The following is a 43,571-nucleotide window of genomic DNA, read 5'->3' on the forward strand; positions in this document are numbered from 1 at the left end:
CCCGAGCCCGAACCGGCGGCACGCCACACAGCCGAGCCCCGACAAGCGGCGTCGCGTGATGGCGGGCCGGTGGTGCGGTTGGCGCCGGCCGTGGGGATGCCGCCGGTCTGGGTGGGGAACGCCTCAGCGGCGGCGATCCGGCGGGCGGCTCGACTGGGGGACGGCTGGTTCCCGTCGCTGATCTCGCCCGAGGAGGTCGCCGCAGGACGGGAACGGCTCGCGGACCTCGCTACCGCGCACGGCCGCCCGACCCCGTTGGTCGCGATAGGCGGCACGTCGGCGCTCGGAGCCGGCCCCGGCGTGCCGTCCCGTGAGGAGGTCGCTTACGGCATCCGTTCGGCCTACGGCCGCTCACTGGAGGAGGCCCTGGACATCCCGCTGACCGGCAGCCCGGAGCAGGCCGCCGAGCGCCTGGCGGCGTACCGTGAGGCCGGGGCGACGCACGCGATCATCGGCGTCGCCGGCGGCGACTGGCGGACGCAGGTCGACCTCCTCGCCGAAACCGCCCGCCTCCTGCGGTGACAACCGTCGCCGAGCCGTGCGGCGGCAGTCCGTCACCGGTCCGGTTGTGGCGGCGGCACGCGGTCCTGCATGATGGCGCGAGCATGATCGACAGAAGGCGACGCCGTGGACTTCACCGTTGAGTACCAGCCCACACCCGACGAAGTGGTGCGCGCCTTCGAGCAGGGCGCGAAGCACCAGCTGAGGCGGCTGAGCGTCCTGCTGACGTCGCTCATGGTGGTGGCGGGCGTCATGTGCGTGCTGATCGAGGCGCGCAGCGTCGGCATCGCCCTGTTCGTCTCGGCGGTCGCGTGCCCGTTCGTCATGACCTGGTCGCTCCGCCGCACGGCGCGGCGGCAGTTCGCCCACCTGTGCGTCCCCACGACCCTCCACTTCACCGCCGACGGCTACGAGACCCGCACCGACGAGCAGACCATGAGCGTGCGATGGTCCTTCTTCCAGCGGGTCGTCACCGGCGAGGAGTTCTGGCTGCTCTTCAAGGACAACAACCAGTTCACCGGCTTCCTCCCCAAACGCGCCTTCACCACCGAGCAGCAGGCGGAGATCGACGCCGTCCTCGGCAGTCGATGACTGTCGGTGCGACCGCCTAGGGTCGTGCCGTGACCGTCCACCATCTCTCCCTTGCGGACGCGCGCCGCCTCGCCGTGCGCGCGCAGCTCCTCGACGGCACGCGCCCGGCCGAGCTGCTCGACGTGGTGCGCCACCTGACCCTGCTGCAGATCGACCCCACCGCCGCCGTCGCGCCGACCGCCGACCTGGTGGCGTGGAGCCGGCTCGGCTCGTCGTACGCCCCCGCCGACCTGGCCGCCGCCCTGCGTGACAGGTCGCTGCTGGAGCTGCGGGCGATGATCCGGCCCAGCGAAGACGTCACCCTCTACCGCGCCAGGATGGCCGAGTGGCCGGGGCGCGGCGAGCTGGAGCCCTGGCAGGTGCACTATCGCAACTGGGTGCGGGCCAACGACGCCTGCCGCCGCGACATCCTGGCCCGGCTCGACGCGTCGGGGCCGCTGCCGTCCCGCGAGCTTCCCGATACCTGCGCGGTGCCGTGGAAGTCGACCGGCTGGACGGGCGACCGCAACGTGACGCAGATGCTGGAGTTCATGGTGCTGCGGGGAGAGGTCGCCGTGGCCGGCCGCCTCGGCCGCCAGCGGCTGTGGGATCTCGCCTCCCGCGTCTACCCCGACGACCCGGTCGTGCCCGCCGACGAGGCGATCCGCATCCGCGACGAGCGCCGGCTGCGCGCCCTCGGCATCGCCCGTCCGCGTGGCCCGAAATACATGGTGGAGCCGGCCGACGTGGGCCAGGCCGGCGAGCCCGCCGTGGTCGAGGGCGTCAAGGGCTCGTGGCGGATCGACCCGTCGCTGCTGGACCAGCCGTTCACGGGGCGCGCGGCGCTGCTGTCGCCGTTCGACCGGCTGATCCACGACCGCAGGCGCACGACCGAGCTGTTCGGCTTCGACTACCAGCTGGAGATGTACAAACCGGCGGCCAAGCGCCGCTGGGGCTATTTCGCCCTGCCGATCCTGTACGGCGACCGCCTGGTGGGCAAGCTCGACGCCACGGCCGACCGCAAGGCGGGCGTCCTGCGGGTCAACGCCGTCCACGAGGACACCCCGTTCACCACCCCGATGACCGAGGCGATCCACGCCGAGATCGAAGCCCTGTCCCAATGGCTCGGCCTCGACCCGACCCGGGCCTCGGAAGGCCGACCATGACGGAGATCGACACCTCCATCGAGACCCGGTTACCACCCCACCACCGCGAGACCGTCGAGGCCCTGCGCGACGCCATCACCCGGGTCCGCCCCGACCGGTCCTGAGCGTCAGCGACTGGAAGCGGTTGTCGCCGTTCCCGACGACGTGGAAGTCCACGATCTCGAACGACCCGCGCGCGAAGTCCTGGAGCTGCTCGTCACCGCGGAAGGAGAAGAACCGGGGCGGATCGTGCTCGTCGTCTTCGAAGACCCCTTCTTCGGCCAACGTGCCGCCGCCGTACACACCGAGGAAGAACAGCCCGCCGGGCCGCAGCACCGAGGCGATGCGGTCCAAGACCGCGGGCAGGTCGCTGTTGGGCACGTGCAGCAGGCAGTTCAGCGCGTAGACCGCGTCGAACGATCCGGGCGGGAAGTCGAGGCCGAGGAAGTCCATGACGTGCGCCTCGACACCCTTCTCGCGGCAGCGGGCCACCATGGCGGGCGAGAGATCGACGGCGACGACCTCCAGCCCGTGCTCCTGGAAGTACACGCTGTCCTGGCCCGTCCCGGCGCCGACCTCCAGCAGCCGCCGGCAGTCCTCCGCCCGCAGCCGCTCCAGGAACGCCGCCCGTTCGGCCAGCTTCCACGGCGCCTTGCCTCGTGCGTCACGCTGCGCCGCGCGGCCGTCGTAGGAGCTGCGCAGGGAGTCGACGACCTCGTGATAGCGGGCATCCATCGCGCCATGATGCCCCATCCGGTAGAATGATCACGTCCCGAGCGGTTGGCCGCCCGGGATTTCGGCTTTCATGGCCTCTCCCCACCGCATACTGCTGAACGCGGCGCTCCCCCTGCTCCTGACCGCCGGCGCCGGAGCCGTCACCCGGCTCCTCGGCACCGCACTGCTCGGCCACCGGTCGACCGTCCAGCTGGCGGCGTTCGCGCTCGTCAGCGCGGTGCTCGTGCCGGTCGGCGCAGCCGTGTCCGGCGGGTTGCGCGGCATGGTGCCGTTCGCCGCCGCCTGCCGCGGCCGTCCCGCCGAGGCCCTGGCCGTGCTCAACGACGCCCGCTGGCTCTCCCTCGGGCTCGGCACGGCCGGCGCGGGCGTCATGCTCGGCGTCCCCTTGATCGCCCGGATCGGCGGAGCACCCGCCGACGTGAGCGCGGAGTTCGGCGCGCTGCCCGCGCTCTTCGCCGTGCACGTGCTGCTGTCCGCGGCGGGCGGCGGCGCCAACGGCATGCTCGTCGCCCTGGGACGCAGCCGCCTCGTGCTCCGGTCGAGCCTGCCGAGCGCGGCCGTGGAGGCGGTGGCGCTCCTGCTGCTCGTGCCGGCGATGGGCGTCCAGGGCGCCGGTGTCGCGCTCCTGCTCTCCACCGCTCTCTCGCTCACCGTGTCGAACACGCTCCTGCTGCGCCTGCTCGGAGGGAGCTTTCTGCGGCGTCCGCGGCCTCGCGAGATCGTGCGCATGGCGCGGGTGGGCGTTCCGATGTCCGCCACGCTGGTCGTCAAGTTCACGGTCATGGGCGGCATCACCTACGCCGCCGCCCGGACGGGCGCCCAGGGTGCCGCCGCCCACGCGATCCTCATCTCGCTGAACGGGCTCCTCGGCCTGGCGTCCGTCGCCGTCGGACAGGCCCTGACACCGGAGATCGCCCGTGTGTCCTGCGCCCGCGAGGCCCGCCGGCTTCGCCGCGCGGCCTTGACGATCGTGTCCGCCGCGGTCCTCACCGCACTGCTGTTCGTCGGTGAGAACGCGGCCCGGCTGCTCACCTCCGACCCCGGCGTGCTCGCGTTGACCGTCGCGCTGCTCCCGTTGTTCGCCGTGTACGCCCTCGCCGACACCTGCGCGATCGTGACGGCCGCGGCCTTGGTCGGGCTCAGGAGCTCGTCGTGGCACATGCTCGCCTCCGTCACCGGCTACGGCCTGCTGGCCGCGGTCATGACGCCGGTGGCGGCGACCTGGGGGATGACCGGCCTGTGGACCGCGTTGCCCGCCACGTGCGCGCTCATCCTCACCCTTCAGACTGTGATCTTCGCTCGCCGCGTACGGCATGATCATTGACGTGACCGCAACCGGATGGCTCCGTACGGGCTGGGATTCCTGGACGGATTTCGAGCGGATCCGCGCCCTGCGGGACGCGGGCGCCGACCCGAACTCCGGCGTGTCGCACTTCGGGACGCCGCTGCACGCCGCCGCCAAGCACGGCTCGCCCGAGGTGATCGCCGAGCTGGCCGGTCGCGTCGACGACATCGACGCCCTGTACAGGGGCCGCACCGCGCTGTGGGCCGCCGTCTTCGCCGACCGGCCCGGCAACGCGCGGGCCCTCGTCTCCGCCGGCGCCGACCCGTGGCGTCCCATGATGAACGGCTGGTCGCCCGGCCGCCTCGCCCTGGCCGGCCCCACGCCGGATCTCTTCGCCGTCCCCTCGGCGGAGGGCGGCCTGTCGGCAGCCGCGGCGGAGGCCGGACTCGGCCTGTCGGAGGCCGAGCGGACAGCCGCGGCGGAGGCCGGACGCCTCAAGGCGGCCATCGGCACCTTCTTCTAGATCGGCCGGCGTGCCGATCGGGTGGCGGCAGAAGTCAACCGGCAATTGGCGAACTGACAAATCACGTGCGCGTGACGAGCCGCGCTTCGCGGCTGACCTGCTATTTCGTGTGCTTTCATGGCCTATCGGAGGCGACCGGGTATTTTTTCCGGGTTATTGACGGAATATCGGCGACTTAGGCAGACTCTCCCCACCGCACCCGGGCGAGCCGCTCGGAACGTAGGAGGACGTGACTGATGACCGATTCCGACAACGGGTCGAACCTCGGCCGACTGGCATTGCTGGCCGGCGTCTTAGGGGCGGTGGCACTGCCCCCGACCGCCGCCCAGGCCGCATCGGCGCAGACGCGGCGGTACCCGTCGAACTGGCCCGACCCCGAGCCCTACGGCCTCGCCGACACCCGATTGGACCTGTGGCCGCGCGACGACAACTCCTTCATCCTGCCGCTGGAGATGCGCCCCCGCGACGAGGAGCTCGGCCGGGTCTGGATGCGGGACACCTACGTCAACTGCTTCGTCGTCGGCGGTCGCCCGGTCTACGTCGCCACGGGCACCACCCGCGTGCCGGGGCTCGAAGCGGCCGGCCCGTGGAACGACGGCATCTTCGTGTGGGTGTCGCCGTCCCTGCGCGGGCCGTGGCGGCTGGTCGACACCACCGGCATCCGGCCCGGCGCCGAGAAGGGCAAGGTGTGGTCGCCGGAGTTCGCCGGCGAGAACCGTCCCGGCCGCACGGTCGTCGCCCCGTGGCAGGAGTACTGGTACGACGACCGGTTCGGCAAGCGCGGCCAGGCGTGGGCCCCGGAGGTGCATTACTTCCGCGGCCGGTGGTACATCGTCGCCTGCATGGGCGACCACTCCCGGAAGGTCGGCTCCTTCATGCTGGTGAGCGAGGGCGGGATCGAGGGCCCGTACCGGCTCGTCGAGGGCAACCTGGACAAACCGTTCGGCGACTCGTTCGTCGGCGGGCCGAATTTCATCGAGCCCGGCGCCTACCACCACATCGACGGCAGCCTCTACGCCGAGGGCGACGACGCGTGGCTGGTGCTGCACAACCACGTGTACGCGAAGTTCCGGGACGACATGGAGGACACCGTCCCGGCGACCGGCCTGCCGGCGTTCCAGCAGCGGCCCTACTCCCCCGAGCCGTACCTCGAAGGCGCGTACGTGTTCAAGCACGGAGGCAAGTACTTCCTGCTCCACGCCGCCTGGAACCGTACGTCGGCCGAGCCTGACGGCGGCACGCGCCACGCCTACGACCCGCCCGGCCCCGGCCGCGTGCAGTACCAGTACGACGCGGTCGTCGCCGTCTCGGACACCTTCGAGGGGCCGTACTCGGAGCGGTGGACCATGGGGGTCGGCGCCGGCCACAACAACATCTTCAGGGACCGCAGCGGCCACCTGTGGGCGACGTTCTTCCGCAACCCCAACTTCGGCCACTGGTCCGACCCTTCCCGCATCGCCGACGCCGCGGTGCCCGGCGTCGTACGCCTGGAATGGACCGGCCCGCAAGGCAACCGCCTGTACGTCCAGCGCCGCCGCGGCTGATGCCCTTCGGACCCCTTCGGACCCCTTCCGGATCTCGGGAGGTCCTGGAGGGGCCCACGTTCCACATCGCGGGCAGCTCGTCACCGCAGAAGACGCGGACGAAGGCGCCCTGCCGCGTTCCCGACAGTGAGGCAGCGCCGGTACACCACCTCGTGCGTGAAGCCGGCGGGATGTCCCAGGCCGATCCGGTCCAGTGCACGGGCGACCGCCGGCAAGGTGAACTCCGCCGGCTCTGCCGTCGACCGCTCTCGGACCCAGTCCTCGAAGACGGTCCTCGTACGGATCGGCCGGCCGCCGGGCCGGATCGCCGTCTTCACCTCGGCCGGCCCACGTAGCGATGGCTCACGTCGTCGACGTAGGGCTGACGAAGGAGCGCAGCAGGGAGAAGAACGCCGTCATCGTCGGGCAGCAACGCTGGATGCTCACCCTGTTCGCCGACCTGGCCGAGGCGGCCGGAGTCGCGGAACCACGCCTCGTCGCCGACCGCATCATGCTGCTCCACGAGGGCGCCCTCGTCACCGCCGGCATGGGCATCGTCGACGACGCCTTCACCCACGCGGCCGCCAGCGCCGCGGCCCTGCTCGCGTGAAGCGCGCAGTCTCCCAGAACTGACGCGGCGCGTACCCGCTTCGCCGTGCGGACGATCCGCTCGGCGGATCCGCGGCCATGTTCCGCATCCCGGGAGATCTGGGCGCCGCCGGGAACACGATCACTAAGCCCAGATGGATCAGGAATCGAGAAGCGCCCATGACCGGCCCGAAACTAGCGTGACCACCATGAACACCAAGCTCCAGGTGACCACCATCATGCTCGGCGTCAAGGACGTCGCTCGCGCCAAGAAGTTCTATGCCGAAGGCCTGGGATGCGAGATCGACCAGGACTACCCCGGTTTCGTCAAATGCGACCTGGGCGAGGGCTCCTCGTCGCTGGCGCTCTACGCGTGGGAGGCGGCGGCGCAGGACGCCGGCGTCCCCGCGGGTCCGGGTTCCGCGGCTCGTCGTTCCATTGCGTCACCGACTCCAGGGACGCGGTGGACGAGGTCATGCGCGCCGCGGCGGCTGCCGGCGGGACTGTGGTCAAGGAGGCGGCCGCCGCCGGGTGGGGCGGCTACTTCGGTTACTTCAGCGATCCTGACGGCTACCTGTGGAAGGTCACCACCGCCGCCTGACGCCCGTTCACCAGCGCACGCCCGCGCTCTCCACGAACCCGCCGAAAACACCTTCACCGGCGGGCCGCCACCCGGCGCGGGCGCTGTACTCGGACCCGTACGGCGGCCTGATCTCGTGCCAGCCACAGGTGTGGACCTGGCCCGCCACCATGACGCTCATCTGGTGGCACTTCAGCTCCTTGGTCACCGGTTTCTCCAGGAACGTGTCATAAGCCTGGACCATCATGTCGGCCCGCATGCCGATCGGGCCGCGTAACCGGGTCCTGATGAGCATGCGGCTGTCGCGGATCCGTACGCACGCCTCCACCTGGACGCCTTGCCCGGCATCCGTCCATGGGCTGCACCGCTCGGTGGCCACCGGAGTGCTCGTCGTCGTGTTCACCGGTTCCGCCTCGGGGGCCCAGCCGCGTCCCGCCAGCACCCCGCCCAGGAAGGTGATCACTCCCACCGCCGCGGCTGCCACCGTCGCGGTGATGAGCGACACCGTCCTGCGGACGACCGACGGCTCGCCCGCTGACGGCGGCTCGTACGAAGGGCTCGCCGGGCCGTCCGGGCGGCTCAGGCGCTCGGCGGCCCGGGCCCGCCAGCCGCGTTCGTCCGCCTCCAGCCGCTTGCGCAGGCCGTCGATCGTGTCGCCGAGCGCCACCAGCGCCTGTGCCCTCTCGACGGGCAGGTCCAGCACCTTGGCGATCTCCCGCATCACCTCCGCGCCGGGCAGCCGGTTGCGTTCGGCCAGCTGCCGCGATCCGGACAACCACCGCGAGATCAACGAAGGGCTGGCGTCGCGAACCCGGTTGGCGAGGTGCTTCTGCGGACGTCCCTGCGACCGCAACGCCTCCCGGATGCCCTCCGCGGCCTCGTCCAGCGCCTCCGCGAGCCGATCGGCGAGCTCCTCGAACGTCTCCATCCGGTGCAGCCCCTTTCGCGCAATTGTCCGCACGACTGTGAAACCGCAGGTGCAGGCCCGTTCAACGAGCGGTGCAACATTCCACCGATTGCACCGTCTGGCCCCGCCGGCGGCGTCTGGCCAACCTGACAACGAACCGAACGATCAATGCTCGCACAACACCGTGCGAGACGGACAGGAGACGTCATGCGATCACTCATGATCGGCCTCGCCACCGCCGCCACGCTGGCCGGTTCGCCGACCGCCGCCACCGCGCAGTCGTCGGCCCCGCCGCAGGTCACCGCCGCTTCGGCCCAGTCGGCCGGCCAACTGCCGACCTGCTCGGGCAGGCGGGTGATGCACCAGCCTCTCTACACCCGGGAGATGCTGAAGGCCGCGTACATCCATGTCTTCTACGACTCCGGCACGGGCATCGCCTGCGCGTATCTCAACTCCACGGACGCCACCTGGGGCACCAGGAAGCACATGACGATCATGTTGAAGCACTGCGCGCGCCCCAGTGACAACTACGGGGCCTGCCACGGCCAGCTCCAGTCGACGGCTACCCGCGGCTGGTACACCGGCCGCACCCACACCGCCCGCCTCAACATCTCCCGCGGCTGCATCATGGCGACGGGCCGCATCTACTGGGGCCCCAAGTACGGCCTCACCTCGACCCCGTCGAACGTATGCGTGACCGGCGCGGCAAGCGCCGGCCGCGGCTGACGACGACAGGCCCTCTCACCCTCACTGAGAGGGCCTCCGGCCTGTCACAGGTGGGCCGGGGTGGACGATCGGGCGATGAGCCGGGTCGCAGTACGCACCCGTCCGGCCGACGAAGATGGCCCGGGCTTCTGTCGATGATCGGCGTCCCGGTTTTGTCGGTGGGACCTGCGAGAGTCGCGTCATGCCCGCATCAGAGCTCGCGTCCATCGCCGCCTACTGGAACGAGTCCGCCGACGCCTTCGACGATGAGGCCGACCACGGGCTTCGCGATCCACGCGTCAACGCCGCCTGGGCGCAACGGCTGACCGATTGGCTCCCTGACTCGCCCGCCGACGTTCTCGATCTCGGCTGCGGGACGGGCTCGTTGACTCTGCTCATGGCTCAGCAGGGGCACCGGCCGGCCGGAGTCGACCTGTCCCCTCGCATGATCGAGCTCGCCACCAGGAAGCTGTCCTCAGCGGGCTTCGCGGTGCCGTTCATGGTGGGCGACGCAGGAGACCCACCCGCCGCCGTGGGCGGGCCGTTCGACGCGATCGTCGTACGCCACCTCGTATGGACGCTCCCTGCCCCGGCAGAAGCGCTCGCCCGCTGGCTGAGCCTGCTACGCCCGGGCGGACGGCTCGTGCTCGTGGAAGGGCGCTGGCAGACCTCGGCGGAAGCCGGCACGTACACGCCGGGCTCTCCGAAGCTGCCCTGGTTCGGCGGCGTCACCGCCGCACGACTGATCGAGACGCTTGAGCGCCTGGCCGACGTGGTCGACACCGAGTACCTCACCGACCCGACGCTGTGGGGCCGCACGATCCAGGACGAGAGGTACGTCGTCATCGCTCGCCCCAAGCGCTGAGACCGATCAGGCGCCGGTCACATCGCTCGGCCAGCCGTCGAGCTGCTCAACCCGACGCATGCAGCGCTCACAACAATGTTCGAAGCAGGCGCCGCCTGACCGGCTCCACCGGCGCGGCCAGAATCGGCCGGCGCGGGTCGCCACCGAATCGACGGACACGCTACCGATCAAGCCTCCGACGCGGCGCAAATCACCAGGAGCGGACCACTCGTTCTTATATGGTGCCGGACGTCACGCATTCCGACTGGGCAGATGTGCCCGAACGGCTGTCGCGGCTGGCCGCCGTACCCGGTGCCCGTGCGGTGTTCGGCTCTGCGGACCACGGCTGGCAGCTTGGGCCGCCGCTGGGAGCCGACGACCTCGCCGATCTGGAAGCCCAGCTCGGGATAGAGCTACCCGACGAATATCGGTCCTTCCTGCTGCGGGCAGGGTGCGGCGGAGCGGGCCCGGCCTACGGACTCTTTCCTGTGCTACGCAGGAATGGACGATGGAAATGGGAGGGCGACGGCGCCGACCTCACCGACCTGGGCACCCTGAATCAGCCGTTTCCTCATGTCGAGGCGTTCAATCCGGCCGACGCGCTGCCCGCGCCGCCAGAGGCGGAGGATTTCGACTCCACCGAGGAGTTCAACGCGGCTGAGGACGCGTACTGGGAGCGGCACGACACGATCGTCTGCCACCCCCGGCATTCGATCGGACTGCTGTACCTCTGCCACCTCGGCTGCGCGTATCGCGAGGCTCTGGTGATCACTGGCCCGGCGCGGGGCCAGATGTGGGCTGACGGCACCGCCGACGGCGCCGGCTTCGAGCCGCTGTACGACGACGGAAAGCCGCTCGGCTTCGCCCGTTGGTATCGGCGCTGGCTGGACGCGGCAGAAGACCAGGTGTCACACGGCGTCCACTGAGCGGCCGACCCCCATCAGCCTTCCCGGACCCGCACCCGCCTCGGCGTAGTTCCCCTTCGTCTTCCCGTTCTTGATCAGTGCGGCCAGGGTCTTGGGCTCGGCCGGGTTGAAGAACTGGGCTCAGGAGTCGGGCATGGCGCCACCGATGGTCTTGAACCAGGTCTTGCCCTCGGGCATCCATGTCCGGACGATGCGGATGTTCGCTCAGGTTTGGCTCACCATGCCCTGTGGGCCTGACGCGGCGACCGGGTGCGTACCATCGGAAAGCGCACCCCCCCAATTGCGCCGAGGAGCTTCATCAGCTGGTGAGCCGGCTGCCTGAAGAACAGGTCGCGCCACCGCTTCGGCTTGTCTCGGCGCCGTGGCGGAGGAGTGCGAGCAGGCGCCGGGCGTGGGCCGTGTCGGTCGCCGTGAGGGCCACACCGCCGGCGAGGGCCAGGAGATCGGTCCCGGTGAGTTCCGGGTGTACGGCGCCGGCCTCCTGTGCCCGTGTGAGCAGGGTTGTCGCGGCGGAGTGGATCGATTTGTGCCACTGGTCGAACAACTCCGTACGGCGGCCGGTGGGGCCCTCCGTGGCCGTGAGAGCGAGCGGCCGTTTCGTCGAAACGTGGGCGACGAAAGACTCCAGCCAGGAGAAGAGCGCCTCCGCCGGGTCTGCGGGCAGGTCTGCGACTTGCCGGCACAGAGCCGCCACCTCGTCGGCGTACACGGCGACGAGTAGGTCGGCCCGGGTCGGGAAGTGCCGATAGAGGGTGGCGTTGCCGACTCCTGCGCGTCGGGCCACCTCGTCCAGCGCCACCTCGGAACCTGACTCGGCGATGAGGTCGCGTGCGGCGGTGAGCAGCAGGGTCGCGTTGCGCGAGGCGTCCGCTCTGCGTGCACGACCGGCGGTCACACCATCCGCCTTTCGTTCGGTTGATATCCGGGGAGCTCCCCGTTTACGGTAACAGCCTGAAGGGGGAAGCCCCACGGGGAAGTGGAGGATGCCATGGCCCTGACCGTGGAGGACCGGCTGGCCATCACCGATCTGATCAATCGCCACGGACACCTGACGGACAGCGGGGATCTCGGCGCCTTGGACGAGCTGTTCGTCCCCGATGTGATCTATGACGTCACCGATCTCGGCGGCCAGGTGCTGGCCGGGCTGACGGCGGTGCGGGAGGCCGCGCTCGCCCTGGGTGAGGCGAACCCGGTCGCTCATCACGTCACCAACATCGTGATCATCGAGATGGCCGACGGCCGGGTGCATGCGCAATCCAAGGGCCTCGGCGTCAAGAGTGACGGCACCACGGGCAGTGTGACGTACCAGGACACGGTGGTGCGTAGCGACGACGGCTGGAGAATCAGCCATCGCACTGTCCGCGCCCGGCGAGTGCCCTTGACGCCCTGACGCGGCGTTCATGTCCGGCCGCCGGTTGGCTTCGTAGATCATGACGTGCCAGAACGAGACGTCCGCGCTAGCGGCGGGTGCTGGTGAGGCGGCGGTCCCCGATCCACGCGCCGGATGGGCACCGCGAGGATGAGATCTGAGGCCCATGATCCGGCGCTCTGACCGAATCCGCGCGGCTTCGTCATGTGATCGACCCGCAAGGCCGGGACACCCCGCCGTACCGGCGTGACGCGCTGGGACGCCGGCTTGGCTGCGCGGTGAGCATCAAGCCGGAAACGGCGAACCCGGTCCACAGCTTCAGCACCGAACTCGACGGTCCAGCGAAGAGTCGCGGAGTCATTCGTCGTCCGGATCTGCCGGCTCCACGGTCGGTGTGATCTGCAGTGGTGTCGCCGCCCCGCCGGCGAGCTCGCGCCCTTGGTGCAGTGTGTAGTCCAGCTGCCTGGCCAGGAGTGGGAGGGTCGCCGGAGGTAGATACGCGTCAGCGCCGGCGTCGAGCAGCCGCCGGACCGGGCCGTGGTACTGGACTCCGAGTTCGTGGTCCTCGATCTCGGTGACGATGACGCGAGCTTTCGGGAACATCGATCGGAGCGCTGTGATCAGCTGCGGGCTGCCCGGAGGCACCAGCAGCACATCGGTCGTTGCTGGAGCCGCATGCATATCGAGCACCACGTAGTCCGCCCCGAGCTGGGTGGACAGCGCAACCCGAGCCGCGGTCGACAGCTCCATCGCGGTGGCCACGACTGTCACGCTCTCGTAGTCGATCGGCGCTTGATCGCCGGCCTCATCCGGCGCATCGCGATCGACGATGGCGCCTTGGACCACGTCAACGGTGCTGGAGATCGTCGCGATCGACGCGCCGTCACGCGTGAGGACCAAGTTCTCACCAGGCTGGAGGGCGTCGATGAGCGCCACGACGTCGTCGGGAAGGCGGGTCACGTCGATTCGCCGCGTGGAGCGTGGGGCGCGTTTGCGGATCACCATGCCTGGAACACGCTCACGGCTGCGAGGGCCCCCTGCGTCCTGCGCAGCCTCGGTCGCCCAGCGAAGGGCCCATCCACGGTGACATGGTTGCCTGCCCCGAAGGTGCCGTTCGACCAGATGATCACATGAGTCCCTTCTGGCGCTGTGATCTTATTGGATGCCCCCAGACGACCATTGGTTCGACGCCGCCCCGGGTTTCCCTCGTCGTCCGTGTCCAAGGTCGGACGTATTCGGACATATATCGCTGCTACATGAATAGATGCGTACTGCCGTCCCCGTTTCCAGTCGCGACGTGATGGGTCGCGTCGGGATGAAACCGGATCAAGCGCGAAACCTGGCAGCCGCTGCCGAGGTTACGGGCGGATCGCTCGCGGTCCAGGGTGCGGTGATCCGGAGACTTCTGGAGCGCTGGAACGGTGACGTCAGCCGGACGGCCTCGTTCCAGGTGCCTGCCTCGTGGGCGCAAGGTCGAACCAAGGACATCGGCGTCGCGCGGGCCTCCTGGAGCAGGGCCCGGAAGGCTTACTGATGTTCGCGGGCATGACCGGTGCATCCGGTGATCCCTCTGCGAGAGAACGGGTCGACGACGGAGGTGGCAGGCGTTCGAGTCGGCCGATCAGGCGTTGACGGTGACCCGTCTGAACCTGCAAAAGTGATCAGTTGCGCCGACGAACGCAATCGCCTGACCGAACCACCGGCTCCCAAGGAGTCGATACGAGACGGGCGGGGACCGCCCACAAGTCTTGTCACGCCGTCCGTAACATCGCCCACTACTGCATGCCGTTGCTCCGTATGATTCACGATCATGATTCTCATCGGGCTGATTCTTGGCATGCCCACAGCATTCGCCAGTGGCGCAATAGTCCTCGCGGCGAGATCAGCCCCTCGCGGCCGACAGAATCAGATGAGTGCGCTTCCCTTGATCCGGGAGCGGTCGCGGTAGGTGTCGGCATGGCGGTGCTGGCACTCATCGCGTGGTCCACGCGCGAAGACACCCACTTATGACGACTTCGGGCTGGCGTTGAGCGTCCTGGCAGGCATCTACAGCGGATCGCTGCTGATTTTCGGGCTGGGCCCCTTCGTCCCATGGCTGCTGGGAATGCTCGGGCGCAACGCCGTACGTCAGCCGCGAGTGTTTCGGCCGGCCGCTCGCCATGTAGGTGGTACACCCGACAGGACTGCCACGGGAGTGGCGACGACGATGGCCGCGATCTCCGTCGCGACAGCACTGATGATCATCATCCCGGCCGTGACGTCGCATGGGAGAGCGACCTACTACCCGGATGCCACAACCAGGCGCACTCGTCGTGGCGGGCTTCTCCACGGAACAGGAGGCGGCCACTGCCTCGCGGGGAATGAGGAGCCTTCCGAAATGGGGGTCACGGGCTTTGACGGTGATCGCCGGAATGGATTTGACGGTGGGTGAGTCGTCAGCCGCGGATGAGGAGCGCTCGAGCTCCACTGAGGTGATTTCTTCCCCGTCTGGCGAGACCAGCACGGCTGTGCCACACCGAGGCGATCCTGGCCCTGGCCGGCACGGGGCCGCCATGGCGAAACGGGAGGTCACATCCAGTTCACAATGCTCCGCCGCATAAAGTGAGAAGGCCTACGTCGGTGAATTTGGAGCGCACGTGTTGCACGAGAAACTGTCGTTGATCTACGACAACGTCCTGAGCCGCAACCCAGGGGAGATCGAGTTCCATCAGGCCGTGCGCGAGGTGCTCGAGAGCATCGGCCCGGTTCTCGGCAAGCACCCTGAGTACGCCGATTCCAAGATCATAGAACGCATCTGCGAACCAGAGCGGCAGATCATCTTCCGGGTGCCGTGGATCGACGACCGGGGCGAGGTGCAGATCAACCGCGGGTTCCGGGTGGAGTTCAACAGCGCGCTGGGGCCGTACAAGGGCGGGTTGCGCTTCCACCCGTCGGTCTACCTGGGCATCGTGAAGTTCCTGGGCTTCGAGCAGATCTTCAAGAACGGTCTGACGGGCCTGCCCATCGGCGGCGGCAAGGGCGGATCGGACTTCGACCCGAAGGGCCGCTCCGACCGTGAGGTGATGAGCTTCTGCCAGAGCTTCATGACCGAGCTCTATCGGCACATCGGCGAGTACACCGACGTGCCGGCCGGCGACATCGGCGTCGGCGGGCGGGAGATCGGCTACCTGTTCGGCCAGTACAAGCGCATTACGAACCGCTACGAGTCCGGCGTGATCACCGGCAAGGGGCTGGTGTACGGCGGCGCCCAGGTCCGCACGGAAGCCACCGGGTACGGGTGCGCGTTCTTCGTCGAGGAGATGCTGAAGGCGCGGGGCACGTCGTTCGACGGCAAGCGGGTCGTGGTGTCCGGCTCCGGCAACGTGGCCATCTACGCCATCGAGAAGGTCGAGCAGCTCGGCGGCGTGGTTGTGGCCTGCTCCGACTCCTCCGGCCACGTGGTCGACGAGAAGGGCATCGACCTGGACCTGCTCAAGCAGGTCAAGCAGATCGAGCGGGGCCGGCTGGACGTGTACGCGGCACGTCGCGGCGAGCACGCCATTTTCGTGCCGGGCCGTAGCGTATGGGAGGTGCCCTGCGAGGTGGCGATGCCGTCCGCCACCCAGAACGAGATCACCGGCCGCGACGCCGCCTTCCTAGTCGACAACGGTTGTATCGCGGTGGGCGAGGGGGCCAACATGCCGACCACGCCTGAAGGCATCAAGGCGTTCCTGGAGGCGGACGTCGCGTTCGGGCCGGGCAAGGCGGCCAACGCGGGCGGTGTGGCGACCAGCGCGCTGGAGATGCAGCAGAACGCCAGCCGTGATTCGTGGACGTTCGAGTTCTCCGAACGCCGGCTCCAAGAGATCATGCAGGACATCCACGCTCGTTGCCTGCAGACAGCTGAGGAGTACGGCATGCCGGGCAACTACGTGGCCGGCGCCAACATCGACGGTTTCCGCCGGGTGGCCGATGCGATGCTGGCCCTGGGCCTGATCTGAGCCAGGCGTCCTGCGACCCGGCACCCGCAGCGCAGTCCGTGCCTTGCCCTCTCGGCATCCGGCGCTGAGTCCGCGTCAACGCCCGGACGGGCGCCCGCGTCGCCGGCGCGGAAGGTCACCGCCTCCTACGCGTGGAGCGGCGTGTCGTGGACGCAGCCAACTGCTCTTCGACCTTGGCCGGCCGCGCCGACAGGTGCTGTACGACGGAACGCGACCCGGCCACCTCACCCGCCAGGCACGCCGGCAACCGGAGCCTCCTTGAGATCCCGGACGAAGACGCCCTTGCCCTGTTTGCTTGGCGGGCGGACCTCAGCTTTTGACGGCCTCTGCGATCTGCAGGGCGGCCTGGGCGGGCGTGAGGTGCGTGGTGTCGACCACCTCGGCCTCGTAGCCACGTGCGGGCCGCCTCGGCGTACGGCTCAAGGTATTTGAGACGGAAGGGGGAGGGGAGGGGGCCGAGAAGAGTGTCCCCCTCGATGCGCCCGCGAAGGGTGTCCTGGTCAGCGTGGAGGACGAAGTGCCGTACCGGAATGTCATGTTGGGCGAGGCCCGTGCTGATCTCGTGCCAGTACTGCTCAACCAGGACAGTCATGGGCATCACCAGAGTGCCGCCGGTGTAGTCGAGTACACGGCAGGCGGTTGCTGTACGGCCACGCACAAGGCCCCTCGCGATCATCGCGAAGGGCCTTTGACCTGGAGCCGCCTTGGGGATTCGAACCCCAGACCCCTTCATTACGAGTGAAGTGCTCTGGCCGACTGAGCTAAGGCGGCGTGCATGTGCAGCGGGAAAGAGTCTACAGGAGCCAGAGGGGTTCTCGCTCCCATCGATCCACCGATGGCAGGACAGATCCTCCACCATCGGATGCCACCTCTGCCACCGGATATCCGGCCGCCACACCATCCGGCGCTGCGCCGGATGGTGTGGCCAGCAGGTTCGCCGGCGCGGAGTCAGCCGCGCCCAGGCTCGTACGTCTTCGGAGGGGAGCAGACCCCCGGCCTTCGGGCAGGGACGGCGGAGCCTAGTCGGAGCCGTACATCTTGTCGTGCTGGATGCGCGGCGAGCACACCGACGCCGAGGGGCAGGCGCACCGGCGTCCGCCGTCGTCGAGGCGGACCGTCACCGTGTCGGACGGCACGTTGTGGCCCAGCACCGTTCCGTCCCCCTGCGGGGTGCTCACGCGGCTTCCCGCCCGGGGCATTCTGTTGCGGGTCTCGACGTACAGCGGATGCTCGTACTTCAGGCAGCACATCAGCCGCCCGCACGCCCCGGCGATCCGCAGCGGGTTGACGGGGAGGTCCTGGTCCTTGGCCATGCGTACGGACACCGGCTCGAAGTCCTTCAGGAACGTGGCGCAGCACAGGTCGCGCCCGCAGGGCCCGATGCCGCCCTGGAGCCGCGCCTCGTCGCGCGGCCCGATCTGGCGCAGCTCGACGCGGGCCCGGAGGTTGCGGGCCAGGTCGCGGACGAGAGCGCGGAAGTCGACGCGGTGCGGAGCCGAGAAGTACACCGTGTAGACGTTGTCCTGGTCGAGGAAGTCGATGCCGACGACCTTCATCGGCAGCTCATGCCGCTTGATCAGCCGCTTGGACACACTCCGCGCCTCCGCCCGGCGGCGTTTGTTGGCCTCGTCGCGGGCGAGGTGCTCCTCGCCCGCGAGCCCGGCGCACACCGGCAGCCCGTCGATGTCCTCGCTGGTCCACTGCGGCGACCACACGCACTCCGCCACCTCCGGACCGGAGTCCGTGGGGACGAGCACCTTGTCGCCCACCTTGGGGGTGTGCTCGCCCGGATCGAGGTAGTAGAGCCTCCCGTAGCGGGTGAAGCTCACGGCCATGATCATTCCCATGGGCTAGAGCTCGCCTCCTGACCGGCCTGTGGGGGTTACTGACGGCCTTCTTTGCCACATTACGTGGCCATGGGCGCCGGCAGACAGATCATTTGCCCACGGGACACACCTTGCTCTCCGGCAGGCTGAGCCCGAACTGCTGCGACAACACCGACCGATCGGCCAGGCAGCGCTGGTTGACGACCCGGGCCACGCCGGGCTGTCGCCGCAGCTCACGCAGCACGTCGGCCCACGCCGCGTCGTCGCGCAGCTTGAGCCGGAACGACTCCGGCATGTCGGCCTCTCTCATCTTCGCCAGGAGCTCCTTCTTGTCCTGGTATTGACGACGGAAGTTCTCGTACGCCGTGGCCTGATCCTCGAAGACATAGGTCTCGACCTCCGGCATCGAGTCGATCAGTTGCCTGACGGACGCCTTCTGCGCCTCCGTCGCGGCCTTGCCGGCCTCGGTGACCCGGGTGGAGCCGCCATCGTCGGTCGTGTACTTCGCGCCGCACTCGCGCAGGATCACCCCCCGCTGACACAGGAAGACGCTGACATCGTCGGCCGCCGAGCTCGGAGCCGCCTGCTCGACGATGCTCAGGACCCCCGGCATTCGCGTGAGCGATTCGCGGACCTGCTGCGCGCCCCCCTTCTTGACCGTCACCCGGAACGACTCGGGCAGGTCGGTGACCTTCACCGCGTCCAGCAGCGCCTGGTTGTGCGCGAAGCTCTTGCGGAAGGCGGCGTGGGCGACGGACCGAGGGACGTAGCGCACCGTCTCGATCTGCGGAAGCCGCTCCAGCTCCGCCTCGACCGCCTTCGTCTGCAGTGGCGTGATGTTGCGGCCCTGACACGGCGGCTCCTTGGGTGCCGACGCCCCGCAGAGGAAGACGGACGCCTCCCGCGCGGGCGACGGCGGGTTCGCGGCCACCGCGCGGTCTTCGTCACCGGGACCGCCCAGCCCCACGGCCGCTCCCCCGAGCACGACGACCACCGCCGCGGCGGCCACGAGCCGGAGATCCATCTGGAAGCGGCGCCGCTCCGGCGCCCGCAGCGGGCGCAGCGTGCTCACGTCGAGGCTCGCCCCCGCGTCGGCCAGAGCCTCACGGAGGCGGTCTTCCACCGGGCTGCTCATGAGTCCTCCCCAAGTGCTCGGGCGAGGGCGGCCAGCCCTCGTGCGATCGTGGATCTGACCGTGCTGGCGCCGACCCCCATGGTGTCGGCGATCTCCTGGTCGGACAGGTCGAAGTAGTAGCGCAGCGTCAGGGCCTCCCGCTGCCGGCCCGGCAGCTCCTGCAGCGCGCGCAGCACCTCGCGCCGCTCCTCGCCCAGCAGCACGGCGCTCTCCGCCGACCAGACAGGCGGTTCGTACGGCACCGCCCGCCGGAACACCGTCGCCCGCCTGCGCAACACCGACCGGCACCCGTTGAGCACGGCGGAGCGCACGTAGGCCAGGGCCTTGTCGGCGTCGCGCATCCTGGCCCGGCCGGCGTGCGTGCGCGCGAACGCCTCCTGAACGACGTCTTCGGCGCTCGCCTGGTCGCCGACCATCAGGAGCGCCAGTCGCACGAGGCCGACGTGATGCTCGGCGAAGATCGACGCTATGTCGACGCGCTCCCGCGCCAGGGCTTCGCGTTGGGTGAGTAGTTCGACTTCCACGTACCAGAGACGCCTGTCGGCCGGATCTGCTGCTTCGGGAAGCTCAGGGACGCAGAGCCAGCATCATCGCCTCGACGGCGATCTGCGGGTTGACGTTGGCCGCCAGCCGTTCGCGGCACTGCATGATCGCGTCGATCCGGCGCAGCGTCTCCTCGGGGGTGGAGGACCTGGCCAGCTGGTCGAGGTCGAAGCGGAGGTCGTCGTTGGCCAGCTCGACCTCCGCCCCGAACTGCATCGCCAGCACGTCGCGGTAGAACGACACCAGCTCCAGCAGCGCCGCGTCGAGCGAGTCGCGCTTGAGCCGGGTGGCCCGCGACTTCTGCCGGTCTTCCAGTTCCTTCAGCGCCCCCGCGCCGCCGCGGACGAGGCCCCGGTTGAGCCCCTTGCCTGTGGAGCCCTCTCCGTACAGTTTGCGCAGCTCGGATGTCTCGTTCTCGTTGAGCGCGGCCGTGGCGGCGGCTGCTTCGTCCTCGGCCGTCTTCACCAGCCGCTCGGCGGCCGAGACGCACTCGCCGACGCCGGTCAGCGAGCGCGGGATGGCCAGCACGGCCTCCCTGCGCCGCCTGACGTCCTCGTCGAGCGCCAGCGCCCGCGCGCGGCTGATGTGGCCCTGGGCGGCCCGTGCGGCGAAAGTGGCGATGTCCGGCGGCACGTTGCCGCGGGTGGCCAGGACGTGGGCGACCGCCTCGGTGGCGGGAGTGGTCAGCGTGACGAGCCGGCACCGCGACTTGATGGTGATCATCAGATCGTCGGGCGAGGGCGAGCACAGCAGCCAGACCGTACGCGGCGGCGGCTCCTCGATGGCCTTGAGCAGGGCGTTGGCGGCGGCCTCCGTGGCCCGGTCGGCATCCTCGAAGAGGATGACGCGCCACCGCCCCTGCGTGGGCGCCCCTGCCGCCCGCAGGATCAGCTCGCGGGTCTGCCTGACGCTGTAGGACAGGCCCTCAGGACGTACGGTCTCCAGGTCGGGGTGTGAGCCGATGAGCATCTGGTGGCACTGGTCGCAGTGGCCGCAGCCGCCATCGGGGCACATCAGCGCCGCGGCGAAGGCGCGCGCGGCCTCTTCGCGACCGGAGCCCGGCGGGCCGGTGAACAGCCAGGCGTGCGTCATTCCGGCGCCCCGCCCGCCCGCGACGACCTCGCCGGCCGCCGCCGCGGCCCGCGACAGCACGGCCGCCGCGTGGTCCTGCCCGACGAGGTCATCGAAAACCGTCACGAGCCAAGGCTAGCCGCCACCGACGCCCGCCACGTCCCGACCAGGGCGGCACGGGAACGCGGCCGAGTACCGCCCCGACCGGCAGCCTGCAGCGATCCCGGCCGACCCGCCCGAAGACCTCCTGAACGCCGTGCTGCTGTCTCCGTGGGAAAAAAATATTACGATAATATTTTTCCATGACCAAGCACGCCGACGCCGACACCCGGCGCCTGCAGATCGCCGAAGCCCTGATCAGGACCCTCGCCGACCGCGGGATCATCCGCACCACCCTGGCCGACGTCGCGACCGCGGCGGACGTGTCCGTGGGTCTGGTGCAGCGATACTTCCGCTCCAAGGACGAGCTGCTGATCTTCGGCATCGAGCACGTCTACCAGCGCGCCATCGAGCGCGTACGCCAGGTCCAGCCGACCACCCCCATACGCGACTTCTTGACGCGCCTGATGGAGACGCTCCTGCCTCTCGACCAGGAACGGGAACGCGAGCTCAGAGTCTGGCTCAACTTCGTCCAGGCCTCGCTGACCAACCCGAAGATGGCCGCCATCCACCAGACCGCCACCGCCGACCTGATCGGCGGCGCCGCAGAAGTCCTGGCGGCCGCCCAGCGCGCCGGCGAGCTGGACACCACGGTCGACCCGGCGAGGGAGGCGGCGGCACTGGTCGCGTTCGCGGACGGTCTGAGCCTGCACCACGCCGTGACGGGCGACCGCTACGACGCGGCAGGCATCCACGGCGCCCTCACCGCGTACATCTCCCGTCTCTTCGACCGGGGAGCGGCCACATGACGCCGGCGCTCGCGCTGATGCTGGCCGGGCTCGGGCTGATCGACAGCACCAGCTTCGGCACACTCCTGATCCCCGTCTGGCTGCTGCTGACCCCAGGCCGCCTGCGCCCGGGCCGCATCGCCGTCTACCTGACGACGGTGGCGGTGTTCTACTTCGGCGTGGGCGTGCTGCTCACGCTGGGCGCCGACGCTGCCTTGGTCGCGGTACGCGAAGCCCTCGCCGGCATCCCGTCGCTCCACCTCAAAGGAGGACAACTCGTCCTGGGCCTCGCGATCGTCGCGTTGAGCTACTGGTTGGAGGCCGGCGCCCGGCGGCAGGAGGGCAAGCCGGGCAAGGTGCAGCGGTGGCGGGCCAGGGCGATGTCGGGCAGCGGCAGCGCGGGCGCGCTGATGAGCCTGGCGGTGGTGGCGGCGTTGCTGGAGGTGGCCACGATGCTGCCCTACCTCGCCGCCGTGGGCCTGATCGCCGGCGGCGACCTGAGCTGGCCGGTCGCCGGGGTCGCGCTCGCCGGATACTGCCTGGTGATGACGCTCCCGGCGATCGTGCTGACCGTCGCCCGCCTGACCGCCCACCGCGCGGTGGAGCCACTGCTGCAACGCATCAACGACTGGCTGACCAGGAACATCGCGCGGCTGCTCGGCTGGACCGTCGGCGGCATCGGCATCGCCATGACCCTCAACGCGGTGGCCAGACTGCTGTTCGAAGGCTAGTCGCGGATGGCGGGCATCGTGCCCGTGGCGTCTTCAGACTCGTGGGGGACGGGGTCGGGCAGGATCTCGCGGACGCGGTCCTGGATCTGGCGGGTGATGGCGTCCTGCGGCTGGGTGCCGTCGACCACGAGGTAGCGCTCGGGAGCCTTCGCCGCCAGCGCCCGGAACTCCTTGCGCACCCGCTCGTGGAACTCCAGCGGCTCGGACTCGATCCGGTCGGCGGCACCGCCGAGCCGGGTCAGCCCCACCTCGGGCGGCGTGTCGATGAGCACGGTGAGGTGCGGCACCAGGCCGCCGGTCGCCCAAGCGTTGATCTTGGACACGTCTTCGGGGTCGAGGGCCCGCCCGGCGCCCTGGTAGGCCAGCGAGGAGTCGACGTAGCGGTCGGTGACCACGAGCGAGCCGCGGTAGAGGGCCGGCCGGATCACCTTCTCGACGTGCTCGGCGCGGTCGGCGGCGTACAGCAGGGCCTCGGCGCGCGCCGACAACCCGCGCTCGGCCGCGTCGAGCAGGATCGCCCGCAGCCGCATACCGATCTTGGTGGAGCCCGGCTCGCGCGTCTGGACGACGTCGTAGCCCTGGTCGCGCAGCCAGATCGCGATGAGGCGCGACTGGGTGGTCTTACCCGACCCCTCGCCGCCCTCGAAGGCCACGAACAGCCCGGGCACGTGCTCGGGCGCCTCGGCCGGGAAGCGCTCGCCGCGCACCGCCGCGATCAGGTCGGCGGCCAGGGAGACGTCCTTGCGGTCGTCCATGTGCCGCAGCGCGAGCACGCCGACGCCCACCGCCAGCGCCCCGCCGACGACCAGCACCAGGTTGGTGCCGTCGAAGCGGTAGGTCAGCTGGCCGAGGCCCATCTCGTGCACGCCGAACAGGGCCGCCAGCGGGTTGGCCACGGCGACCACCAGCAGCAGCGTCACCCGAGCCGTGGACTGCAGGAACGCGAACGTACGGCCCCGCAGCGCGTCTTCGACCTCCAGCCCGATCAGCGTGTAGCCGATGATCCAGGCGATGCCCGCGCACGCCCCCAGCGCCACGGTCAGCATGACCACGATCACCAGGTTGTGCACCAGCGCGATCGCGACGAGCACCAGCCCGGCGACGGTGATGGCCAGGCCGAACAGCCGCCGCCGCGACAGCCCGCTCAGCAGGCGCAGCCCGAAGAACATGCCGAGCGCCATGCCGACGAAGACCGCCGCGAACACCACGCCGTACGCCGCGTCGCCACCGCCGAGCGCCGCCACGTAGATCTTGGCCACGCCCACCACCGCGCCGCCCGCGGCGAACGCGCCCAGCATGCCGATGATCAGCCCGCGCACCAGCCGGTTGCCGCCCACGAACCGCCAGCCCTCGAACACCTGCTTGAGCACCGAGGGCGTGGAGATCGCGCCGTCACGCCGCGGGATGTCGCGCAGCGTGAAGATCAGCACGGCGGAGACCAGGTAGGCGCAGGCGTTGACGACGAGCGCCACGCTGGTCGCGTCGCGGCCGTCGAAGAACGGCACCAGCCCCGTGACCAGGTCGCCCGCCACCGACAGCGCGGCGAACAGCAGGGCCGCGACCGGCGCGGTGCCGTACGTGACCAGGAGGTTGAGCTGGTTGGCCGACTCGAGCTGGCTCTTCGGCACCAGGTTGGGCACCGTCGCGTCCTTGGCCGGGACCCAGAACAGGTTGACGCACTCGACCAGGATCGTCGCGATGATGACCCACTGGTAGCTGTTGACGAACGGGATCGACAACACCACGGCGAACCTGGCCACGTCGGCCGTGACCATCGTCAGCCGCCGGTCGAACCGGTCGGCGAACACCCCGGCGAGCGGCCCGAGCAGCACGGCGGGCAACATCTTGGCGACGAACACGCCGCCGACGGCCAGCGACTGCACGCGGTAGTCGCCCTCGGTGAGATTGCCGGCCAGCGCGGTCAGGGCCAGCAGGTTGAGCCAGTCGCCCAGACTGCACACCGACATGGCCGTCCACAGCCGTCGGAACGGCGCATTGGCCAGCACGTGAGTCGGGCGGCTACGGCCAGGGGCAGTCATGATTTCAGCGTATCCAGGTGGGGAGCAGAGGCGGGCAGACTAGCGAGGAGCCGGATATTCCCGGTTGCTCGGGGCTGAGGGTATTACGGGAACGGGCACGGGCGCAGGTCACACACCTGGAATAGGCACACAAAAACATCATCAATTCATAACTCCGGCCTCTTCCCGCGCCTCTTCCACCAATGGCCGCCATGCGCCGCGAATCTCCTCCGGCAGCGCGAGCTCGTCCCACAACTCGACGAGCAGCACACCGTCGACGTGAGCGAGCAATTCCTCCGGCCCGCCCTCGCACAGCAGCGCGGTGTAGGCGGCCCGCCGCTCGCCGCGGTCGGCCAGGTCGTAGGACCGGCCGCCGATCCGCGCGACACCGAGCGCCGCCGCGACCGGCAGCCGCCCCAGCCGGCTCGGCACGTGGAACGCGCGCCCGTCGCGGGTCGCCAGCGTCGCGCACTCGACCTTGGCCTCCAGCGTCAGCCGGAACCCGGCCGCGTCGAGGATGCGCCCCGCCGTCTCGAGCGTCGGGGACTTCCTGCCGTGCTCGTACGCCGACAGCGTCGTGCGGGACGTGCCGCTCACGCTGGCCAGGGCCTTCTGGTTGAGGCTCGCCGCCCTCCTGGCCTGCCTGAGCAGCAGCCCGCCGCTTCTGGCCCACGGCGCGATGTCCTGCCGCAGCGCCTCTTCCATGGGCGAGGAGACCATGCCACCTCCTGAGAGTATCCGCACGGATACTACGCCAGAATGGCGATGCGTGACTACTCCATTACCAAAAGTCAGCTTTCCAATTCCAGCATGGTGATCTCGGGCGGCGCGCCCACGCGTACGGGCGGGCCCCAGAATCCGGCGCCCCTGGTGACGTACACCTGGGTGCCGCCGAACCGCGCGAGCCCCGACACCACCGGCTGCTGCAACCCCACGACCAGGTTGAACGGCGCCAGCTGACCGCCGTGGGTGTGGCCGGACAACTGCAGGTCGACGCCGTGGCGGGCGGCCTCGGAGACCTGGATCGGCTGGTGGGCCAGCAGCACCGACGAGCGGCGAGGGTCGCGCCCGCCGAGCGCCTTGGCGAAGTCGGGCGGATCGCCCACGGAGGCCCCGCCGACGTCGTTGACCCCGGCCAGATCGAGCACGGCGCCCTGGTGCCTGATCTCCACGCGCTCGTTTCGCAGCGAGCGTACGCCGAGCTCGCCCAGCTCCTCGATCCACTCGCCGGGGCCCTCGGGCGCGAAGTACTCGTGGTTGCCGGTCACGAAGAAGGCCCCGTAACGCGACTCCAGGTGCCGCAGCGGCCTGGCCAGCGGCCCCAGCCGCGCCACCGAGCCGTCGACCAGGTCGCCCACGATCGCCACCACGTCGGCCTCCAGGCCGTTGATCATGCGGACGATGCGCTCGGTGTGCCCGATGCCCGTCAGCGGCCCCAGGTGGACGTCGCTCACCACGGCGAACCGCAGGCCGCTCAGCCGCGGGTCGAGCCTCGGCAGTGTGACCTGGACCCGTTCGATCACCGGGTCGCCCAGCGCGCTCGAAAGGCCGTACCCGACCGTGCCCAGCGCCCCTGCCCCCGCCACGAAGGCGACGGTGCGGGCGAGGAAGAGCCGTCGGTCAGGAACCGCGGGAAGGTCACGTTCCGCGAGCTGCTCCGGCGCGGGTCCTGTGATGGGCTCGGCCTGCTCCGGCGTTGTCCCCGTGAGGGCCTCGGGCCGCTCCGGCCCCGGACCCGCGAGAGCGGGCACCGCGACGGGCGGCGAGCGGCGCGAGCGGGCGCGGAGGAACGCCGCCGCCACCGCCCGCGGGATCTCCAGCGTGATGAGGATCACCGCGAGGTAGAACATCACCGCCACCCAGATGTAGCCCGCCCAGACCAGCCAGCCCTCCAGCCCTGTCCGGGCGCCCACGAAGGTCGCCACGAGCATGGCGAACAGCACCACGAGGCAGAGGGTCAGCGCCCTGCGCAGGCGCCCCGGCCCGGTGGTCTGCCGCACCAGCCGCCACCACAGGTAGGCGTGCGCGAGCAGACCACCGCCCAGGAAGATCAGGACGAACACATCTTGATGCTACTTACGATTTCGTGGCCGGCTTCTTCGCCGTCGTCTTTTTCGCCGGAGCCTTGCGCCCCGTCGTCTTCTTCGGCGCGGGAGCGCGCTCGCGGCGCTCGGCCAGCAGCTCGGCCGCCCGTTCGATGGTGATGTCCTCCACCGTGTCGCCCTTGCGCAGCGACGCGTTGGTCTCACCGTCGGTGACGTACGGGCCGAAACGGCCTTCCTTGACCACCACGGGCTTCTTCGAGGCCGGGTCGTCGCCCAGCTCACGCAGCGGCGCCGCGGCGGCCGCGCGCCGGCCGCGCTGCTTCGGCTGCGCGAACAGCTCCTTCGCCTGCTCGATGGTGACCGTCAGCAGCTCGTCCTCGGAGGCCAGCGAACGGGAGTCGGTGCCCTTCTTCACGTACGGCCCGAATCGCCCGTTGTACGCCATGACCTCCTCGCCCTCCAGCTCCCCCACGACCCTCGGGATCGACAGCAGCTTGAGCGCGTCCTCCAGCGTGATGGTGTCGAGCGACATCGACTTGAACAGCGAGCTCGTGCGCGGCTTGGGCGCGTCGGCCTTCTTCGTCCGCTTCTTCGGCGTCTCGTCGGCCGGCGGCTCCGGAAGGATCTCCGTCACATAAGGGCCGTACCGGCCGTCCTTGGCCACGATCATGTGACCGGTCACCGGGTCGTGCCCCAGCTCGCGGTCGCCCGTCGGCCGCGAGAACAGCTCCTCGGCCTTCTCCGCCGTCAGCTCGTCGGGCGTCATGTCCTCGGGCACGTTGATCCGGGCGCCGTCCCTGTCGAGGTACGGGCCGTAACGCCCGACCCGCAGCACGATGTCGGTGCCCTTGATCGGGAAGGAGCTGATCTCCTTGGCGTCGATGTCGCCGAGGTCGGTGACCATCTCCTTGAGACCCTCGTCACCGTCGGAGCCGTAGTAGAACCGCTGCAGCTCCGGCAGCCGCTCCGCCCGGTCGTTGGCGATGTCGTCGAGCACCTTCTCCATCTCGGCGGTGAAGGCGTAGTCGACCAGCTCGCCGAAATGCTGCTCCAGCAGGTTGACCACGGCGAACGCCAGGAACGACGGCACCAGCGCCGTGCCCTTCTTGAACACGTAGCCGCGGTCGAGGATCGTGCCGATGATCGAGGCGTACGTCGAAGGCCGCCCGATCTCGCGGTCTTCCAGCTCCTTGACCAGCGACGCCTCGGTGTAGCGCGCGGGCGGCTTGGTGGAGTGGCCGGCCACGTCGAGCCGGGTCACGCTGAGCGCGTCGCCCTCGGCCAGGTTGGGCAGCCGCTTCTCGGCGTCGTCACGGTCGCTCGACGGGTCGTCGGCCCCCTCGACGTACGCCTTCAGGAAGCCGTAGAACGTGATCGTCCGCCCGGACGCGCTGAACTCGACGTCTTCGCCGCCCGTCGACCGCCCGCCGACCTTCACCGTGACCGACTCGCCGACCGCGTCCTTCATCTGGGACGACACCGTACGCTGCCAGATCAGCTCGTACAGGCGGAACATGTCGCCCGACAGGCCGGTCTCGCCCGGAGTGCGGAACTCCTCGCCCGACGGCCGGATCGCCTCGTGCGCCTCCTGCGCGCTCTTGACCTTGCTGGAGTAGACGCGCGGCTTGTCGGGCACGTACGCGGCGCCGTACAGCTTGATGGCCTGCGAGCGCGCGGCCGCCACCGCCGTCTCCGACAGCGTGATGCTGTCGGTACGCATGTAGGTGATGAAGCCGTTCTCGTAGAGGCGCTGGGCGACCTGCATCGTGTACTTCGCGGAGAACCCCAGCTTCCTGCTGGCCTCCTGCTGCAACGTGGTCGTCCGGAACGGCGCGTACGGCTTGCGGGTGTACGGCTTGCGCTCGACGGACCTGACCGCGAACGACACGCCCCGCAACCGGCCGGCCAGCTCCCCTGCGGCGGCCTCCGACAGGTGGAGCACGTCGGCGTTCTTGAGCTGCCCGGTGCTGGCGAAGTCGCGGCCCTGCGCCACCCGCCTGCCGTCGACGCCGGTCAGCGTGGCGGTGAAGTCGCGCGGCCGCTCCTCGGCCTTGCCCGTGTCGAACAGCGCCTGCAGGTCCCAGTAATGGGCGGAGGTGAACGCCATGCGCTCACGCTCACGCTCCACCACCAGCCGCGTCGCCACCGACTGCACCCGGCCGGCCGACAGCCCGCGCTTGACCTTCTTCCACAGCACGGGGCTGACCTCGTAGCCGTAGAGGCGGTCGAGGATGCGCCGGGTCTCCTGGGCGTCGACGAGGCGGAGGTTGAGGTCGCGCGGGTTGGACACGGCGTCCCTGATCGCCTGCGGGGTGATCTCGTGGAACACCATGCGGTGGACCGGGACCTTCGGCTTGAGCACCTCGCGCAGGTGCCAGGCGATGGCCTCGCCCTCGCGGTCCTCGTCAGTGGCCAGGTAGAGCTCGTCGGCGTCCTTCAGCAGCTGCCGCAGCTTGGCGACCTGGGACTTCTTGTCGTGGTTGACGACGTACAGCGGCTCGAACTCGTGCTCGACGTTGACACCCAGGCGAGCCCACGGGAACTCCTTGAACTTCTCCGGGATGTCGTCGGCCTTCTCCGGTAGGTCGCGGATGTGACCGATGCTCGATTCGACGATGTAGCCGCGCCCGAGGTACCCCGCGATCGTCTTCGCCTTGGCGGGCGACTCGACGATCACCAGGCGTGTTCCGCCGGCGCTGCCGTTGTTGGCTGGCACGCTGCTTCCTACCTCGCTGTTCGCTTGCAAATCCCCCTGCCGGGAGTCGGCACAGACTGAAAGGTAACCCGACTCGCGGATTTTTCCTTCCCCCGGGCTACCCACTAGCTTCCGGGTCCACCCACAAGCACGCAGAATAAGGCCCATCGAGCGGCATGGCGCCCTGACTCACCCTGGAGACTAATCGTTGTGCTCGACTACTCCTACATGGATATCTTCATTCCGCGCGACCTCACTCGCGAAGCAGCACGTCAACTGCTGACCGAACACGCAGAGTACGGTCAGTGGGAGCTCGCGCGCGTACGCGTCCACCCCGACGGGAGCCGTCACGTGCGGCTGCGACGCAAGATCATGCGGGTGCGCCGCACGCTTTGAGCGCCCACATGGCTTTGCCCGCCCCGGGCCGCGCCCCCGGAACGGGCAAAGCGTTCACAGCTGCCCGCTCACAGGCTGTGAGCGGGAGTCATACGGTGTTTCGTCGTTCCTGATCCTTACTTGCGGCCGAACCGGAACCGGCGGGCCGACGCGAACAGCGTCGCGGAGGCGGCCAGCATCGCACCGGCCACGAGCGCGAGCAGGGAGCCGGAGTTCATCCCGGTCACGCCGGCGGGCTGCTCGGCGCTCATCAGCCCCAGGTCGCCGACCGGCAGGGTGCGGGTGGTGGAGGTCACCACGCCGCCGGCCGGGGTGGAGGCCAGCAGACGGGTGGCGGGCTCGAGCGCCGAGACGGCGGCCGCGCCCTTGGACTCGACCGGGGCCGCGTGGGCGTGCTTCTTCGGCTTGGCGGGGGCCGCCTTCTTCGGCAGCTGCGGCTGCTGCGGCATCACCGGCTGGCTGGGCATCCCGGGCAGGCCCGGAAGCGCGGGCAGGCCGAGCGTCTGGGAGACGTCGCCGACGACGGGCAGCTGGGCGACGCCGACCGGCAGGTCGTCACCCTGCATCCCCGGCAGGCCGGCGACGGGCACGAGCCCGCCCTTGGCGTCGGCCACCTTGGCGTTCGAACGGACGAAGCGGGGGGACGGGGCGCCGTGGCCGCCGTAACCGGCCTTGCCGACGTTCGCCCCGCCGAGGCAGCCGGCGGCGGCGTCGCCCAGGACGGCCGCGGCGTTGCCGCAGACGTTGATCGGCGCGGTGATCGGCGCGATCAGCTGGTTGCCGCTCAGCACCCCACCGGCGCCCGACGTGCGGTTGCCGCCCGCGCCACCGCTGCCGGACTGCTTGACCGTGGCGCCGCCCTTGCAGCCGGCGAACGCGCGGCCGATCAGGGCCACGGCGTTGCCGCAGACGTTGACGGGCGCGGTGATCGGGGCGACCACCTGGTTGCCGCTCAGCACCCCACCGGCGCCCGACGTGCGGTTGCCGCCCGCGCCGCCGGAGCCGCTCTGGTGGACGGTGGCGCCGCCCGAGCAGCCGGCGATGGCGTTGCCCACGGAGTTGCCACAGGCGTCGATCGGCAGGCTGATCGGGGCGATGACCTGGTTGCCGCTGCCGGCGCCGAAGCGTCCGTCGGTGTCGTTGCCCGCCGAGCGCGGGGCCTTGTGGCGGGCGTGGTAGTGGTGCTTGTGGCCGCCGTCGCCGACCTTCGAGCCGCCGGTGCAGCCCGCGAACGCACGGCCGACCAGGGCCACCGCGTTGCCGCAGACGTTGACGGGCGCGGTGATCGGCGCGACCACCTGGTTGCCGCCGAGGACGCTGCCCCTACCCGACGTACGGTTGCCGCCCGCGCCACCGCCGTCGCCGGACTGCTTGACCGTGGCGCCGCCCTTGCAGCCCGCGGTCGCGTCGCCGAAGATCGCCACGGAGTTGCCGCAGGCGTTCAGCGGGGCGGTGATCGGCGCGATGATCTGGTTGCCGCCGAGGACGCTGCCGTCGCCCGACGTACGGTTGCCGCCCGAGCCGCCGCCCTTGCCCTGGTGGCGCACGCTCGCGCCGCCCTTGCAGCCGGCGTCGGACTTGCCGATCAGCGAGACGGCGTTGCCGCAGGCGTTGACCGGGATGCTGATCGGCGCGTTGATCTGGTTGCCGCCGAGGACGCTGCCGTCGCCCGACGTACGGTTGCCGCCCGAGCCGGAACCGCCCGGGTTGACGACCTCCGCGCCGCCCTGCGAGGACGCCTCGGACGAGCCGACCGCGGCGATGGAGTTGCCGCTGATGTCGATCGGCAGCGAGATCGGCAGGTTGACCTGGTTGCCGCCGCCGATGGACCCGTCACCGGAGGTGTCGGCCAGCGCCGTGCTACTGCCGCCGAACGACATGACGGCCACGGCGAGCAGAGCCGCCGGGGTGGAAGCCTTCGCCCACGTACGCATGATGGATGCTCCTAGTGGTTCTTGGGGGGATACCTGAACGGTTCGCGGGCAGCCCGAGGCCGTGCGAGGTTTCACGCACAGCGGAGACCTCGGGTTCGCGAACAAGTTGAACTGACGTGTTCACCCGCGGGCGGAGGGAAATTCAGGCCACGCTCCGCCGCTTTGCATTTCGGGAAAGAGACCGCCGGCTTTCACGCGTTCGCAGGACCGTTTCGCGGTGCCGTGAACGCGTTGTTCGTGATGTGAGCACGCCGGGCGGTGTCCGGTGATGAGAATCAGTCAGGTGAGAAAGAAGGGTCGTCCGCCGCTGTGCGAACGACGGGGGGAAGCAGGCGCGTCAGTGGAGCGCGCCCGGCCTGAAGCCGCGGGTCGTACTCCGACCGCGCGACGTCCCCGGAGACGGGCCCGAACGGGCCACTGCCACCACCGTTGGGCACCAGACCATCGGTGTCCAGGATCTTTCCGGCGGTGGACCGTGCTGGAAGGCCAGGATCCTGCTGGCTGTTGAGGCCGTCGACCGTGCGACCGGCCATGGCCTCGGCGTTGTCCGACGCCGTGAGGGCGTCGGTCACGGAGAGGCCTGAGGTCCGCTCTCCCCCGGCGGTGGCCGTGGCCGTCGCCGCGGAGGCGTCCGCGGCCGCCGGAGCGGCGCCGAGCATGCCGAACAGGACGGTGAGCAGCCAGCCGGCGACCACCAGGGCGCCGGCCGTGACCGCTCGCAGGAACACGTGACGGGCACCGGCCGCGAACCGCGCCATCCGGCTCGCCCGATCGGTGTCCACGTCCTGGGCCGGGGTCGTCACGCGCAGGCGGCATCCAGCGAGGGCGATGGCCCCCGTCTGATGAACCGCCGTGCGCGTCACGTGACCTCCACTCCAGAACCGGCCTCACGTCGTGAGGCCGGTCCATGGACTCACCCCTCAACGGTCCGTAACCGTAGCAGCACCCAACGTTGCCGCAAGGGCTTTTCACCTGAGTCCCAGAAATTCACCAACAGCTCTGCCACCAAAGCGCACCCAACCGCCCACGGACCCTCTGCTCCGCCCCATGAGCGCCCCATCCCGAGCCCCCTGCGCCCCCATCTTCAGCCGCTTCCGAGACGGCGTGGATTCTTGGTATGACGCACCCCGCAGAGTTTGCTAACCTTACTGAGCCGACGCGGGATGACGGTCCCACGTGCAGGCACCAAGTCCGGGTGGCGGAATAGGCAGACGCGCTAGCTTGAGGTGCTAGTGCCCAGTGATGGGCATGGGGGTTCAAGTCCCCCCTCGGACACACTTCGTACATGATCGCCCGAGCTCAGCTCGGGCGATCGCTGCGTTTCGGGCCGGCTCACAGGTGAGGCGCAGGCCAAACTGGCCATAGACGCGGAGATTCTGCTCCGGTTCCGGCCTGTGCTTGAGATTTTGCCCAAGGCCGGAGACGACCTTCCGCCCCCGCGCTACTTCGCGGTGACGTTGATCGGACGTCGCGCGAAGCGCTTAGGGTCAGGGCATGGACCATGAGCCGATGCGGCGAGTCGCTGAGTTCCGCGAGGTGTTCGACGGTGAGGCCAAGTCCGAACGCCCCGAATGGGCGGAACACCGCCGGACGTTGCTGGTGGAAGAGGCTCGCGAAGCAGCCGAGGCCCTCACCGACCTCGCGGAGGCCCTGCGAACCGGCGACGACCCGCGCACCGCGTACAAGGCGGTAGCCAAGGAACTGGCCGACGTCCTCTACGTCACGTACGGCGCCGCAGATGCGCTGGGAATCGACCTGCCGGCCGTCTTCGTCGAGGTGCATCGGTCCAACATGAGCAAGCTTGACGCGGACGGCCGAGCCCTCCGCCGAGCCGACGGCAAGGTACTCAAAGGCCCCGGCTACCAGCCACCGATCCTCGATGACCTCGTCGAGTGGCCGTCGACCGGCTCCTGAGTGCTCCGACCGACGTCCGACCAAGATGTGCGGAGGTGCCACGGGTCGTCAGCTGCGGTTCATGGCCGGTCACCCGCGACGCTCCACACCCCTTGAAGGCGCAAACCGCAGCGAGCCTCGCCGAAATCAGACTCCACGGTCGCCGACGACCAGCCAGGGAGGCGCCCCGTGCACAACCACGAACCCGCCGGCTACCACTGCCCGTTCTGCCACCTCACCACGGACCGGGAACCCGACGTGGTCTACCGCGACGAACGCGTCTTCGCGATGATCTGCCCTCGCTGGTGGCCACGGAACGCGGGACATCTGCTGATCATCCCTGTCGCCCATCACGAGAACCTCTACGACCTCCCCGCCGCCGACGGCCACGCGATCTTCGACGCCACCCGAATGCTCGCCCGCGCCATGCGCACCGCCTACGACTGCGCGGGCGTCTCCACCCGCCAGCACAACGAGCCCGCCGGCAACCAGGATGTCTGGCACTTCCACCAGCACCTCTTCCCCCGCTACCCCGGCGACGACCTCTACGGCACACCCCCGCAGCCCGACTGGCTCCCCGCCGACCGCCGCCGCGCCTACGCGGATCGGCTGCGCGCCGCACTCAACCCCTAGCCGGCAGGCACGTGTGCAGTTGATCCGCTGCTCCTGATCCTCGGACCCGACCTCGTTGCCGGGTCACGGCCCGATCCTGGTCAACGGGCGGCTATCGAGCTTTCCGGTCAGGTCATCGCGACGGCCGAGGAGGCTGGCCTGGTGCTGACGCACCGCTGGGTGGCGTTGCTGCGCGGGCTGCGGGACGACGCGCTGGTGAACCGCGCGTCGTTCTTCCAGATGCTGGAGGCCCGCCGTCACCAGGAGCAGGGGCCGGCGGTGTGTGTTGCTGCCCATGAGGACCTGCTCCTGCGGAAGCGGGGTGCCGGGGATGACGATCACTTGGTGCGGCACCAGGACGCAGGAGCGGCGCTCTCTTCGTTGTCCACAGGCTGTGAACAACCGTGTGCGGTCGGGCAGGCTGGGGCCCGTAGGGCGGAGAAGGCAGCACAAGCGCGGCTGGTGAGGGTGATCCGGCACGGTTCCTGTCCCCCGTGAGAGCTACCGCTGATGTCCGTCCCAGTGGGATGGCACGGCCCGTTCCGCTCCGTAATCTCCATGGCGACGCAGGGAAGCGCTGCGGAAACCCAGTCGAGAGGATCGCGATCATGGCGCGCACGGATCGCTTGGAGAGCATGCCCCCGCAGGCCGAAACCTCCACGGCCCGGCGCCGGTTGCGGGCGTTCCGGTTCCCCGTCCTGCTGATCGCCCTGTTCGGTGTGATGGCCGCGATCGCCGGGGTCAACCAGCTCGTCTCGCCCGTCCCGATCATCGCCCTGCCGGTGGGGATCGGCCTGGCCATCGCCGCTGTGGCGTGCTACCGCTGGCTTTGCCGAACCGTCGAGCTCCGCCCGAGCGTCCCCGAACTTGAGAAGGCGGACAGGCGATCCCATCTGCGGCGTGGAGCGCTGCTCGGATCCGGCCTGTTCACCGCGTTGATGTTGCTGATCGCGATGTTCGGTGGCTGGGAGGACGTGTCCTGGGGTTCGTTCGGCGGTTTCCTCGGCACCGCCGGCATGATGGCGAGCGTCGCGGTCGTCGAAGAACTCCTGTTCCGCGGGGTTCTGTTCCGCATCATGGAGGAACGTACGGGTACCGTGATCGCCCTGGTCGTGTCCACGCTGCTGTTCGGTGCGACGCACCTGGTGAACGTCAACGCCACACTGTGGGGCACGCTCTCGATCGCCTTGACGGGCGGCGTCATGACGACCGCCGCCTACGTCGCCACCCGCTCGCTGTGGCTGCCGATCGGCCTGCACTTCGCCTGGAACTTCACGCACGCCGGGATCTTCGGCGTCATGCTCTCCGGATCGGACGTGGCGCCCCACGGCCTGCTGAACGTCACGCTGTCCGGCCCGTCCGCGCTGACCGGAGGCACGTTCGGGCCCGAGGCCAGCCTGCTCGCACTGCTGGTCTGCCTGGTGCCCACGGTCCTCCTGCTGCGGCGGGCCGTTCGCGCCGGTCAGATCCGGCGCCGCTCGTACCGCACCAAGCTCTCCGCCTGACCTGCCCGGCATGGCGGGACCCGTGGGTGATCTTCGGCAGCGTTTCACCCGGTGATCGAGCAAAGCCGACGGCGAGCGCCTCAAGACCTGGGGGCCGACTGGCGGAACCTGGTCTGAAGCGGCCTGGATCTGGTGACTCGCAGCAGGGCGATCGAGTACAGCAGGCCCGCCACCGCCGACACCACGGCCGCGATCAGCAGCGGGATGCGGACGATGCCGTCGTGGCTGAGGGCGACGAAGGTCGGCCCTGACAGGGTGGCCACGCTGCAACCGGCCCAGGTCGCCCCGACCGCCCAGCGCGGGTGCCGGGCCACGAAACCGCGCGCCAGCGGGGTGGCGTACCCGATCACGACCAGCAGGCCGGTGATGGCCAGCACCGTCCGCTGGGTCGGGCTCTCGAACCCGGCCGGTCCACCGGCCTCGGGGCCCGTGATGGCCCAGATCAGCAGGGCCAGGCCGTATCCGAGCAGCGGGACCGCGCAGATCGCGGAGACCGCCGGCCGAGGCGGTCGCGGGCCGGAGGTGAAGATGTGCCGCCAGCGGTCCATGGCGTGCAGCAGCACCAGGACGGCGAGGCAGCAGCCGAGCACCCCGAAGCCGCCGTAGATGATGACGAACACCCAGCCGGCCAGACCGTCTCCGCTGCCTACCGGGACGTCCGTGCCGGTGACCAGCTGGACCAGCAGCCCGACCGGGAGGCCGAGCACGATCGGGGCCAGCAGTCCGGTGGCTCCCCAGGCGGGCACCAGCACCAGCCAGGCCGGCAACCGGTGGCTGATCGGCCGCGGGAGCACCACCGCGAGCCCGATCGCGAGCAGGTCCATCGCGACCGTGAGGTAGTTGCCGACCAGATGGCGTGGATCGTTCATCGTCGCCGCGCCTTCGGCGCTGGTGATGCCGATCGTCGATCCGGACAACCAGGCCACTTTGAAGATCAGATACGGAAGACAGGACACGACCGCGATGATCACTACTGTCGTCCGTAAAACCCGGCTTCGCTTCGTGGAATGCATGATCATCCCCGCAATTAGAGAACGGTCTCTAGAACAAGAGTAGCGGCTAAGCTCGTGATCGATGCCCAGGAGTCCGTCGTTCACCCATGATCAGATCCTCGATGCGGCCAGGGACGCGGCCTTCGAGCACTGGCGGTCGGCCACCGTCGGTCACGTCACCGCGCTGCTGGGCGCCCCCTCGGGATCGATCTACCACCGCTTCGCCTCACGCGACGTGCTCTTCGGATCGGCATGGATCCGCTCGATCAAGACCTTCCAGGCGGGGCTGACGCGCGCGGCCGAGACCGACGACCCGATCGAGGCGATCGTGCGAACGGCGCTGTGGATCCCCGAGTTCTGCCGTCGCCACCCGCGTGATGCCCGCATGATGACGGTCTTCCGGTACGCCGATCTGGTCGCCACGGGCCCGCCCCAACTGCAAGAGGAGCTTCGCCACCTGAACGACCCGGTCGTGGATCATCTCCGGCGGCTGACCGAGCGACGCTACGGCCGGGTCACCCGGCACGGGATGGAGGTGGTGGCGCTGGCATGCCGTGATTCGCCGTACGGCATCGTCCGGCCGATCATCGGCGAACGTATCCCGGCCTGGATCGACGACGCCGTCCGCGTGACCAGCACCGCGCTGGCCCACCTGGAAGACTGAGCTGTCAACGCCGGTATCCGGTCACCCCTACCGGCACGCTCTCGTTGACGGCCCGGATGACCGGCTCGGCCCCTTCCGGCCCCTCCCCGCCGTACAGCTCGATGAGCTGCAGCTCGCCGGCCATTTCGCCGGCGACCCCGGCGGCGGCGCCTTCGTCGGGCACCCCTATGAAGGTCGTCCTGCCGCCCGCGTCCTTCTCGTGCACCACGCGGTCGACTTCGGGATCGGCGCCCTCGTGCACGATGATGAACGCCTCCGACAGCGCCTCCCCGTTCTCGAAGCGCGTCTTGTACGAGGCCACGGAGGTCAGCGACTCGAATCCGTAATAGACGGCGCCCACGGGCACCTTGCCGCCCGTGGCCCGGCGCGCGCCGCGAGCGATGCGGCCGATGGTGCTCGCCTACCCGGGCGACCGCGCCGCCCGGGACGCCGACCTGCAGTATCTCCTCGGTCCTGACATCCTCGTCGCCCCGATCCTGGAGCCAGGGGGCCGGCGCAAGCTGTGGGTGCCGCCCGGCCGGTGGCGGGCGCTGTGCGGCACCCAGCCGCTGAACGGCCCCCAATGGGTGGACGTGGACTGCGGCCTCGACGAGTTCCCCGCCTACGCCCGAGCAGATCGGTAACGGGCACCGCCCGTTTCCTGGCGCCGGCGAGGTTCATCAGGCGAGCCCTTCGCGCCTGCGTACCGTCACTGCTCCTGGGCGAGGCCGGGCCGGTGGTCCCCGGCGGTGCTGGGGAGGGACCAGCTCGCGAGAAGGTCCAAGGCGCGTTTCGAGGGGGAGCCGGCCTCGGCGGTGTAGATGAAGAGCGTCGTGTCGGGGTCTCCGGGCGGGGTGAGGGTCTCGTACTCGACGGTCAGTTCGCCGACGATCGGGTGGCGCAGGCGTTTGGAGCCGTGGGTGCGCTGGTGGACGCGGTGCTGCTCCCACCAGTCGGCGAACTCCTGGCTGTGTTCGCGCAGCTCGGCGATGAGGGCGGCGGTGGCCTGGTCGTCCGGGTCGCGGCCGGCATCGAGTCGCAGGCTCTCGACCGCTTCCCGTGCGTGGACCTCCCAGTCGACGAACAGAGATCGGGCCTCGTCGTCGAGGAACATCCATCGCGCGTAGTTGCGGTGGCGGGGCGGCAGCCGTTCGAAGTCGGTGAAAAGCGCTCTCGCCAGCTGGTTGGCGGCGAGCACGTCGGTGCGGCGGCCGAGGATGAGCGCGGGCTCGCCGTCGAGGGCGTCGAGGAGCTGGTAGAGGCCGGGGCGCACGCGCTGGACGCCGCGGGCTCGTCGTCGTACGGGCGCCGCGGTGATGCCGATGAGGTCGCGCAGATGCGCGCGTCCCGCGTCGTCGAGCCCGAGGGCACGGCCGATGGACTCGACGACGGCCGGTGAGGGGATGATGCGACGGCCCTGTTCGAGACGGGCGTAGTAGTCGGTCGAGACTCCGGCCAGGAGGGCGACCTCCTCGCGGCGCAAGCCGGGGACCCGTCGTACGCGACCGTCGGGCGGCAGGCCGGCCCGGGACGGGTCGACCTGGCTGCGAGCGCGTCTCAGGAAATCAGCGAGTTCCCGGTTGGATTCCGCCATGAAACCAGTGTCGCCGATGCGGTCCGTTCCTGACTGGTCCTCTGCGTCCTAGGTTGCCCGGTCTAGGTTGCGCAGGGCGCGATATGGCCCTCCACAGCGGGTTGCGCCGGCCGATGCTGATGATGTGCCGGTCACCAGCCGGCGCCACCAGCGACATCGAAAGCAGAGGATGACCATGAGCTTCCCCACAGAGCGACCGGCGGTTTGGTTCGTGACCGGCACCTCCCGCGGCCTGGGCCTGGAACTGGTCAAGCAGCTGCTGGAGCGCGGCGACCGCGTCGCCGCGACGACGCGGTCGTCCGACCGGCTGCTCGCCGCACTCGGTCACGGGGTCGACACGACCAACCTTCTCCCGCTCACCGTCGACCTGCGCGACCAGGCGGCGGTCGAGCAGGCCGTCCGGGAGACCACCGAGCGCTTCGGCGGCCTGGACGCCGTCGTCAACAACGCGGGCTACGGCTTCCTGGCCGCGGTGGAGGAGACCAGCGACCGCGAGGTCCGCGACATGCTCGACGTCCAGGTCGTGGGCGTGTGGAACGTGTTGCGTGCCGCCCTGCCCATGCTCCGCGAGCAGCGCGGCGGCCACATCGTCAACGTGTCCTCGATCCTGGGCCTGACCGCTGTCCCGGGCTGGGGTCTCTACTGCGCCGGCAAGTTCGCGCTGGAAGGGATGAGCGAGGCCCTCGCCGCCGAGGTGGCGGACTTCGGCATCAAGGTCACCATCGTCGAGCCGGGCTACTTCCGCACCCAGTTCCTCACCGAGGACTCGATCGCCCTGCCCGCCGAGACGACCCCGCACTACCCGGCGATCCGCCAGATGGTCCTCGACCACCTGAAGCTCCAGGGCAGCCAGCTCGGCGACCCGGTCAAGGGCGCGGCCGCGATCATCGACCAGGTCCGCGCAGGGAAGGGCCCGCTGCGGCAGCTGCTCGGCTCGGACGCCCACTCCTACGCCACGGCCAAGGTCGAGGCCCTGCGGGCGAACCTCGACGCCACCGCGCTCACCGCGCCGGCCACCGACTTCCCGGCCGCCTTCTGACCGCGGTCTGTGGGCCTGGCCCGCTGACCTGGGAAGGCTTTGCTTCTCGCAGGGACACTGCGTAGACCGCTCCCGCTAGCGTGGCAAGTGTCTCGTGCGCCGCACCGGCGTCCCGGAAGGCAACATCGACGCCGCAATCAGCTCGCATCTTCCACGGTTTCATCACCTCACGGAGGATCTCGATGTTCGAACGCCCGCTCGTAGCCGCCGCCGTGATCGCATCCGTACTCGTCGGCTCCGCATGGTCCGCCGCGCCGTCCGTCGGCGCCCAGGCGAGCTTCGCACCGGTACAGGATCCCGTCCCTGTCCCGCCCGTTCCGGAAGCACCGGATGATCCCTACGACGTTCCGCCGCCCGGCGAGCGCCATGACCATCGCGAACGGCGATAACGCCGGCGACCGGATGAGCTCAGGAGGGCCTCCTCCTGAGCTCATGTCCAGTCCATCACCAGCTGGGTGTGACGTTTGGGGATGAGCCAGAAGAACGGGCCGGGGTGCTCGCCTCGCTGTGGTGCGGGTCCGTTCCCAGGGAGCCGGCGGGTGCCGTCGTCTCGCCGTGCGCGAGCTCATTGCGGTGCGCCGCCTTCCTGCGGCGGACCAGCTCGCTTCGGCTCACCGCCTCGGCGCGGCGGGCCAGCTCGTTGCGGTGGGCCGCCGTGACGGCCAGGGCCGCCAGCAGCGCGGTCATGACGGCCGTCGCCGCGAGCGCGGTCCAGGTGGCCGCGTCGGGGTGGATCAGCGACTGGCCGCGCAGCGCCTGCCAGGCGGTGATGGTGAACAGCGCGCTGTAGCCCAGGATGACGACCCCGGTGAGCTGGGCGCGTACGCGTTCGTGGCGTAGCCGGCCGATCCTGGCCGCGAGGGCGGTGAGAACCAGCACCGTGAGCACGAACACCTGGATGGAATGCAGGCCGATGAAGTGTGGGACGCGCAGGTCGCCGCCTGTGGTGCTCCAGTTCGTCATCGGCATGCCGCCGCCGTCCGGTGCCCCGACCCCGTGTCCGCCCACCAGCGGGACCGGGCTGCCGTAGGCGTCCTCGACCGTGCGGGACCCGGCCGACGAGGTCCACCCGGTGATGAAGGACGCCAGCGCCATGCCGAGGACGGCCAGCCCGATCCCGGCACGCAGGGCCCAGGTGAGTGCCGCGTCACCGATGCGCTGGAACAGCAGCATGATGGCAACGATCAGGCTCGCCCCGAACAGCCCGAACACACCGGTGGAGAAGATCTGCTGCCCGATCTGGTTGAACGTGTCGGTGCCGGCGTTGAAGTGGCTGAAGGTGCCGCGGGCGGCCTGCACCGCGATGAAACCGACGTCGATCAGCCCGGCGACGGCGAAGACCGTTCCGACGGTCCACATCGTGCGCCGCGCCCGGCGCAGTTTCGGTATCAGCCAGGCGAGCGTCGCGCCGTACATGACGAACGACGCCCCGAACTTCAGCGGCTTGGCCCAGATCGACTGGTGCAGGAGCTCGCGACCGTCGGCGAAGAGACCGACGCTCGCGACCGCGACCAGCGCGGACATGGCCGCCACCATGATCGTGAGCGGCCGATGCCACGACCGTACTAAGGCATACGAGATGGACAACCAGCTCCTCAACTGGTTCATGCGGCCTCCGTCGACCATGCCGAGGCCCCCACGCAACGCCCTCGCCAGGCTGTTACCTTCGCCCGCCGCATGCATGCGTACGACGTATCAGATGTCATGCGTACATCGTATGAGCACGCCTTACAGACATCGTGAAATTCCCGCTTATTGGCGGCATAAAGTGTACTAGTGTGCTGAAGAATGAACTAGTACATTGAAGGCAAGCGCGCGACAACCGTCAAGGGATGGGAAGGCACTCATGACCTCGGCCACGCAACGTCCGGATCCGCCCTACCGGCGCATCGTCGCGGAGTTCCGTACCCGGATTCTGGCCGGCGACCTGCGGCCAGGCGATCGCGTGCCATCCATCCGGCAGATCGCCCAGCGATGGGGTGTCGCGGTCGCGACCGCGACCAAGGTTGTGGCGGCCCTGCGTGACGAGGGGCTGGTCGAGGCGAAGGTCGGCGCCGGTACGGTGGTCAGCGCACGCGCGAGCCGAAAGGAGCGGTCGGCCGGTCCGGCTGTGCTGCCGACGGCGCGGCAGGCCGGCGCCCCCAAGGGCTCGCTGAACCGCAAGCACGTCCTGCGCACCGCCATCGCGATCGCCGACGCCGAAGGGCTCGGCGCGGTGTCCATGCGGCGGCTCGCGGCCGAGCTCGGCGCGGGCCCGATGTCGCTGTATCGGCACGTGACGGGCAAGGACGAACTGGTGACGCAGATGGCCGACGAGGTCTTCGGCGAAGCGGAGCTGCCCGTCCCGGGGCCGGAGGGGTGGCGGGCCAAGCTCGAGCTGATCGCTCACCGGCACTGGGAGCTGTCCCGGCGACACCTCTGGCTGCCCAGGGCCGTCTCGTTCACCCGCCCCTTGCTGGTGCCCAACATGATGGCCCACACCGAGTGGACCCTGCGCGCACTCGACGAGCTCGAGTTGCCCATGGAGACCCGGATCCGCGAGGCGCTCACGCTGCCCGCGCTGGTCCGCACCGTGGCGCTGTCCATGGCGGAGGAGGCCGAAGCCGAGCAGGAGACCGGCGTGACGCTCGACGGGTGGTGGCTACTCCAGCGCAAGCGGGCCGACGAACTCCTCAGCACTGGACAATTCCCGCTCCTGGCCATGCTCCCCGAGGAGACGGTGTCGGACCTGGACGGGATGTTCGACTACATCCTGGCACGCCATCTCGACGGGTTCGCCGTCATGCTGAGCAGGGGTGCAGCTCGTCCTCGGTGATCGGTCGGCCTGGGGTTCGCGTCTCCTCCGACGCGGCCGGCACCCGTGCCCCGCGCGTGAGCCGGGCGGCTTCGAGCATCTCGGCCCGCAGCCAGGGCGCGCTCACCGAACTGGTCGCCACGCCGTCAGGCAGATGTTCCCCACTCGGGGACAAATCAGGACAGGAGGTCGCGCCAGCGGTTGGCCGACTCCATCGTGTCAAGGCTGATGCGCTCCAGGAACGCCCCTCCCCCGGCCAGGCGGCGGCCCACGGGCGTGTCGAGGCCGTACTTCTCCGCCGCCTCCTTCGCGGCCACCGCGGCCTCGAGCGACTGCCGGCAACTGGTCGCCACCGAGTGGTACCAGGTGTCGTCGTCGACCACGTAGATGTCGCGGCGCCGCTGGGGGTCGCGCTCACGCCTGATGATCCCCTGCTGGATCAGGTAGCCCACGGCCACGGAGACGGACGCCGGGCTGACCTTCAGCATGCGCGTCAGCTCGGCCGCGGTGCGTCTGCCGTCCTCGGACAACAACAGGTCGATGAGCACGCGCGCCATCATCTTCGGCAGGCCCATCCTGACCGTCATCTCGACGATCCCGTCTTCCGGCATGCCGTCCGGCGGTCCGGCGGCGGGCGGGGGAACCGGCGTGCCGCGGCGCGCCCGCCGCTCGGTCGCCCGGTGCGCCTCCTCCGGCCGGTAGCCGCCGGGGCCGCCGTTGCGGGCGATCTCCCGGCTGATCGTCGAGGTCGGCCGGTCGAGCCGCCTGGCGATCTCGGCGTAGGAGAGCCTTTCTGTGAGACCGGCCGCGATGCGCTGACGGTCCCGCTGGGTCAACCTTCCACCTGGCATGCCGCCAGTATTGCTTTCGCCGTCATCCATTGCAACGTTTCATTGCGTTCGAACTCAGCGTCATTGCATCAATTTACGGGCATTCACCTGGGTATATGGACTTCCTGCGATTGACGATCGCTTTGAGTGAAACGTAGCGTTCACAACATGTCGAACACGTACTATCGTGATTATCCGTCTTTCGAC

43 protein-coding genes and 2 tRNA genes are annotated in these 43,571 nt (G+C 69.8%); 24 read left to right on the forward strand and 21 right to left on the reverse strand.

Going from position 1 to position 43,571, the window contains the following annotated elements:
• The 3 genes from E1286_RS18810 to E1286_RS18820 all read left to right on the forward strand — a co-directional run.
• The coding region (locus E1286_RS18810) for an LLM class flavin-dependent oxidoreductase (RefSeq protein ID WP_132614253.1) at positions 1-522 on the forward strand (522 nt) is incomplete at its 5' end.
• Between the two features lie 105 nt (positions 523-627).
• The gene (locus E1286_RS18815) at positions 628-1,092 is read left to right on the forward strand and encodes a YcxB family protein (RefSeq protein WP_132614255.1); all 465 of its coding nucleotides are present in this window, start codon (positions 628-630) and stop codon (positions 1,090-1,092) included.
• A gap of 29 nt (positions 1,093-1,121) precedes the next feature.
• Positions 1,122-2,237, forward strand: a complete 1,116-nt coding sequence (locus tag E1286_RS18820) for a DNA glycosylase AlkZ-like family protein (RefSeq protein WP_132614257.1) — start codon at positions 1,122-1,124, stop codon at positions 2,235-2,237.
• 75 nt (positions 2,238-2,312) lie between these two features.
• Here E1286_RS18820 and E1286_RS18825 read toward each other — a convergent pair whose 3' ends face one another.
• Positions 2,313-2,951, reverse strand: coding sequence for a class I SAM-dependent methyltransferase (locus tag E1286_RS18825; RefSeq protein WP_132614259.1), 639 nt, complete (start codon positions 2,949-2,951; stop codon positions 2,313-2,315).
• 70 nt (positions 2,952-3,021) lie between these two features.
• Here E1286_RS18825 and E1286_RS18830 point away from each other — a divergent pair, with 70 nt between their 5' ends.
• The 5 genes from E1286_RS18830 to E1286_RS18855 all read left to right on the forward strand — a co-directional run bounded on the left by E1286_RS18830 (position 3,022) and on the right by E1286_RS18855 (position 7,471).
• Positions 3,022-4,275 carry an MATE family efflux transporter gene (locus E1286_RS18830; protein WP_132614261.1) on the forward strand — a complete coding sequence of 418 codons (1,254 nt, stop codon included), beginning with the start codon at positions 3,022-3,024 and terminating at the stop codon, positions 4,273-4,275.
• A gap of 1 nt (position 4,276) precedes the next feature.
• Positions 4,277-4,759 (forward strand): ankyrin repeat domain-containing protein, encoded by a 483-nt coding sequence (locus tag E1286_RS18835; RefSeq protein WP_246074975.1) that lies wholly within the window; start codon positions 4,277-4,279, stop codon positions 4,757-4,759.
• 236 nt (positions 4,760-4,995) lie between these two features.
• On the forward strand, positions 4,996-6,303 hold the full coding sequence (locus E1286_RS18840; protein WP_132614263.1) for a family 43 glycosylhydrolase: 1,308 nt from the start codon (positions 4,996-4,998) through the stop codon (positions 6,301-6,303).
• Between the two features lie 337 nt (positions 6,304-6,640).
• A complete protein-coding gene (locus E1286_RS18850) occupies positions 6,641-6,892 on the forward strand; it encodes a hypothetical protein (RefSeq protein ID WP_132614265.1) in 252 nt (83 codons plus the stop codon).
• A 309-nt stretch (positions 6,893-7,201) separates the two neighbouring features.
• Entirely contained in the window at positions 7,202-7,471 is a 270-nt protein-coding gene (locus tag E1286_RS18855; RefSeq protein WP_246074976.1) for a VOC family protein, read from the forward strand.
• Between the two features lie 7 nt (positions 7,472-7,478).
• Here the strand turns inward: E1286_RS18855 and E1286_RS18860 are convergent, their stop codons facing one another.
• Positions 7,479-8,378, reverse strand: coding sequence for a helix-turn-helix domain-containing protein (locus E1286_RS18860; RefSeq protein WP_132614269.1), 900 nt, complete (start codon positions 8,376-8,378; stop codon positions 7,479-7,481).
• Between the two features lie 186 nt (positions 8,379-8,564).
• On the opposite strand from E1286_RS18860, the gene E1286_RS18865 reads away from it, so the two are divergent.
• The 3 genes from E1286_RS18865 to E1286_RS18875 all read left to right on the forward strand — a co-directional run bounded on the left by E1286_RS18865 (position 8,565) and on the right by E1286_RS18875 (position 10,832).
• Positions 8,565-9,083, forward strand: coding sequence for a hypothetical protein (locus E1286_RS18865; RefSeq protein WP_132614271.1), 519 nt, complete (start codon positions 8,565-8,567; stop codon positions 9,081-9,083).
• Positions 9,084-9,264: 181 nt separating this feature from the next.
• Positions 9,265-9,927: a class I SAM-dependent methyltransferase gene (locus E1286_RS18870; protein WP_132614273.1), complete on the forward strand. Its 663-nt coding sequence runs from the start codon at positions 9,265-9,267 to the stop codon at positions 9,925-9,927.
• A gap of 218 nt (positions 9,928-10,145) precedes the next feature.
• A complete protein-coding gene (locus tag E1286_RS18875; RefSeq protein WP_132614275.1) occupies positions 10,146-10,832 on the forward strand; it encodes an SMI1/KNR4 family protein in 687 nt (228 codons plus the stop codon).
• Between the two features lie 298 nt (positions 10,833-11,130).
• On the opposite strand, the gene E1286_RS18880 is transcribed toward E1286_RS18875, so the two are convergent.
• Positions 11,131-11,727 carry a TetR/AcrR family transcriptional regulator gene (locus E1286_RS18880; RefSeq protein ID WP_223190103.1) on the reverse strand — a complete coding sequence of 199 codons (597 nt, stop codon included), beginning with the start codon at positions 11,725-11,727 and terminating at the stop codon, positions 11,131-11,133.
• Between the two features lie 93 nt (positions 11,728-11,820).
• Between E1286_RS18880 and E1286_RS18885 the strand changes: the two genes are divergently transcribed.
• Entirely contained in the window at positions 11,821-12,222 is a 402-nt protein-coding gene (locus E1286_RS18885) for a nuclear transport factor 2 family protein (RefSeq protein ID WP_132614277.1), read from the forward strand.
• Positions 12,223-12,558: 336 nt separating this feature from the next.
• Here the strand turns inward: E1286_RS18885 and E1286_RS18895 are convergent, their stop codons facing one another.
• Positions 12,559-13,206 carry a hypothetical protein gene (locus E1286_RS18895; protein ID WP_165969796.1) on the reverse strand — a complete coding sequence of 216 codons (648 nt, stop codon included), beginning with the start codon at positions 13,204-13,206 and terminating at the stop codon, positions 12,559-12,561.
• A gap of 1,631 nt (positions 13,207-14,837) precedes the next feature.
• Here E1286_RS18895 and gdhA point away from each other — a divergent pair.
• The gene (gdhA, locus tag E1286_RS18900; protein ID WP_132614279.1) at positions 14,838-16,181 is read left to right on the forward strand and encodes an NADP-specific glutamate dehydrogenase; all 1,344 of its coding nucleotides are present in this window, start codon (positions 14,838-14,840) and stop codon (positions 16,179-16,181) included.
• Between the two features lie 694 nt (positions 16,182-16,875).
• Here the strand turns inward: gdhA and E1286_RS18910 are convergent.
• From E1286_RS18910 to E1286_RS18930, 5 genes are all read right to left on the reverse strand, one after another.
• Positions 16,876-16,952 (reverse strand) — tRNA-Thr (locus E1286_RS18910).
• A gap of 248 nt (positions 16,953-17,200) precedes the next feature.
• Positions 17,201-18,028 (reverse strand): PSP1 domain-containing protein, encoded by an 828-nt coding sequence (locus E1286_RS18915; RefSeq protein ID WP_425464761.1) that lies wholly within the window; start codon positions 18,026-18,028, stop codon positions 17,201-17,203.
• Positions 18,029-18,116: 88 nt separating this feature from the next.
• Entirely contained in the window at positions 18,117-19,142 is a 1,026-nt protein-coding gene (locus tag E1286_RS18920; protein ID WP_132614281.1) for a permease-like cell division protein FtsX, read from the reverse strand.
• On the reverse strand, positions 19,139-19,666 hold the full coding sequence (locus E1286_RS18925) for a SigE family RNA polymerase sigma factor (protein ID WP_246074977.1): 528 nt from the start codon (positions 19,664-19,666) through the stop codon (positions 19,139-19,141). Before E1286_RS18925 ends, E1286_RS18920 begins: the two co-directional genes overlap by 4 nt.
• 43 nt (positions 19,667-19,709) lie before the next feature.
• On the reverse strand, positions 19,710-20,882 hold the full coding sequence (locus tag E1286_RS18930; protein ID WP_132614283.1) for a DNA polymerase III subunit delta': 1,173 nt from the start codon (positions 20,880-20,882) through the stop codon (positions 19,710-19,712).
• Positions 20,883-21,058: 176 nt separating this feature from the next.
• Between E1286_RS18930 and E1286_RS18935 the strand changes: the two genes are divergently transcribed.
• Both E1286_RS18935 and E1286_RS18940 read left to right on the forward strand, forming a co-directional pair.
• Positions 21,059-21,664 carry a TetR/AcrR family transcriptional regulator gene (locus E1286_RS18935; RefSeq protein WP_132614285.1) on the forward strand — a complete coding sequence of 202 codons (606 nt, stop codon included), beginning with the start codon at positions 21,059-21,061 and terminating at the stop codon, positions 21,662-21,664.
• The gene (locus E1286_RS18940) at positions 21,661-22,374 is read left to right on the forward strand and encodes a GAP family protein (RefSeq protein WP_132614287.1); all 714 of its coding nucleotides are present in this window, start codon (positions 21,661-21,663) and stop codon (positions 22,372-22,374) included. The genes E1286_RS18935 and E1286_RS18940 overlap by 4 nt, the downstream gene beginning before the upstream one ends.
• Here the strand turns inward: E1286_RS18940 and tmk are convergent.
• The 4 genes from tmk to topA form a co-directional block, all read right to left on the reverse strand.
• Entirely contained in the window at positions 22,371-24,413 is a 2,043-nt protein-coding gene (gene tmk, locus E1286_RS18945) for a dTMP kinase (protein WP_132614289.1), read from the reverse strand. The two genes, E1286_RS18940 and tmk, sit on opposite strands and share 4 nt — an antisense overlap.
• Positions 24,414-24,554: 141 nt before the next feature.
• The gene (locus E1286_RS18950) at positions 24,555-25,112 is read right to left on the reverse strand and encodes a helix-turn-helix transcriptional regulator (protein ID WP_223190105.1); all 558 of its coding nucleotides are present in this window, start codon (positions 25,110-25,112) and stop codon (positions 24,555-24,557) included.
• Positions 25,113-25,183: 71 nt separating this feature from the next.
• Complete coding sequence (locus E1286_RS18955; RefSeq protein WP_132614291.1) at positions 25,184-26,455, reverse strand: metallophosphoesterase; 1,272 nt, start codon at positions 26,453-26,455, stop codon at positions 25,184-25,186.
• Between the two features lie 13 nt (positions 26,456-26,468).
• A complete protein-coding gene (gene topA / locus E1286_RS18960) occupies positions 26,469-29,153 on the reverse strand; it encodes a type I DNA topoisomerase (RefSeq protein ID WP_132614293.1) in 2,685 nt (894 codons plus the stop codon).
• Positions 29,154-29,342: 189 nt separating this feature from the next.
• On the opposite strand from topA, the gene E1286_RS18965 reads away from it, so the two are divergent.
• The gene (locus E1286_RS18965) at positions 29,343-29,528 is read left to right on the forward strand and encodes a DUF5703 family protein (RefSeq protein WP_103957247.1); all 186 of its coding nucleotides are present in this window, start codon (positions 29,343-29,345) and stop codon (positions 29,526-29,528) included.
• 116 nt (positions 29,529-29,644) lie between these two features.
• Here E1286_RS18965 and E1286_RS50280 read toward each other — a convergent pair whose 3' ends face one another.
• Positions 29,645-31,462, reverse strand: a complete 1,818-nt coding sequence (locus E1286_RS50280) for a chaplin (protein ID WP_132614295.1) — start codon at positions 31,460-31,462, stop codon at positions 29,645-29,647.
• Between the two features lie 275 nt (positions 31,463-31,737).
• Entirely contained in the window at positions 31,738-32,325 is a 588-nt protein-coding gene (locus E1286_RS18975) for a hypothetical protein (RefSeq protein WP_246074978.1), read from the reverse strand.
• 326 nt (positions 32,326-32,651) lie between these two features.
• Between E1286_RS18975 and E1286_RS18980 the strand changes: the two genes are divergently transcribed.
• The 3 genes from E1286_RS18980 (at position 32,652) to E1286_RS18990 (ending at position 33,988) form a co-directional block, all read left to right on the forward strand.
• Positions 32,652-32,737 (forward strand) — tRNA-Leu (locus E1286_RS18980).
• A gap of 219 nt (positions 32,738-32,956) precedes the next feature.
• Positions 32,957-33,376, forward strand: a complete 420-nt coding sequence (locus E1286_RS18985; RefSeq protein ID WP_132614297.1) for a pyrophosphohydrolase domain-containing protein — start codon at positions 32,957-32,959, stop codon at positions 33,374-33,376.
• 168 nt (positions 33,377-33,544) lie between these two features.
• Positions 33,545-33,988, forward strand: coding sequence for an HIT family protein (locus E1286_RS18990; RefSeq protein WP_132614299.1), 444 nt, complete (start codon positions 33,545-33,547; stop codon positions 33,986-33,988).
• Positions 33,989-34,051: 63 nt separating this feature from the next.
• On the opposite strand, the gene E1286_RS18995 is transcribed toward E1286_RS18990, so the two are convergent.
• A complete protein-coding gene (locus E1286_RS18995; protein WP_132614301.1) occupies positions 34,052-34,309 on the reverse strand; it encodes a hypothetical protein in 258 nt (85 codons plus the stop codon).
• 266 nt (positions 34,310-34,575) lie between these two features.
• Between E1286_RS18995 and E1286_RS19000 the strand changes: the two genes are divergently transcribed.
• On the forward strand, positions 34,576-35,472 hold the full coding sequence (locus E1286_RS19000; RefSeq protein ID WP_223190107.1) for a CPBP family intramembrane glutamic endopeptidase: 897 nt from the start codon (positions 34,576-34,578) through the stop codon (positions 35,470-35,472).
• An 80-nt stretch (positions 35,473-35,552) separates the two neighbouring features.
• Here E1286_RS19000 and E1286_RS19005 read toward each other — a convergent pair whose 3' ends face one another.
• Positions 35,553-36,428 (reverse strand): hypothetical protein, encoded by an 876-nt coding sequence (locus E1286_RS19005; RefSeq protein WP_132614303.1) that lies wholly within the window; start codon positions 36,426-36,428, stop codon positions 35,553-35,555.
• Between the two features lie 118 nt (positions 36,429-36,546).
• Between E1286_RS19005 and E1286_RS19010 the strand changes: the two genes are divergently transcribed.
• Positions 36,547-37,128: a TetR/AcrR family transcriptional regulator gene (locus E1286_RS19010; RefSeq protein WP_132614305.1), complete on the forward strand. Its 582-nt coding sequence runs from the start codon at positions 36,547-36,549 to the stop codon at positions 37,126-37,128.
• 4 nt (positions 37,129-37,132) lie between these two features.
• Here the strand turns inward: E1286_RS19010 and E1286_RS19015 are convergent, their stop codons facing one another.
• The gene (locus tag E1286_RS19015; protein ID WP_132614307.1) at positions 37,133-37,468 is read right to left on the reverse strand and encodes a DUF6506 family protein; all 336 of its coding nucleotides are present in this window, start codon (positions 37,466-37,468) and stop codon (positions 37,133-37,135) included.
• Between the two features lie 16 nt (positions 37,469-37,484).
• On the opposite strand from E1286_RS19015, the gene E1286_RS19020 reads away from it, so the two are divergent.
• A complete protein-coding gene (locus E1286_RS19020; protein ID WP_132614309.1) occupies positions 37,485-37,751 on the forward strand; it encodes a TIM-barrel domain-containing protein in 267 nt (88 codons plus the stop codon).
• Positions 37,752-37,816: 65 nt separating this feature from the next.
• Here E1286_RS19020 and E1286_RS19025 read toward each other — a convergent pair whose 3' ends face one another.
• On the reverse strand, positions 37,817-38,701 hold the full coding sequence (locus tag E1286_RS19025) for a helix-turn-helix transcriptional regulator (RefSeq protein WP_132614311.1): 885 nt from the start codon (positions 38,699-38,701) through the stop codon (positions 37,817-37,819).
• A 175-nt stretch (positions 38,702-38,876) separates the two neighbouring features.
• Here E1286_RS19025 and E1286_RS19030 point away from each other — a divergent pair, with 175 nt between their 5' ends.
• A complete protein-coding gene (locus E1286_RS19030; RefSeq protein ID WP_132614313.1) occupies positions 38,877-39,740 on the forward strand; it encodes an SDR family oxidoreductase in 864 nt (287 codons plus the stop codon).
• 444 nt (positions 39,741-40,184) lie between these two features.
• Here the strand turns inward: E1286_RS19030 and E1286_RS19035 are convergent, their stop codons facing one another.
• Complete coding sequence (locus E1286_RS19035; RefSeq protein WP_132614315.1) at positions 40,185-41,348, reverse strand: hypothetical protein; 1,164 nt, start codon at positions 41,346-41,348, stop codon at positions 40,185-40,187.
• 238 nt (positions 41,349-41,586) lie between these two features.
• On the opposite strand from E1286_RS19035, the gene E1286_RS19040 reads away from it, so the two are divergent.
• Positions 41,587-42,555 carry a TetR/AcrR family transcriptional regulator C-terminal domain-containing protein gene (locus tag E1286_RS19040; RefSeq protein ID WP_132614317.1) on the forward strand — a complete coding sequence of 323 codons (969 nt, stop codon included), beginning with the start codon at positions 41,587-41,589 and terminating at the stop codon, positions 42,553-42,555.
• A gap of 155 nt (positions 42,556-42,710) precedes the next feature.
• On the opposite strand, the gene E1286_RS50285 is transcribed toward E1286_RS19040, so the two are convergent.
• Complete coding sequence (locus E1286_RS50285; protein WP_132614321.1) at positions 42,711-43,370, reverse strand: helix-turn-helix domain-containing protein; 660 nt, start codon at positions 43,368-43,370, stop codon at positions 42,711-42,713.
• Positions 43,371-43,571: the final 201 nt, after the last annotated feature.

The organism is Nonomuraea terrae (assembly GCF_004348995.1).
Taxonomy (GTDB): domain Bacteria; phylum Actinomycetota; class Actinomycetes; order Streptosporangiales; family Streptosporangiaceae; genus Nonomuraea; species Nonomuraea terrae.

Bases quoted from the DNA above. Each gene is read 5' to 3' on its own strand.
- E1286_RS18920 (WP_132614281.1), bottom strand. From the start codon at position 19,142: ATGAGCAGCCCGGTGGAAGACCGCCTCCGTGAGGCTCTGGCCGACGCG.
- E1286_RS18840 (WP_132614263.1), top strand. From the start codon at position 4,996: ATGACCGATTCCGACAACGGGTCGAACCTCGGCCGACTGGCATTGCTG.
- E1286_RS19025 (WP_132614311.1), bottom strand. From the start codon at position 38,701: ATGGCGGAATCCAACCGGGAACTCGCTGATTTCCTGAGACGCGCTCGC.
- E1286_RS18885 (WP_132614277.1), top strand. From the start codon at position 11,821: ATGGCCCTGACCGTGGAGGACCGGCTGGCCATCACCGATCTGATCAAT.
- E1286_RS19030 (WP_132614313.1), top strand. From the start codon at position 38,877: ATGAGCTTCCCCACAGAGCGACCGGCGGTTTGGTTCGTGACCGGCACC.
- E1286_RS19010 (WP_132614305.1), top strand. From the start codon at position 36,547: ATGCCCAGGAGTCCGTCGTTCACCCATGATCAGATCCTCGATGCGGCC.
- E1286_RS18860 (WP_132614269.1), bottom strand. From the start codon at position 8,378: ATGGAGACGTTCGAGGAGCTCGCCGATCGGCTCGCGGAGGCGCTGGAC.
- E1286_RS18825 (WP_132614259.1), bottom strand. From the start codon at position 2,951: ATGGATGCCCGCTATCACGAGGTCGTCGACTCCCTGCGCAGCTCCTAC.
- tmk (WP_132614289.1), bottom strand. From the start codon at position 24,413: ATGACTGCCCCTGGCCGTAGCCGCCCGACTCACGTGCTGGCCAATGCG.
- E1286_RS18985 (WP_132614297.1), top strand. From the start codon at position 32,957: ATGGACCATGAGCCGATGCGGCGAGTCGCTGAGTTCCGCGAGGTGTTC.
- E1286_RS18875 (WP_132614275.1), top strand. From the start codon at position 10,146: ATGGTGCCGGACGTCACGCATTCCGACTGGGCAGATGTGCCCGAACGG.
- E1286_RS19000 (WP_223190107.1), top strand. From the start codon at position 34,576: ATGGCGCGCACGGATCGCTTGGAGAGCATGCCCCCGCAGGCCGAAACC.
- E1286_RS18870 (WP_132614273.1), top strand. From the start codon at position 9,265: ATGCCCGCATCAGAGCTCGCGTCCATCGCCGCCTACTGGAACGAGTCC.
- E1286_RS18865 (WP_132614271.1), top strand. From the start codon at position 8,565: ATGCGATCACTCATGATCGGCCTCGCCACCGCCGCCACGCTGGCCGGT.
- E1286_RS18935 (WP_132614285.1), top strand. From the start codon at position 21,059: ATGACCAAGCACGCCGACGCCGACACCCGGCGCCTGCAGATCGCCGAA.
- E1286_RS18850 (WP_132614265.1), top strand. From the start codon at position 6,641: ATGGCTCACGTCGTCGACGTAGGGCTGACGAAGGAGCGCAGCAGGGAG.
- E1286_RS18950 (WP_223190105.1), bottom strand. From the start codon at position 25,112: ATGGTCTCCTCGCCCATGGAAGAGGCGCTGCGGCAGGACATCGCGCCG.
- E1286_RS18895 (WP_165969796.1), bottom strand. From the start codon at position 13,206: ATGGTGATCCGCAAACGCGCCCCACGCTCCACGCGGCGAATCGACGTG.
- E1286_RS50280 (WP_132614295.1), bottom strand. From the start codon at position 31,462: ATGCGTACGTGGGCGAAGGCTTCCACCCCGGCGGCTCTGCTCGCCGTG.
- E1286_RS19035 (WP_132614315.1), bottom strand. From the start codon at position 41,348: ATGAACCAGTTGAGGAGCTGGTTGTCCATCTCGTATGCCTTAGTACGG.
- E1286_RS18830 (WP_132614261.1), top strand. From the start codon at position 3,022: ATGGCCTCTCCCCACCGCATACTGCTGAACGCGGCGCTCCCCCTGCTC.
- E1286_RS18915 (WP_425464761.1), bottom strand. From the start codon at position 18,028: ATGGGAATGATCATGGCCGTGAGCTTCACCCGCTACGGGAGGCTCTAC.
- E1286_RS18855 (WP_246074976.1), top strand. From the start codon at position 7,202: ATGCGACCTGGGCGAGGGCTCCTCGTCGCTGGCGCTCTACGCGTGGGA.
- E1286_RS19040 (WP_132614317.1), top strand. From the start codon at position 41,587: ATGACCTCGGCCACGCAACGTCCGGATCCGCCCTACCGGCGCATCGTC.
- E1286_RS18940 (WP_132614287.1), top strand. From the start codon at position 21,661: ATGACGCCGGCGCTCGCGCTGATGCTGGCCGGGCTCGGGCTGATCGAC.